At 54.7% G+C, this 57,671-nt stretch carries 55 protein-coding genes, 4 tRNA genes, 1 other RNA gene, 1 pseudogene and 1 riboswitch (2 of these 62 cut by a window edge); of the genes and pseudogenes, 43 read left to right on the top strand and 18 right to left on the bottom strand.

Going from position 1 to position 57,671, the window contains the following annotated elements:
- Both QMF38_RS14885 and QMF38_RS12955 read right to left on the bottom strand, forming a co-directional pair.
- A protein-coding gene (locus QMF38_RS14885) for a DUF5317 family protein (RefSeq protein WP_390854673.1) crosses the window boundary here: on the bottom strand, positions 1-52 show its 5' portion. The gene continues 434 nt to the left of window position 1, outside the view; only the first 52 of its 486 coding nucleotides appear in the window; its start codon is at positions 50-52; its stop codon lies beyond the left edge, outside the window.
- A gap of 458 nt (positions 53-510) precedes the next feature.
- Positions 511-1,638, bottom strand: a complete 1,128-nt coding sequence (locus tag QMF38_RS12955) for an FUSC family protein (RefSeq protein WP_281759678.1) — start codon at positions 1,636-1,638, stop codon at positions 511-513.
- Positions 1,639-1,790: 152 nt separating this feature from the next.
- On the opposite strand from QMF38_RS12955, the gene QMF38_RS12950 reads away from it, so the two are divergent.
- On the top strand, positions 1,791-2,549 hold the full coding sequence (locus QMF38_RS12950; protein ID WP_281759677.1) for a trigger factor: 759 nt from the start codon (positions 1,791-1,793) through the stop codon (positions 2,547-2,549).
- Here the strand turns inward: QMF38_RS12950 and QMF38_RS12945 are convergent.
- Positions 2,546-3,736 carry a glycosyltransferase gene (locus tag QMF38_RS12945; protein ID WP_281759676.1) on the bottom strand — a complete coding sequence of 397 codons (1,191 nt, stop codon included), beginning with the start codon at positions 3,734-3,736 and terminating at the stop codon, positions 2,546-2,548. The two genes, QMF38_RS12950 and QMF38_RS12945, sit on opposite strands and share 4 nt — an antisense overlap.
- Positions 3,737-3,877: 141 nt before the next feature.
- Complete coding sequence (locus tag QMF38_RS12940) at positions 3,878-5,164, bottom strand: APC family permease (protein WP_281759675.1); 1,287 nt, start codon at positions 5,162-5,164, stop codon at positions 3,878-3,880.
- Between the two features lie 165 nt (positions 5,165-5,329).
- Here QMF38_RS12940 and gmk point away from each other — a divergent pair, with 165 nt between their 5' ends.
- From gmk to QMF38_RS12925, 3 genes are all read left to right on the top strand, one after another.
- Complete coding sequence (gene gmk, locus QMF38_RS12935) at positions 5,330-6,118, top strand: guanylate kinase (RefSeq protein ID WP_040288227.1); 789 nt, start codon at positions 5,330-5,332, stop codon at positions 6,116-6,118.
- Positions 6,119-6,225: 107 nt separating this feature from the next.
- A complete protein-coding gene (locus QMF38_RS12930) occupies positions 6,226-7,971 on the top strand; it encodes a bifunctional diguanylate cyclase/phosphodiesterase (protein WP_281759674.1) in 1,746 nt (581 codons plus the stop codon).
- A 66-nt stretch (positions 7,972-8,037) separates the two neighbouring features.
- On the top strand, positions 8,038-9,987 hold the full coding sequence (locus tag QMF38_RS12925) for a sensor histidine kinase (protein ID WP_281759673.1): 1,950 nt from the start codon (positions 8,038-8,040) through the stop codon (positions 9,985-9,987).
- Here QMF38_RS12925 and QMF38_RS12920 read toward each other — a convergent pair.
- On the bottom strand, positions 9,972-11,099 hold the full coding sequence (locus tag QMF38_RS12920; RefSeq protein WP_281759672.1) for a transglutaminase-like domain-containing protein: 1,128 nt from the start codon (positions 11,097-11,099) through the stop codon (positions 9,972-9,974). The genes QMF38_RS12925 and QMF38_RS12920 overlap by 16 nt on opposite strands.
- 161 nt (positions 11,100-11,260) lie before the next feature.
- On the opposite strand from QMF38_RS12920, the gene QMF38_RS12915 reads away from it, so the two are divergent.
- Positions 11,261-12,199: an oxidoreductase gene (locus tag QMF38_RS12915; RefSeq protein ID WP_281759671.1), complete on the top strand. Its 939-nt coding sequence runs from the start codon at positions 11,261-11,263 to the stop codon at positions 12,197-12,199.
- A gap of 26 nt (positions 12,200-12,225) precedes the next feature.
- Entirely contained in the window at positions 12,226-12,822 is a 597-nt protein-coding gene (locus QMF38_RS12910; RefSeq protein WP_281759670.1) for a thymidine kinase, read from the top strand.
- A gap of 25 nt (positions 12,823-12,847) precedes the next feature.
- Here the strand turns inward: QMF38_RS12910 and QMF38_RS12905 are convergent, their stop codons facing one another.
- A complete protein-coding gene (locus tag QMF38_RS12905; RefSeq protein WP_281759669.1) occupies positions 12,848-13,201 on the bottom strand; it encodes a DUF4406 domain-containing protein in 354 nt (117 codons plus the stop codon).
- Between the two features lie 209 nt (positions 13,202-13,410).
- On the opposite strand from QMF38_RS12905, the gene QMF38_RS12900 reads away from it, so the two are divergent.
- Positions 13,411-14,835 (top strand): NAD(P)/FAD-dependent oxidoreductase, encoded by a 1,425-nt coding sequence (locus tag QMF38_RS12900; protein ID WP_281759668.1) that lies wholly within the window; start codon positions 13,411-13,413, stop codon positions 14,833-14,835.
- Positions 14,836-14,937: 102 nt separating this feature from the next.
- On the opposite strand, the gene QMF38_RS12895 is transcribed toward QMF38_RS12900, so the two are convergent.
- The 4 genes from QMF38_RS12895 to QMF38_RS12880 are packed head-to-tail and all read right to left on the bottom strand — an operon-like array spanning position 14,938 to position 18,898.
- The gene (locus tag QMF38_RS12895; protein ID WP_281759667.1) at positions 14,938-15,690 is read right to left on the bottom strand and encodes a glycerophosphodiester phosphodiesterase; all 753 of its coding nucleotides are present in this window, start codon (positions 15,688-15,690) and stop codon (positions 14,938-14,940) included.
- 31 nt (positions 15,691-15,721) lie between these two features.
- Positions 15,722-17,071 carry an ABC transporter substrate-binding protein gene (locus QMF38_RS12890; protein WP_281759666.1) on the bottom strand — a complete coding sequence of 450 codons (1,350 nt, stop codon included), beginning with the start codon at positions 17,069-17,071 and terminating at the stop codon, positions 15,722-15,724.
- Positions 17,072-17,123: 52 nt separating this feature from the next.
- The gene (locus QMF38_RS12885; RefSeq protein WP_281759724.1) at positions 17,124-17,963 is read right to left on the bottom strand and encodes a carbohydrate ABC transporter permease; all 840 of its coding nucleotides are present in this window, start codon (positions 17,961-17,963) and stop codon (positions 17,124-17,126) included.
- Positions 17,963-18,898 (bottom strand): carbohydrate ABC transporter permease, encoded by a 936-nt coding sequence (locus QMF38_RS12880; protein WP_281759665.1) that lies wholly within the window; start codon positions 18,896-18,898, stop codon positions 17,963-17,965. Before QMF38_RS12880 ends, QMF38_RS12885 begins: the two co-directional genes overlap by 1 nt.
- 188 nt (positions 18,899-19,086) lie before the next feature.
- Between QMF38_RS12880 and QMF38_RS12875 the strand changes: the two genes are divergently transcribed.
- Both QMF38_RS12875 and QMF38_RS12870 read left to right on the top strand, forming a co-directional pair.
- Complete coding sequence (locus QMF38_RS12875; protein WP_281759664.1) at positions 19,087-20,331, top strand: aminopeptidase; 1,245 nt, start codon at positions 19,087-19,089, stop codon at positions 20,329-20,331.
- 26 nt (positions 20,332-20,357) lie between these two features.
- Positions 20,358-21,974, top strand: coding sequence for a gamma-glutamyltransferase family protein (locus QMF38_RS12870; protein WP_281759663.1), 1,617 nt, complete (start codon positions 20,358-20,360; stop codon positions 21,972-21,974).
- Between the two features lie 19 nt (positions 21,975-21,993).
- Here the strand turns inward: QMF38_RS12870 and pcp are convergent, their stop codons facing one another.
- The gene (gene pcp, locus QMF38_RS12865; protein ID WP_390854640.1) at positions 21,994-22,632 is read right to left on the bottom strand and encodes a pyroglutamyl-peptidase I; all 639 of its coding nucleotides are present in this window, start codon (positions 22,630-22,632) and stop codon (positions 21,994-21,996) included.
- A gap of 151 nt (positions 22,633-22,783) precedes the next feature.
- On the opposite strand from pcp, the gene QMF38_RS12860 reads away from it, so the two are divergent.
- The 6 genes from QMF38_RS12860 (at position 22,784) to QMF38_RS12835 (ending at position 30,799) form a co-directional block, all read left to right on the top strand.
- Positions 22,784-23,377, top strand: coding sequence for a TetR/AcrR family transcriptional regulator (locus tag QMF38_RS12860; protein WP_281759661.1), 594 nt, complete (start codon positions 22,784-22,786; stop codon positions 23,375-23,377).
- 23 nt (positions 23,378-23,400) lie between these two features.
- Positions 23,401-25,434, top strand: coding sequence for a YhgE/Pip family protein (locus QMF38_RS12855; RefSeq protein WP_281759660.1), 2,034 nt, complete (start codon positions 23,401-23,403; stop codon positions 25,432-25,434).
- A gap of 77 nt (positions 25,435-25,511) precedes the next feature.
- Complete coding sequence (gene helD / locus QMF38_RS12850; protein WP_281759659.1) at positions 25,512-27,866, top strand: RNA polymerase recycling motor HelD; 2,355 nt, start codon at positions 25,512-25,514, stop codon at positions 27,864-27,866.
- Positions 27,867-27,879: 13 nt separating this feature from the next.
- The gene (locus tag QMF38_RS12845) at positions 27,880-28,494 is read left to right on the top strand and encodes a histidine phosphatase family protein (protein WP_006445733.1); all 615 of its coding nucleotides are present in this window, start codon (positions 27,880-27,882) and stop codon (positions 28,492-28,494) included.
- Positions 28,495-28,556: 62 nt separating this feature from the next.
- Positions 28,557-29,831 carry a glucose-6-phosphate isomerase gene (locus tag QMF38_RS12840; RefSeq protein ID WP_281759658.1) on the top strand — a complete coding sequence of 425 codons (1,275 nt, stop codon included), beginning with the start codon at positions 28,557-28,559 and terminating at the stop codon, positions 29,829-29,831.
- A 26-nt stretch (positions 29,832-29,857) separates the two neighbouring features.
- Positions 29,858-30,799: an ROK family protein gene (locus QMF38_RS12835; protein WP_281759657.1), complete on the top strand. Its 942-nt coding sequence runs from the start codon at positions 29,858-29,860 to the stop codon at positions 30,797-30,799.
- A gap of 37 nt (positions 30,800-30,836) precedes the next feature.
- Here the strand turns inward: QMF38_RS12835 and QMF38_RS12830 are convergent, their stop codons facing one another.
- Positions 30,837-31,079, bottom strand: coding sequence for a YkuS family protein (locus tag QMF38_RS12830; RefSeq protein ID WP_040288470.1), 243 nt, complete (start codon positions 31,077-31,079; stop codon positions 30,837-30,839).
- A 92-nt stretch (positions 31,080-31,171) separates the two neighbouring features.
- Between QMF38_RS12830 and QMF38_RS12825 the strand changes: the two genes are divergently transcribed.
- The 6 genes from QMF38_RS12825 (at position 31,172) to QMF38_RS12800 (ending at position 32,523) form a co-directional block, all read left to right on the top strand.
- Positions 31,172-31,501, top strand: a complete 330-nt coding sequence (locus QMF38_RS12825) for a hypothetical protein (protein WP_281759656.1) — start codon at positions 31,172-31,174, stop codon at positions 31,499-31,501.
- 144 nt (positions 31,502-31,645) lie between these two features.
- Positions 31,646-31,960, top strand: a complete 315-nt coding sequence (locus QMF38_RS12820; protein WP_040288501.1) for a hypothetical protein — start codon at positions 31,646-31,648, stop codon at positions 31,958-31,960.
- A 56-nt stretch (positions 31,961-32,016) separates the two neighbouring features.
- Entirely contained in the window at positions 32,017-32,235 is a 219-nt protein-coding gene (locus tag QMF38_RS12815; RefSeq protein WP_040288468.1) for a hypothetical protein, read from the top strand.
- Between the two features lie 47 nt (positions 32,236-32,282).
- A tRNA-Lys gene (locus QMF38_RS12810) sits at positions 32,283-32,358 on the top strand.
- A gap of 9 nt (positions 32,359-32,367) precedes the next feature.
- A tRNA-Met gene (locus QMF38_RS12805) sits at positions 32,368-32,443 on the top strand.
- Positions 32,444-32,446: 3 nt separating this feature from the next.
- Positions 32,447-32,523 (top strand) — tRNA-Asp (locus QMF38_RS12800).
- A gap of 150 nt (positions 32,524-32,673) precedes the next feature.
- Here QMF38_RS12800 and QMF38_RS12795 read toward each other — a convergent pair.
- Complete coding sequence (locus QMF38_RS12795) at positions 32,674-34,893, bottom strand: MMPL family transporter (protein ID WP_281759655.1); 2,220 nt, start codon at positions 34,891-34,893, stop codon at positions 32,674-32,676.
- A gap of 151 nt (positions 34,894-35,044) precedes the next feature.
- Here QMF38_RS12795 and QMF38_RS12790 point away from each other — a divergent pair, with 151 nt between their 5' ends.
- A complete protein-coding gene (locus tag QMF38_RS12790; protein WP_281759654.1) occupies positions 35,045-35,671 on the top strand; it encodes a TetR/AcrR family transcriptional regulator in 627 nt (208 codons plus the stop codon).
- A 296-nt stretch (positions 35,672-35,967) separates the two neighbouring features.
- Here QMF38_RS12790 and QMF38_RS12785 read toward each other — a convergent pair whose 3' ends face one another.
- Both QMF38_RS12785 and QMF38_RS12780 read right to left on the bottom strand, forming a co-directional pair.
- Entirely contained in the window at positions 35,968-36,507 is a 540-nt protein-coding gene (locus tag QMF38_RS12785) for a 1,2-dihydroxy-3-keto-5-methylthiopentene dioxygenase (protein ID WP_040288465.1), read from the bottom strand.
- Between the two features lie 94 nt (positions 36,508-36,601).
- Positions 36,602-38,008: an MFS transporter gene (locus tag QMF38_RS12780; RefSeq protein ID WP_281759653.1), complete on the bottom strand. Its 1,407-nt coding sequence runs from the start codon at positions 38,006-38,008 to the stop codon at positions 36,602-36,604.
- Between the two features lie 287 nt (positions 38,009-38,295).
- Positions 38,296-38,424, bottom strand: a riboswitch (cyclic di-AMP (ydaO/yuaA leader).
- 223 nt (positions 38,425-38,647) lie between these two features.
- Between QMF38_RS12780 and QMF38_RS12775 the strand changes: the two genes are divergently transcribed.
- The 4 genes from QMF38_RS12775 to QMF38_RS12760 all read left to right on the top strand — a co-directional run bounded on the left by QMF38_RS12775 (position 38,648) and on the right by QMF38_RS12760 (position 41,425).
- Positions 38,648-39,895, top strand: a complete 1,248-nt coding sequence (locus QMF38_RS12775; RefSeq protein ID WP_281759652.1) for a 2,3-diketo-5-methylthiopentyl-1-phosphate enolase — start codon at positions 38,648-38,650, stop codon at positions 39,893-39,895.
- Positions 39,892-40,566, top strand: coding sequence for an MtnX-like HAD-IB family phosphatase (locus QMF38_RS12770; RefSeq protein WP_281759651.1), 675 nt, complete (start codon positions 39,892-39,894; stop codon positions 40,564-40,566). Before QMF38_RS12775 ends, QMF38_RS12770 begins: the two co-directional genes overlap by 4 nt.
- The gene (gene mtnB / locus QMF38_RS12765) at positions 40,550-41,182 is read left to right on the top strand and encodes a methylthioribulose 1-phosphate dehydratase (protein ID WP_281759650.1); all 633 of its coding nucleotides are present in this window, start codon (positions 40,550-40,552) and stop codon (positions 41,180-41,182) included. Before QMF38_RS12770 ends, mtnB begins: the two co-directional genes overlap by 17 nt.
- Before the next feature lie 66 nt (positions 41,183-41,248).
- On the top strand, positions 41,249-41,425 hold the full coding sequence (locus QMF38_RS12760; RefSeq protein WP_157057221.1) for a hypothetical protein: 177 nt from the start codon (positions 41,249-41,251) through the stop codon (positions 41,423-41,425).
- Positions 41,426-41,651: 226 nt separating this feature from the next.
- On the opposite strand, the gene asnB is transcribed toward QMF38_RS12760, so the two are convergent.
- Both asnB and QMF38_RS12750 read right to left on the bottom strand, forming a co-directional pair.
- Complete coding sequence (asnB, locus tag QMF38_RS12755) at positions 41,652-43,499, bottom strand: asparagine synthase (glutamine-hydrolyzing) (RefSeq protein WP_281759649.1); 1,848 nt, start codon at positions 43,497-43,499, stop codon at positions 41,652-41,654.
- A 93-nt stretch (positions 43,500-43,592) separates the two neighbouring features.
- On the bottom strand, positions 43,593-44,417 hold the full coding sequence (locus tag QMF38_RS12750; RefSeq protein ID WP_281759648.1) for a YheC/YheD family protein: 825 nt from the start codon (positions 44,415-44,417) through the stop codon (positions 43,593-43,595).
- 68 nt (positions 44,418-44,485) lie between these two features.
- On the opposite strand from QMF38_RS12750, the gene QMF38_RS12745 reads away from it, so the two are divergent.
- From QMF38_RS12745 to QMF38_RS12700, 10 genes are all read left to right on the top strand, one after another.
- A complete protein-coding gene (locus tag QMF38_RS12745) occupies positions 44,486-44,782 on the top strand; it encodes a late competence development ComFB family protein (protein WP_281759647.1) in 297 nt (98 codons plus the stop codon).
- A gap of 2 nt (positions 44,783-44,784) precedes the next feature.
- A complete protein-coding gene (gene tadA / locus QMF38_RS12740) occupies positions 44,785-45,246 on the top strand; it encodes a tRNA adenosine(34) deaminase TadA (protein WP_281759723.1) in 462 nt (153 codons plus the stop codon).
- Positions 45,247-45,266: 20 nt separating this feature from the next.
- Positions 45,267-45,356: transfer RNA gene (locus tag QMF38_RS12735), tRNA-Ser, on the top strand.
- Positions 45,357-45,362: 6 nt separating this feature from the next.
- Positions 45,363-45,584: signal recognition particle sRNA large type (gene ffs / locus QMF38_RS12730), an RNA gene on the top strand.
- A 146-nt stretch (positions 45,585-45,730) separates the two neighbouring features.
- Entirely contained in the window at positions 45,731-46,834 is a 1,104-nt protein-coding gene (locus tag QMF38_RS12725; protein WP_281759646.1) for a two-component system sensor histidine kinase NtrB, read from the top strand.
- A 57-nt stretch (positions 46,835-46,891) separates the two neighbouring features.
- Positions 46,892-48,622: a DNA polymerase III subunit gamma/tau gene (gene dnaX, locus QMF38_RS12720; RefSeq protein WP_281759645.1), complete on the top strand. Its 1,731-nt coding sequence runs from the start codon at positions 46,892-46,894 to the stop codon at positions 48,620-48,622.
- Positions 48,619-48,930 carry a YbaB/EbfC family nucleoid-associated protein gene (locus tag QMF38_RS12715; RefSeq protein WP_281759644.1) on the top strand — a complete coding sequence of 104 codons (312 nt, stop codon included), beginning with the start codon at positions 48,619-48,621 and terminating at the stop codon, positions 48,928-48,930. The genes dnaX and QMF38_RS12715 overlap by 4 nt, the downstream gene beginning before the upstream one ends.
- Before the next feature lies 1 nt (position 48,931).
- The gene (gene recR, locus QMF38_RS12710) at positions 48,932-49,531 is read left to right on the top strand and encodes a recombination mediator RecR (RefSeq protein ID WP_281759643.1); all 600 of its coding nucleotides are present in this window, start codon (positions 48,932-48,934) and stop codon (positions 49,529-49,531) included.
- Between the two features lie 320 nt (positions 49,532-49,851).
- Positions 49,852-50,220 carry a YaaL family protein gene (locus tag QMF38_RS12705; RefSeq protein WP_281759642.1) on the top strand — a complete coding sequence of 123 codons (369 nt, stop codon included), beginning with the start codon at positions 49,852-49,854 and terminating at the stop codon, positions 50,218-50,220.
- A gap of 53 nt (positions 50,221-50,273) precedes the next feature.
- Positions 50,274-50,543, top strand: a complete 270-nt coding sequence (locus QMF38_RS12700) for a pro-sigmaK processing inhibitor BofA family protein (RefSeq protein WP_040288452.1) — start codon at positions 50,274-50,276, stop codon at positions 50,541-50,543.
- Here the strand turns inward: QMF38_RS12700 and QMF38_RS12695 are convergent.
- On the bottom strand, positions 50,526-52,214 hold the full coding sequence (locus QMF38_RS12695) for a putative polysaccharide biosynthesis protein (RefSeq protein ID WP_281759641.1): 1,689 nt from the start codon (positions 52,212-52,214) through the stop codon (positions 50,526-50,528). The genes QMF38_RS12700 and QMF38_RS12695 overlap by 18 nt on opposite strands.
- Positions 52,215-52,341: 127 nt before the next feature.
- Here QMF38_RS12695 and ytaF point away from each other — a divergent pair, with 127 nt between their 5' ends.
- The 7 genes and pseudogenes from ytaF to QMF38_RS12660 form a co-directional block, all read left to right on the top strand.
- Positions 52,342-52,950 (top strand): sporulation membrane protein YtaF, encoded by a 609-nt coding sequence (gene ytaF, locus QMF38_RS12690; protein WP_006445708.1) that lies wholly within the window; start codon positions 52,342-52,344, stop codon positions 52,948-52,950.
- A gap of 98 nt (positions 52,951-53,048) precedes the next feature.
- The gene (locus QMF38_RS12685; protein WP_058094705.1) at positions 53,049-53,255 is read left to right on the top strand and encodes a sigma factor G inhibitor Gin; all 207 of its coding nucleotides are present in this window, start codon (positions 53,049-53,051) and stop codon (positions 53,253-53,255) included.
- A gap of 541 nt (positions 53,256-53,796) precedes the next feature.
- A complete protein-coding gene (locus QMF38_RS12680) occupies positions 53,797-55,218 on the top strand; it encodes an aminotransferase class I/II-fold pyridoxal phosphate-dependent enzyme (RefSeq protein ID WP_281759640.1) in 1,422 nt (473 codons plus the stop codon).
- Positions 55,211-55,861: a dTMP kinase gene (tmk, locus tag QMF38_RS12675; RefSeq protein WP_281759639.1), complete on the top strand. Its 651-nt coding sequence runs from the start codon at positions 55,211-55,213 to the stop codon at positions 55,859-55,861. Before QMF38_RS12680 ends, tmk begins: the two co-directional genes overlap by 8 nt.
- Before the next feature lie 13 nt (positions 55,862-55,874).
- Positions 55,875-56,204 carry a cyclic-di-AMP receptor gene (locus QMF38_RS12670; RefSeq protein ID WP_006445704.1) on the top strand — a complete coding sequence of 110 codons (330 nt, stop codon included), beginning with the start codon at positions 55,875-55,877 and terminating at the stop codon, positions 56,202-56,204.
- A gap of 36 nt (positions 56,205-56,240) precedes the next feature.
- A complete protein-coding gene (locus tag QMF38_RS12665; protein WP_281759638.1) occupies positions 56,241-57,170 on the top strand; it encodes a DNA polymerase III subunit in 930 nt (309 codons plus the stop codon).
- Positions 57,170-57,671: pseudogene (locus QMF38_RS12660) on the top strand (PSP1 domain-containing protein) (its annotated part continues 137 nt past the right edge of the window); the annotation flags it as partial. The gene QMF38_RS12665 and the pseudogene QMF38_RS12660, both read left to right, overlap by 1 nt.

Raw genomic sequence — 57,671 nt, 5'->3', positions numbered from 1 at the left:
ACCGAAATCGGATTTCAACCAAAGATAAAAGTGAACGGCGGAAAATAAGCATCAGCAAAAGCGGAACTACAAGGCAATATGGCACGAGTATCACTCACCTTAATTAGCAGTTTTATTTTATCATGTGGAGCATAGCGAACCCCATATTAGCAATAAATAAAGAAGAATCGGTAGATACCGATTCTTCTAGTAACAAAATTGCAATTAGCTGGATTATATCCAAGGCCATGGCGCGATGGTTGCCGCGGCAAGCGCGATTATCGCGGCAGCTGTCATATAAGCTTCTTTATTAAGAAACTTTTTCATCGAATTCCACCTCCTATGGATGCAAAATCCGACAACAACAACAATAGAATAGCGAGTCTGTAAATCGAATGCTGTCGATGTGTGTCGATTGAGATGAGTTAACCTACTTTTTTCACTGTTTTTGGAGAACCGTGAACGTTCATCGGGAATTGGGAAATAGCCCGTCGATATTTGCCGGGAAATATTCGAAGAGGTGGTGGCAGCCTATTTCTCAGGCAGCCACCAAAGTAAGCGGATGACTAAGCCGATGCAACATCCGAGCAGTGTATCAATAAACCGTGCATGAATCAGTGTGGGAACGCTGAGGCCGACACGTGCAATCTCTGTAATCGTCAACGCGAGCGGCGTAATAAATATGACAGCTAAGCCGTAGTTGCGCGGAATCAGCAACTCTGTCACTGTTTGTAGCACGAACACAATACACGCCAGGGCGATGTACGATGGACGGAACGATAAAATAGCACCGGCGATCAGAACGCCTAATGCCGTGCCGAAGGCGCGCTGAATTGCGCGGTGGATGGTACCCATAATGGTTGTCCCGATCAAGGTGGCCGCGCAACCCACAGGTACCCAATACGGGCGAGTGTCCCCAAGTGCATACGCCAAGAGTACTGCACAACAGATGCCGAAGGCCATTCGAAGGCCTGCCATCATATAGGGCGAACGGATGAGCAATGCCTGTCGCAACCGCAAGGCTGCCAATTGGAATGGTGCCCGGTTCATCAAACGCTTGGCGGATTCGGTATGATGGTGCGGTTGTCGCCAGGATAAACCCCAGGCTATGCCCATTGAAATCACCCACGCGATCGCGCCACCAATCAGGGCGACAGCCGCACGTGCAGGCGCCGCCACAGGATCCACTGGCATGCCGGTGCCAATGGCACATGCCATGATAAAAAAGAATGGCCCGGGGGGCGCAACTTGCAGCGCACTGCACAGAAATGTGGCGCATCCCCCGACCAAGGCAAAAACGATAGCCATGCTCGCGGGGGATGCGGCGCTCATCGTTCCAAGTCCGAGGGATATCGATAGTCCTAAGGCGACGATGGCAAGCTTGAGTGCCAATCGGCGCAGGGGAATGGCAGCCGTATAAATGCCCGTAAAGCCGCCGATGGTTGCAAGCAACCCCCACAGCGGTCGGTGGGCTAAAGTGGCCGCGAGCAATGGGACAAAGAGACACAGCCCTGCACCAAGGGCCCTGCGCCAAGGCCATGGCGCTTTTCTCAACAAGAATGCATGATGCAATTTAGGCGGGTCATGCGGCGAAGCTCCGGCTAAGGCTGGTTGACGTAAACGTACTTGTGGCTTTGGATATCTCCTGTTTTTGTTCATTTTGTTCTACCTCGCGTCGAAGGGTGTATCTTTGGAGGAGAGAATGCTTTTGATATACGTTACATTATTGTGACCCTTCTCACACGGCAGTGCAAATTTGTAAGCGGTACGATTTGTTACAATATAAACGACTTGTGTTGGAGGGGAATTCGATGAGCCGTATGAGTGACGTGATGCGCCAGGTCCGTGACTTTTACCGTGGGCGCGGGGAAGTTCGTCTCTTCCCGGAACGATGGACTGTGTCCTATTTAAACACATTGTATTTTACGAAGCGGAGTGACGAACTTGACTGGGCCTGGGGCGACTTGGAAGCCCTGATGATGTACTTCGAGCGCTCGGGTATTGAAAATCTGGATGAACTGCCATGGTGGGAATATTCGTTGGCGCTTGAATGGATTGAGGGCCACATCCTTGACGGGGACAGGTTTAATCTCACCCTGGACAATGCACGGCGCATGATGTCTCGTTGGTCGCAGTTCTACGTATATCTTCGCGATATAGATGTCGATATTGACACGGCAGCTTTGGAGGAGGCGTATCGCAAGATTTGCGGAGGCAAGCAACTGAAGCTGGTCGAGCGGATTCCATACACCGGAGACGAACTGTGGATGGAGCTAGCTCCGACGGGAAGCACAGAGTTAACGCCTTTTCAAATCTCTGATTACTGGCTCATGATCATGTACGACAGACTCGGCCGCTCGTGGGACGCCTTGGAGGAGACCCTGCAGTCTGTACCCTCTGTCCGCGAGAAACGCCGGCGTTTGCAGGATTTGCGGGACAAGCTGCGGTTGGCCGGTTGCCTAGACCACCCTGAACGGCTTATTACCGGCCAATTTGGTGATGAGGACGTCGAAGACGCCGAGCGTTGGGTGTACCGCAAGCGTGTAAGGGGACAAGCCAAGCAGGTCTAATGCATTTCATACGGGCGTCCTTTCCAGGCGCCAGCCCGCCGTTGCCAGAAGCGGATCGCAGAGTCAATTGTCATCAGCGTATACAAAAAGCCTGCGGCCGGTAATGTTATGACTCGCCACAGCGCCAGCCTGTACCAGCGAAGAATCGGCACGAAGGTAGCGGACATGATGCACCACGCAACAAGACCAAGCAGGCCTGGCCAGATCCAATCAGCTTGTCCCAGAGAAGTGAGGCAAATGCCTGCAATAGTTGTGGCCACGGGGACAACATACAGTAGTGTCATACCGATGGCGGTGCCGACTAAGAGCCAAAGGGAGTAGTTGAGCTGTACGAACGCTGAGCGAGCGACCATATTCCAAATCTCTGCTAAAGACGTATAGCGGCGCATGCTGGCAAAGTCGCTGCCCAGGCCCAACCACAGCGTGGCACCGCGTGACTGAACGAGTTTTGCCAATGAGCAGTCGTCGATCACGGCGCCAGCGATGGGGGTTAACCCGTCTGCAGTTTGGATCAGTTCTCGCCTGACAAGGATACAGCCACCTGCTGCCGCAGCCGTCTTGCGTCTGTCGTTGGCAACCCAACGAAATGGGTACAGTTTTGCAAAAAAGTAGACGAATGCTGGAATCAAAAAGGCTTCCCACTTTGACTCTACATGCAGTCGTACCATCAGCGAGACGAAATCTCGTCTTTGCCGCTTGGCCTGTTCGACAAGGCGGGACACAGATGATTCAGGATGGCGGATGTCAGCATCGGTCAATAATACATAGTCAGCATCGGGAGGGACTTCGCGCAGTCCATTCTGCATAGCCCAAACCTTCCCGGCCCATCCGTTTGGTAGAGGAGCTGACTTCAAAATCTGCAATCGATCTTCCCGATGCAATGTTTGTGCAATGTTGCGTGCCACTTCGCTGGTTCCGTCATCACTGTGATCATCCACCAAAATGACGTGAAACTCGCCAGCATAATTCTGGTTCAAAAGTGACGGCAGGGTCTCGCCTAAAACATCCGCTTCGTTGCGGGCTGGTACGATTGCACAAACCTTTGGCCAACTAGAGACATCGTCGTGCTCTTCCATGCGCTTGTCTGTTAGCCCGTCACCCATTAGCCAATAGAACCCTCTGCAGCATAACAGGAACAGCCAAGCCAAGCATGTGATGGCCGACACCATGTCTGCAAACCATGGCATGTCGTTCACCTGCCTAGGCAATTCTATGCGTTCTATGGAGTTTAACAAATTGAAATCGAGTTTGTTTTCACTGATCATGCGTGCAGGGTCGCCAAGACGTCGACAATTGGACGGTAAGGGTGGCCCTATCTGCACGTCATCTCAAACTTCAGCCTCGCGCCATGTCCGTATGGCCCAAATGGCCACACCTATGAGCAGCCAAAGGGCGCCAAGTTTGAGCACAAGCGATGGGGACTCTTCGAAGATCAGTGCCACGATCATCACCAGCAAACCTAAGATTGCCACCCATCCGTCGACAATGCGCTTCGGACCTTTCGTTCCCCGTATGTAAAATCGATAAAACAAAGATACGTGAATCATGATGAAAGCCGCAAATGCTCCGAACGAAACGAACGCGTTGAGCGTTTGTAAGGGCACAAAAGTGGCTAAAACGAAAGAGAGAAGCGATATGAGGATCATCGTAACTCTGTCTAAGTGTCGGGACTTTACTGACAACGTGGGTAGGGTTTGTTCGCGGAGTACGGCCAGCACCCGAGAGGCTGACACTTGGCCTGCGCTTGCGTTGGCGATGCCGGAGCCGATGAGAAACACGGTGATCAACAGCCAACCGACGAATGGACCGCCGATGGAACGAGCGAGATCGAAAAAGCCGGTTGCCGGATCCAGTGTGGCATAGTTGGGATGAATGGCGCCTGCAAGCGCACATTGCAGCAGGAATAGAAGACCCATGACTGCTGCGACCCAAATCGTCGCCCGTCCTACAGATTGTGTCGGACGTGCAGCCTCGCCGTCGAGTGTGCTAATACCGTCAAAGCCAAGAAAGCCAATCACGCCTACCGATACGAGTGACAGCATTCGTTCTGGACCAACATGCACAGGCGAGCTGGCAGGCACACCGGCGTGTGGCAAAGCGTGCAGGGCAACGACGATAAAGGCAATTAGGGCGATGAGTTCACTGATGAGCACCAGCGCATACAGCCGGATCTGTCGCCGGATGGGCAACAAGCCAAAGGCCAGATTGATCAGGCTGAGTACCGCGTACCAGCTCCAGTTGGGGATTTGGGGCAAGTACTCGCCAATAAGACTCGAACAATTGGCATACAGCGTGGCGGGTACGAACAAGTAGTCAGCTAATATGATCCAGGCGGCAATCCATCCGGTATCGCTTTGTAGCGCACGACCGACGTAGCTGTATATGGAGCCGCCGGGAAATACCCCTGCGAGGCGTCGATAGGCGTATGCCGTGAGACAAGCACCGAACCAACCTAAGAGCATGACAAGCCAGCTATGTCCGCCGCTTTGTTCCGCGATGTATACGTACATCGACATCGGCGCAATAGGCACCATTAAGACTGCGCCAAAAATCACCAGGTCGGTGGTAGAAAGCGGTTTCGGGTGAGATGGAGGCGAGAATGGCTTTTGTGACATAGCGGGTCGACCTTTCTATGACGAAATGTTCATGCGAATCCTGATATGCGTAGTCTAGCGCGACTTATCCAAAATCACAATGACGATAGAATTCCAATGATGCATGTACTTGTTCGCCGGAAGTGTGTATACTGAATGGAAACTTTAAAACGGGGATGTGTTCGTGTGCACAAAGTGCAATTTCATCTCGATCGGCTCTTGTTTGAACGTAATTGGAAGATTCCCGATCTGATGAAGCGTTCCGGCGTCAACAAAAACACGCTCTACGCCATCAAGAAAAATGAGATTTCCCGGGTCGATCTCAAAGTCTTGCAAAGTATTTGTGACGCTTTGCAATGTGCACTGTCCGACTTGATGAGCTATGAGCCCAAGGGGGAGCACGAGACGAAAGGGCTGTTGTTTATCCTATCAGGGCCGTCTGGGGCCGGTAAAAACACGCTTATCAATTCGCTGCGGGATCGCTACGATCTCGGTCTAACATTCATTCCATCGTTTGCAACGCGGCCGATGCGGCCAGGTGAGCGCAATGGGAATCCGTACTATTTTGTCTCAACGGAAGAGTTTATGGCCATGGCGGAGCGCGGTGAGTTTCTCGAGTACGAATCGATTCACGGCAACTACTATGGTACGCATCTCTTAACTTACGAACAGGCACTCGACGCAGGCCATATCGTCATTAAAGACATTGACGTCAACGGGGCCTTGAATATGAAGAAGGCGTTTGGCGATCGCGTCGTGTTAATTTATGTTCGCCCGACCTCGTTGAACGATCTCGAGGGTCGGCTATACGGGCGTGGCGACGCGGAAGCCGATATTCGAATTCGGATGGAGCGCTTAAAGTACGAGGAATCACTCAGTGACCAATTCGACTATTTGATTTTCAATGATGACATTCCGACAGCCACAGCCGAGCTGGCCCAAATTATTCGCACATGCACGCGCAAGCGCGCATAAACGTTCTTTTTCCCGCGATCGCAGAGTGTCGAGAGAGGAAGTTGCTCGAACTGTGTCGAAAGGGTTGACGAGTGGAACTGATGGCGGATCTCCTTGGGAGGAACGTTATGACGCAACAGCGCACCGGCGATGCGCGAACCATGGATTCGTTTCAGGTTCGGCAAGATGGTACGTTTTATACGCATCAGGGGTTTAGAGATATTTTGAGTGCACACTGCGTAATTCGGTATCTGCCAGAGGCGGTATACGTATGCATTGAAGACGGATCTGGCCGCCTGCTGTCGATTGCCGCCGTGAATGATGTACTGTGCCGGGAATTGGGCTATGAGCCGCTTGAACTTCTTGGGCAAAGTGGATTATGCATCGTACATCCAGATGGACACCACATTGTAAGCGAGATCTGCAAGCAGGGCGAGGTGTCTCTGCCTGTGGAAATGCCGTACGTGCACAGGGATGGAAGTGCGGTGTCGTTTGAAGTTGCAGCGAACCCATTTACTGTCGGCGACAAGCGCTTTTGGATGTTCACCTGTAGGCCGTATGGCGAACGCATGGGTGCATGGCGCAAGTTGATGGATCGCTCATACTTCGACAGTGGGACAGGCTTTCCAAACGAGCATTGGTTGCACGCTAAGCTTATGTCGTTGCAAAGCCAAAAGGGTGCTCAGATTGCAGTGGTGGCGGTTGGGTTGAACAAGTTTATCGGTCTTCGGGATAGTTACGGAGACGAGGTCATGAACGAGGCCTTCACCAATCTTTTAATGCGCGTGCAAAGGGCACTACCTAAGTCGTACGTCGCACGTGTGGCAGCAGACGAATTTGTCGTGGCGCTGCGAACGGGAACGATTGACCCAACGGTCCTTAACTTTCTTACTTTCCTAGTCGAGCAGCCCATACGCGTCAGAGAGTTTAACTTTCGCCTGCAGGCCAGATTTGGCGTCGCTGTTCCTGATGAATCGGAGGATGGGACGAAAGTAGCTTTTGTCGAACTTTTACATCAGTCGTTACTTGCCCTGCATAGCGCGGGAGAAGCGTCGCTGAACAGCACATGGTATACACCGAGCTTGAAGCGCGGCATGGAGGAGAAGCATGCGCTGTATTTTCGACTGATGGAAGCCCTCGATAAAGGGCAAATTGGCGTGGCGTATCAGCCCAAGGTTGACGCTACTGGGCGTATCGTGGGCGCTGAAGCCTTGGCACGCTGGCATGAACCCAGATTTCCGTGCTCGCCGGGGACGTTCATTCCTATTGCAGAAGAACTCGGTCTCATTCACAAACTCGGTTTACGGGTCTTGGGTGTCGTCTGCCGCGATTTGGTACACAACGACGTACTCGCCATGGCGAACATCCCGATTTCTGTGAACTGCTCTGTACGCCAATTGGATCATCCCGACTTTTTACGAAATGTTCAAGCTGTGTTGGGCAACTATGGAATACCGCCGCGGAGGATCGTATTCGAGGTGACAGAAAGCGTTTTCGCCGACTCTGGGCGGCGTCTATCCGTGCTGCAGTCGCTCCAAGATAGTGGACACCGGCTGGCCATCGACGATTTTGGTACAGGCTATTCGTCATTTCGCTATTTTCGCGATCTCGCCCCGGATATCCTAAAAATTGACCAGTCGTTTGTGCGCGGCATCGGGATAGATCCCAAATGCGAAATCATTGTCTCTAGCATCATTGACCTCGCTCATCACCTCGGTGCCATCGTGGTTGCCGAAGGCGTCGAGACGGATTTGCACTATACCTGGCTGCGCGAGCGCGGCTGTGACGTCTTCCAAGGTTACCGATTCAGCCGGCCATTGAGTCTTCATGATATTTTGAAGTGGCTGCCAGTAGGTTCTACACCCAGTAAATAATAGAGTCCACAGATCCCAATCGAGCCTGCTATGCTATGGGCAGGTACGGAGGGAGTTGGGGATCACGTGGAACGTCGGACTCGTGTCCGCTTTTCTTTGCGGTATAAAATCATGGCCATCCTGTTTGGTGCCATGTTGCTCATCGCGCTTCTCAGTGACACGTTATTTTATAGTACGACGCGAGCACAGTTGTTGAACAACGCGGTGAAACAGACGGAATTACTCGCGCAACAAATTGACCTTGAGATTGCTGCCTCGCGGACAGGCGAGGCGTATATCGACAATTTGCTTGGCAATGAATTGCGCATCGCTTCCATCGCCATTGAGGAACAGCTACCGCCACGTGTGGTAGACGTCACCAACAGCCAGCTAAAGCGGCTCGCGGCGCAGTTGGGAGTCAGTGGTATCACCTTGTTTCAGCCGACCGCCGACGACATCGTCGGTGTTCGGTCCACAGATCCCCGCGAAATTGGCCTCTCGACAAAGGGCATGGGCAAATGGTACATCGCCTTTCGCGATCTTTTGGCCGGGCGTCCACAGGCATCCACATATGGCATGGCGGAGCAGAATTACTGGTCAGGACCGTTCTCCAATGCCACATCGGACCCTTCAAAAGTCGATAAGTGGGGGTACTATTACGACGGGCGTACCGACTACATTATCGATCCGTTCTATGTCTCGACGTCGATTCCCGGTTACGAACAGGACGTTGGCGTGAATACGGTAATTCGCCATATTCAGGCTGCCGATTCGGACGTTCTTTGTATCGCCGTGTTGAATCGCACGTTCGGGCAAGCACCAATTCGCTATTCTTACCATGGCACCTCTTGGGTCGATGTTGCCAATGAGCCGGTGATGTACGGCGAGTACAAATATCGCAACCCAGCCGTTGACGTGAAAGCAAAAAACGAAGCCCTCACGTCGAATCGGACGGTGAGCGTGATCGATCATGTATCCGGGCGCAAAGTGCTCAAGACATTTATTCCACAGAGCGTCCGTGGTACGCGCTACGTTGTCGAAGTGGTGACTGATTATCGTACCATCAGCAGCACTTTGACATTTCTTATCCACAATCTGGTCATCGTTTCTGCGATATTGCTTGTCGCGACTGCGCTGCTCAGCTATTTAGGGGCGGATCTGATTGCCAAGCCGCTGCGCCGGATTACAAAGGCTGTGGATGAGATTGCGGATCGCAACTTCGAGGCGCAGCTGCAGGTCCGCCGCTCGGACGAGATTGGCGTATTGGCCGATCACGTCAATGAAATGTCGCGTAAATTGGTTGATTATCTGCGTGAACTTTCGCTGCGCGAGCGCGGCAAGGGCATGGATTATCTCGTGATGGCCACCCATGCGTTGGTGCACGAGTTGGGTACTCCATTGGCGGCGATCCGCCAGATGTCGGAGCTGTTACCGCGTGTGCAACCAGGCTTGAATAGCAAGGCGGTGGAAATCCTCGACCGCATGCATTCGGCTTCTGCATATGCAAACCGCGTTTCCCGTGAGTTTACAAACTTCCTCAAGCATGGTCGGCTGTCTGTCAAAAGTGCGGACGTCTTGGCCATTACGAGGGAGGCAGCGGGGATGTGTCGACCGATGATGGAAAGTAAACACATCCAGTTGGTTCTCGATGATCGCACAGCCATGGCAAAGATCGAGCTGGAGGTTGACGCAGATAAGGTGTTTGCAGCCATTGTCAATTTGCTGAAAAATGCGATGGATGCGATACCGGAATCGGCGCCGGTACGGCAAGTGCGGCTGGAAACGAAGGTCGAAGGGGAACAGTTGCACGTGGATGTTGTCGATACCGGGGTGGGCATTCCGAAGGAGCGTTGGGATACTATTTTCATGCCCTATAGTTCTACGAAGAAAAACGGCCTTGGTCTTGGCTTAACCTTTAGTGGTTTGGTTGCCATCGCGCACGGAGGTACGATAGAAGTGGTTGACAGCGGCCCTGGCGGCACGCGCATGCGGATGTGCCTGCCGCTGATTGATAGGGCCATTCAAGGTGAGGCATAAAAGGTTATAGACGTCTCGGTTTGATGGGTTTGGTCAAACTGTGCAGGAGGTACGTTGAACCAGTCATCTTGCTCTGATCCCCAGGTGGTGTCGATGAGGATCCAGCGATGCTCTGCTGGAAGGTAAACCTCATTCCAGGCATGGCTGCCTTCGTCACCTGCTGTACCACCTAAGCCCTCGTCGATGCGCACGGTGAGTCCACAGGCGTGGGCCATATCCGCATACAACAGGGCAAAATCGGCACAGACACCTTTACCGGTTTTCAGAGTCTGCAACGGCGATTGTGCATCCCATTTACCGTGATACACATAGTCGTCGTATTTGGCCCAGTTGTATGAGATGTGGTGAATTTCCCATTCGTACAATGCCTTGGCCTTTTGTTCCGGCGTCGAATCGCCTTTCGTGATCTGCAAGGCTTTTGCGGCAACTGGCTTTGGCACAATCAGGATGCCAGTCTCCGAGGAGGAGCCTGGAGTCGGGATCGCAAACAGCGAAATGTTTTCCGCGATGGGATGCAGAGCGCCTTGCGCAAGCACGGGCAACTCGCGAGTGGCAAACGGTTGTAACCACGGTTTGTAGACATCGCGTTCAAGCATGGTGTAGGGTGTCGAAGCGTTTGCTGCTCGCGCCAGGGCGGGTAGCGACAAGTATTGGTTTGCAAGAAAAATGCATGCGCCTAGCGCTGCTGCACGAAGCGAACCCGCGATGGCGCCGACGCCGCCGCCACCCATGCGTCCGAAGATGTCCGGTTTGCGTTGGGATATGGAAAAGGTGATGCCCCATAGGGGACGCACCATCGTCATGAGCAAATTAGACAGAATGAGGTAGAGTACGGCAAAACAGATCAGGTTGCCGACGCGCGGTGCCTGTTGCCAAGCTGTGGCGAGGTGTGTGAGCCATTGTGGCAAGTGAACCATGCCCTCCGGATGTGTCATCCACTGTCGGATGTATGCGCTAAGGCGCCAGGCGAGCCAACCCGACAAGCAGGCGACGGCGATGTTCATGACCTGCGCGATGGTCGTTCGCAGTTCGCGAGTAAAACCGCGTGCGAAGCCGAGGAGCGCTGAGATGATGACGCATGCAACGAGAACGATGGTCAACCAATCGTGCACGGCAATTCTTCCTTTCTGGGTCTTGCATAGACAGTCGCCATTGTAGCGCGGATTGTGCTGGTATGCATGGGTGTTCATTTTCCAGTCTATCCGTCAGGAGTGGATTGCAGTAGTATAAGATGGTGATTTGCCAAACTGCCGGTGAGGGTAGGAGGGCCGCCATGGACTGGACGATAGACAACATGCCCAGCTTGCGGGGGATGACCGCGATTGTGACGGGCGCAAACAGCGGCATCGGCTGGGAAGCGGCGAAGGCCTTAGCAGCGCGGCACGCGAGGGTCATTTTGGCCGTGCGCAGTGTAGAGCGTGGAGCAGCAGCCAAGAATCGCATCCTTGCAGAGGTCCCACAGGCGGACGTGGCCGTCATGCGGATCGATCTCGCCGATTTGTCATCGGTGCAGGCATTTGCCGATGAAGTGATGGAGCGGGAACGAAAGGTTAACCTGCTTGTAAATAATGCCGGTGTCATGGCGCCTTCTTATCAAAGGACGCAGCAAGGCTTGGAACTGCAGTTTGGCACGAACCATATCGGACATTTCGCACTCACGTTGCACCTTTTACCGACGCTTTGTAAGGGGCGGGGTGCACGTGTTGTCACGGTGAGTAGCATGGCGCACACAATGGCTAAAGCCTTAGATATTCCGTACCTTCGTGGAGATGGAAGGTATCGTCGGTTTGCCAGTTATGCGCAAAGCAAGTTGGCGAATCTGTTGTTTGCCTACGAGTTGCAACGGCGCGTGCAAAGCCGGGGATTGGCGCTACAAAGCATCGCTGCGCATCCAGGCTTCGCGGCGACATCGTTGCTCGACAATGGCATGTTTGCAAAGTCCACATGGGTTCGGCCGTTTGCGCGGTGGGTGAATCGCTTTGCCCAACCGAGTGAGATGGGAGCCTTGCCGACGCTGTACGCGGCGACGCACCCGGATTTGGTTGGTGGCGAATACATCGGTCCTGTGGGCGGTATGCGTGGTTACCCAGGCATTGTTCGCTCGAGCGATGCGTCATACGATGTCGATGCCGCCAAAAGGCTTTGGGAGTTATCCCTTGAGCTGGCGAATATCCGTCCGGACGATTGGATTGCATTAGCGGATACTGTGTAGTTTGAAATAAAAGGAGATCTTGTAACTTGGCCAAATTGTATTATCGGTTTGGGCAGATGAATGCGAGTAAATCGATTCAATTGTTGACCGTCGCGCACAGTTACGAGGAACAGGGGAAGCGCGTGACATTGTTCACGCCGGCCGTGGACGACCGCTACGGCCGAGGCGTGATTGCGTCGCGCGTCGGCATTGCGAAGCAGGCCATTGTCGTCGATGACGGTACCAACCTGTATGAAATCGTCAAGGGCGATCCTGCCGACTGTGTTCTCGTCGACGAAGTGCAGTTTTTGCGTGCGTACCACGTCCGCCAATTGGCTCGTATCGCGGACGATCTTGATATTCCTGTCATCGCGTACGGCTTGTTGAAAGATTATCGCAATCAGTTGTTTGAAGGCAGTGAAGCGGCCATTTTATGGGCCGACCGCATTGAAGAAATCAAGACCATTTGCGCGAATCCTGGGTGTGACCGCAAAGCGACGATGATTTTAAAAGTCAAAGACGGCAAGCCGGTGTATGCGGGCGAACAAATCGAGGTTGGCGGCAACGATTTGTACAAATCCGTCTGTCGCAAACATTACTTTCATCCCGACGTCGACGGGTTGATGCGTACCCCTAACTTCTAATCCCATCCTGCTCGCAAATCTCCCCTTATAAATCCAGTGCAAGCTGGCGCACGCCAACATCCTCAATGGCGTGTGTACAAAGGCGCAAGAATGTCGACATCGAGTAGACTGGCATCTCGAGTTGGCTCGCCACATACACTTCAAGCCGTGCACCACGCGAATGTTCCCAACCGGGCAACGTAACGATGCAATCGGCATCCATCAGCAGACGGATGTCCTTGCGCATTGCACTCGGCCACGATTCGTCAGAGCCGCACACCTCGGCGGGATTGATGACCTCGTGGCCGTAACTGCGCAGTTTTTTGGCCGCCTCCAGAAATGCTGGACGATTCAAGTTGGGAAAACCTGTCATGGGTCCAGATATGTACACTCTCCGCATCCTACATGACCTCCGCTACAGTGGATGAAAGCCACTATACAGAACGTATGTTCGATTGTCAAACCACATTGGCCCTCTTGACCTTAGCGCTGTAACCGCTATAATGACGAAGGTCATTCATCCGAACAATGTGGTTGTGTTTAACATCAATGTTCGGGGTTTTCATTTGTTCACTGCGGACGATCAGCCGCCGAACAGGAGGAATTTGCGTGGCGGATAACTATGACGTGATTATCGTTGGTGCTGGGCCTGCGGGTATCTACGCGGCGTACGAGTTGGCGGAAAAGGCGCCCCGGGCAAAGGTACTGATGATTGATAAAGGCGTCGAGGCGAAGTACAGGCATTGTCCGATTATGGAAGGCCGTATCGACAAGTGCCCACCTGCCAACAAAATCAAGACTTATGCAAGTTGTTGGCCAGCATGTGGCGTCATCAATGGCGCGGGTGGCGCAGGCAGCTTTAGCGATGGGAAGTTCAACATCACGGCCGAATTTGGCGGATACCTCACAGAATACCTGCCATCATCCGAAGTTTTATCGCTGATCGAGTACGTCGATGCCATCAACTTGAAGCATGGTGCCCCAGATGTCATCACGGATCCCTCAACGCCGGCAGTTGCGGCCATTGAGCGGCGGGCCATGGCTGCAGGGCTGAAGTTGTTACGCGCACGGGTACGCCACATTGGGACAGACATGAATCTCGAATTGATGAACTCGATTTTCGATTACCTCGCAAAACATATCGATCTTCGCTTCCGCACATTTGTGGAAGATTTGCTTGTCGAGGAGGAGCGGATTGCGGGGGTCGTCCTGCGCGGAGGCGAGCAAGTTCGCGCAAAGTTCGTTCTTCTCGCACCAGGACGAGACGGTGCGACCTGGTTGTCCGATTTGTTCCGGCGCCACAAACTGCGGATGACCAACAATCAGGTGGACATCGGCGTTCGTGTGGAGACGAGCAACGTTGTCATGCAAGAGATCAACGACCATCTCTACGAAGGGAAGTTTCTTTATCAATCGCCGGCAACAGGTCTTATGGTGCGCACGTTCTGTAGCAACCCGTCGGGCCACGTCGTCGTTGAAAACCACACGGGTGTCATGGCGGCAAATGGTCACGCATATCACGATCCGGCGCTCGGCTCCCACAATACCAATTTTGCGCTGTTGGTCAGCCATCGCTTCACCGAACCATTCGATCGACCGAACGAATTTGCGAAAAGCATCTGTCGTCAAGCGAACGAACTTTCCAACGGCTCAATAATCGTTCAGAAGTATGGCGATCTTCGCAAAGGGCGCCGCAGCACAGAGCAACGCATTCGGGAGGGCTTCGTCGAACCGACTCTGAAGGAAGCGGTACCGGGTGATCTCGGCCTCGTTCTGCCGTATAAGACCATGTTGGCGCTGCAAGAGATGATTGAGGCGCTCGACAAGGTAACCCCGGGTATTGCGAGCGATCACACCTTGTTCTACGGGGTCGAAGCAAAGTTTTACGCGGCACGCGCGGAAGTTGGAAAGGATCTTCAGACGCACATCGATGGCTTGTATTGTGCGGGGGATGGCCCGGGTATTTCCAGGGGAATTTCACAGGCCGCGAGTAGCGGTGTACACGTGGCGAGGCAATTGTTAGGGCGGTTGTGAAGCAGCCGCCCTTACTTGGTACAAAGTATCGTTAAATAGGAATCCCAATCGTTTGTCTCTGTCAGCGTAATCTAGGGCTCCAGTGGGCCATTACCCACTGTATCAGACGGACGAAGATGCGGTTTGTTTATACGTCAAATCGTCAAGAATGACGCCCGAGACGCCAGCCTGAAGGCACAACGCTAAGGCCTCTTTGCTGCGCACGGTCCAAGCGAACACCGCATAACCCCGTGCTTTGGCTTGCGCCACGAAGTGGGGATCAAGGTGTTCAACGTCTGGGTGCAGGCTGTCAAGGCGCAAGGTCTCAGCGAGATCGAAGGGAGGCCAAAGACGACCAACGAAGAGGGCGCCTAAGGCGATGGTCGGATCCAGTGAGCGCACCGCGGCGAGCGCGGTATGATCAAAAGATGACAAAAGGACGCGTCCGGCTGCGCCATGACGGTAGATACAGCCTAATACGCTGCGGACGAGTGCATGGGTACGCTCGGCAGGTCCGGTTTTTAGCTCGATGTTCAAACATGTGTGCGGCAGTGTGACGAGTACTTCGTCCAGCGTCGGGATGACCGTACCTTGAAATCGTTGGTCGAACCAGGCACCGGCATCGTATTGGCGGATTTGTGCAAGGGTCATGTCACTGACGGCGCCTTGACCGTTGGTCGTCCGTTCCAAAGTTGCGTCGTGGAGAACGATGAGTGAGCCATCGCCGGCCGAGCGCACATCGAGCTCGATCATATCGGCGCCCATCGCTACAGCTCGCGTGAACGCAGGTAGGGTATTTTCGGGGCATTCCGACTTTGCGCCGCGATGGGCGATCCACACCACGTCGTCCGCTTGCAGCCACTCTTGTATGTTCATGATTCATCCTCCACGGGCTGACGAGGTCTTGTCAGCCTAAGTTTTGGTTCACCTGTTCCGCCGTTTGTTCCATCGTCGGTGCCACAGGTTTTCCTTCATCAAAGATGCCTTCCAGGGCTTGTTGCACTTGTTCGAGCACCGCGAGGTATGCCGGCGATGCAGGTGAGGATTGCTCGTACTTCAATTCGTCAATTGCCGTCCTGTATTGTGGGTGTTTGGCAATGAATGACATGTATGTTTTGTTCGCCAAATCGACTTTCTGCACAGGAAGATAACCCGTTTCTATTGACCATTTGACGGATTGTGCAGGAGCAGTCCACCACTGAATAAACGTCCAGGCAGCCTGTTGTTGAGCCGGGGACACGCCTTTGAGAATGGCGAGATCGCCACCGCCAGGAGGCACAGCGAGCGTCTTCCCGCGCGGTAGCAACGCCGTGTTCCAACTAAATTTCAATCCGACGCCCGACGCAACCTTGCTGGCACTTCCAATCGAGTCAATATCCATAGCTACTTCGCCATTGATGAAATCCTGCGTCATGAGATCCCACGCATTTGGGCCGGCCTCGACTTTGGCATTGCCTTCTTTGACCAACTGGGCTTGTGCATTCAGGATGGTCAAGGCATTGGGCTTGGCAAATGTCGCTTCGGTCAGGTTGTGCGAGAGGATGGTTCCACCGCTCGATAAGACTGCATATTCCCACGGCCACCAGTCGACAAGCGGCGCAAAACCATATATTTTGTGGCTGCCTGCGCCCTTCGTCAGGGCTTTGGCGTCTGGCATAAGTTGCGTCCAGTTCGTCGGTGGCCGAGTGATGCCAGCTTGCCGAAAGAGCGTCTCGTTATAATAGAGCACGGGAACGCTGCGATTAAACGGCACGCCATAGTAGCGGCCCTGATACTGTGTTGAGACGAGAATGCCATCCAGGAAGTTGCTTGGTTTGTCAATGGAACTCGTCCTCAGCAGGGAAGTGAGGTCCACCAATTGGCCACTGGCAGCAAACACTGGCATCGCATGAACCTCGATTTGAGCAATGGCCGGCGGGTCGCCTGCTTTGATGGCCGCGAGGAGCTTTTGCTGTTCCTCGCCGCCCCCTGAATAGCTACCTTCGTACGTAGCGACGACTCGAATGTTCGGGTGTGTACGGTTAAATTCGGCAACCATTTGTTGAATGTCGTTACTCAGGTTGTTGCTGACGCCGTACCAGAAGGCAATGGTGATGGGATTCCGGCTCGCCGCCCCCATAACGGATTGGTCAGATATGTGTGATGATGAGACCGTATTCGCTTTTGTCGCAATGTTCGTTGTACCGCAACCAGTGGCGAGTGTCCCCGCTGTGCATAACACTCCGAAATAGACGAGTGGACGCCTGATGTTGTTCATTCGTCAATACACTCCTTATTGTATGTGTTTGGATGCTTGCATGTCGTATTGTTCAGCCTTTCAAAGAAACGCCTGTGACACCTTGTACGAAATAACGTTGGCCAACCAGGAATAGGATCACGACAGGGGCTATCGCAAATACGTCGAACGCCATGGCGAGGTTCCATTGCAGAGATTGACCCGCGTCCTGAGTCAGGAAGTACGACAGTGCGACCGGAACGACGCGCATGTTGTTCGTGTTGGTCGCGATGAGCGGCCAGAACAGGCTGTTGTAGTGGTATACGAAGTTGAGCAACACAAGCGTTGCAACGGTTGGCTTCGCATGCGGTAGGACAATGTTGACGAGAATCTGCCATTCAGTTGCACCGTCGACGCGCGCAGCCTGCACCATTTCCTTCGGGATCGAAAGGAAACCTTGGCGCATCAGGAAAACGCCGAATGCGGACCCGACGAAGGGAAGGATGAGCGCGCCGTAGGTGTTGATGAGATGGAATGTCGAAAGCATGCTGTAGATGGGGACGAAGGTTGCCTGCATCGGCACCATCATGGCGAGCAGAGTGGTGAAGAAAACCAAGCGCTTGCCTTGATAGGGAATAAAGACGAGCGAGTATGCCGCGAGGGCCGATGTTCCGAGTTGACACGCGACAATCGTGGCGTTGGTCAGCAAGCTGTTGCCTAAAAACAAGAGAAACGGCTGGGCGTGCCAAGCAGTGACGAAGTTGCCGAAGGCCAGGTGGTTGGGCCATAAATGCGACGAGAGGATGTCGGCGCTTGGTGCAAGTGCCGTGCGGATCATCCAAAACAGCGGGGTGATGCATACAGCGCATAGGATAATCAGGACGATGTGCACTGTGCTGTGAGCGAGTTGAAGGCGCAGGCGTTTCGCATTCATCACGATTCATCCTCCACCCAGCGATTGCTGAAAGAGACTTGCAGCCAGGTTAAAAGTGCAAGCATTGCAAAGAGGACGACCGAGGCTGCGGACGATGTGCCAATGTCGTACATTTGAAATCCCTTCTCAAAGATGTAATAGGCAAGCGTGGTGGAGGCGCCATCGGGACCACCCCCGGTCATGACATAGACTTGGTCAAATGTCTGAAACGTCTGAATGAGGCAGACGACGATGGCAAAAAACAGGCTTGGGGCCAACGCGGGTAGCGTGACATGGCGTAGCGTTGACCATAGGCCGCCGCCGTCGACCCGGCAGGATTCCTTCAGGTGTTGGGGTACATTCTGAAGGCCCGCCAGAAAGACGAGCATGTAGTAGCCCGTATACTGCCAGATCGAGAGGATGAGAATCGACAGGAGTGCGGATTGGCGACCGCCAAGCCAGTCGATGGGATGGCCCCCAAATATCTCGACGATCCGGTTGACAAGCCCGCCGTCGGTGTTGAACAGCAGGGTGAACATGAGGCCTGATCCGACCAGTGGGACGACATACGGCCCGAAAAGAACGGTACGGTAGACGCTGGTACCCGAAAGCCGCATGTTCACCAATATGGCGAGGGCGAGTGCAAGAGGCAACGATAAGAACACCATGCCTGCGGCGAGCACTGCGGTGTTGGTCAGCGCTTGGCCAAAGTCGGGTGCGGTCAATAGGTGATAGTAATTTTCCCAGCCAACAAACTTCATCTTTGGAGCGAGAAAATTGGATTGAAACATGCTCAGATAGACGACATATGCCATGGGAATGAACACGAAGAGCGTCAAGAACACCAGCGCGGGCAAGATCATGATCCAGCCGTGGATCGAAGACTGGACTTGCCGCGCTGTCTGTCGGCGCACACGAGCTTGGCTTTTGAGGACGCCTGGAAGAGCCCTGCTCAATCGAATGCCCCCCTTTACTCATAACAAAATTCGATCCGGCCTTGAGTGTACGCATGGTTTGTGAAACGCTCATCAATCATCGATTGCTTTTCGGTAAAGGTCTCGTAAAATAGGCAAATTTGTTATAGTGAGTGCAGGGCGTTCGTGAAGCGCAGCAGTTCAGCATCGGTAAAAGGGGCGGACACATCATGACAGATTTACAGCGGAAATACGCCGATCTCATCGTTCGTATCGGCGTCAATTTGCAGCCGGGGCAGCCCTTGGTGATTGGTTTTGGACGCCGACAGGTATACCCGGAACACGTCGAGTTTGCACGTAAACTCGTGGCGGCAGCTTACGATGCTGGCGCGAGTTTCGTCCAGGTCGATTGGGGCGATGAATGGTGGCAGCGCGAAACGGTGGCGCGGGGCGATCTCGACCTCTTGCGCGAGCGCGCGAAGTGGCAGTTGCAATGGGTCGAGAAACTCGCTGGGCTTGGTGCTGCGTATATTGCCATCCCGGCAAGCGACCCGAATCTATACAATGGTGTGCCCGCGGATCGCGTGGAAGTGGCGGAGCGAGCCATTCGTGAGACGTTCCGTGCCTTTGATAATGAGCGCACCAACGACATGCATCGCTGGACGCTGGCCTCGGCACCGACGGCCGCATGGGCGGATGTGGTGCACAAAGAACTGCCGAAGTCTGAAAGGGTCGACGCACTTTGGCAAGACATCTTAAAAGCAGCGAGATCGACCGGCGACGATCCTATTGCCGATTGGGAGCGCCATATTCAAAACCTGCAGCGGCGGGCAAAGTGGCTAAACGACTTGCGCATCAAAACACTGCATTATCGTGCACCTGGCACGGATTTGGCCATTGAGCTTGCGGAGGGTCACTATTTTGCGGCGGCTGGCCATCCAGATCAAAAGGGCGTGCGGTTTGTCGCCAACATCCCGACGGAAGAAGTCTACACGGCGCCGAAGAAGACAGGTGTGCACGGCACGGTCTCCAGCACGATGCCGCTTAATCACAACGGATCGCTGATTGAGGGAATTCGCCTGCGCTTCGAGCATGGACGCATTGTCGAGTATCATGCGGAGAAGGGGCAGGATGCGTTGCGGGGTATCATTGAGGCGGACGAAGGTAGTCATTATCTTGGCGAAGTTGCTCTCGTGCCGGTCGATTCGCCCATCGCGCAAATGAACCAGATTTTCTATAACACGTTGTTCGACGAGAACGCGTCCTGTCATCTCGCTATCGGGCGTGCGTATCCGCTCGTTGAAGGCGGTCATGGTCTCCCGGCGAGCGAATGGGAAGGCCGCGGACTGAACGATAGCCTGATGCACGTCGATTTCATGATTGGCTCGGCCGATCTCGATATCGACGCGGAGTTATTTGACGGTAATACAGTACCGGTATTTCGCAAGGGTCGTTGGGCGAACGGAAACGCCTGAGCGATCACGTGCAGGGAGGCATAGGGATGGGGAGCCTTTCGTTGGATGGAACACATTATCCATATCCGTCTCGGCGCACAGTCGTCTATGCGCGCGGCGGCATGGTTGCGACGTCGCAGCCGCTCGCATCCGCGGCGGGCGTGGAAGTTTTACGCCGTGGGGGCAACGCCGTGGACGCGGCGGTGGCCGCCGCCGCTGCGCTGGCCGTTGTCGAGCCGACGTCAAACGGCATTGGCAGCGACGCGTTTGCAATCGTCTGGCATGACGGGAAGATGTACGGGCTTAATAGCAGCGGCAGATCTCCTGCCTTGCTATCGTTCGATGCGCTTGCGGCGCGGGGGATCGCCGAGATGCCGACGCACGGTTGGCTGCCGGTGACCGTGCCAGGTGCTCCAAGTGCATGGGCGGCACTGTCCGAGCGGTTCGGTCGCGTCCCTTTGCGGGAAGCGCTTGCACCAGCCGTTGCATATGCAGAGGACGGATTTCCGGTGGCCCCTGTCACGTCGGTGAATTGGCGTCGCGCCGTCGAGGCGTACCGGAGCCGCCTGTGCGGAGCTTTACACGAACCGTTTTTCAAGGTTTTTGCTCCCGGCGGCGCCCCCCCACAAGCCGGTGCCTGTTTCCGCAATCCCGACGCGGCGCAAACGCTTAAGGCCATTGCGGAAAGCGGGGCGCGCGCGTTTTATGAGGGTGAGATTGCTGCTCGGATCGACCGCTTTGCACAAGAAACAGGTGGTTTGTTGCGCGCTTCCGATCTCGCTGCGTTCGCACCCGAGTGGGTCGAGCCACTCTCTGTTCGCTATCGAGGTTACGACGTGTGGGAGTTGCCACCCAACGGTCAGGGCATTGTTGCCCTGATGGCCTTCGCGATTCTCGAGGGACTCGACATCTCCGCCATGTCGCCGGAAAAGCGTGCCCACGTGGAAATCGAGGCCATCAAGCTCGCGTTTTCGGTAGGTCTTGCCGAAATTGCGGATCCAGCGGCGATGCGCCGCTCACCAAGTGAGCTTTTGGCGGACGATTTCATCACTGGGTTGCGATCGCGCATCACGAGCGAGGCCCTTATGCTGCCCCCTTCGCGGCCGCAGCCGGGGGGTACTGTGTATTTGTGCACAGCGGACGGCGAGGGTAACATGGTGTCCTTCATTCAAAGCAACTATATGGGCTTTGGCTCTGGCATCGTCGTGCCAGGCACGGGCGTGTCTCTGCAGAATCGTGGGCACAACTTCAGCATGGATCCCAGTCATCCCAACGCGCTCGCTCCTCGCAAGCGTCCATACCATACCATCATTCCTGCCTTTTTGACGAGGGATGGCAAGGCGGTTGGCCCGTTTGGGGTCATGGGCGGTTTTATGCAGCCTCAAGGGCATGTCCAAGTGCTGAGCCAAGCCCTCGATTTAGGCCACAATCCCCAAGCCGCTCTGGATGCGCCGCGTTGGCAATGGATGAGCGGGAAGCACGTCCTGGTCGAGCGGGCGTTGGGTATTGAGACCATTCAAAAGCTTGTGGATAGAGGGCACGATATCGAGGTTACCGATGACCCCACGCCATTTGGGCGTGGACAAATCATCTGGCGCGATGGCCATAGCGTCCTTGCAGGTGGTACAGAGCCACGTGCGGACGGTGCTATCGCCATTTTATAAGCACTCTTTTAACAAACCCTTAGCACATCAAAGGCGGGCGCTCGGGAAAACTTTGCACGACGGCTTCGACGGCGGCACGCACACCTTTCGCCATCAAGTCGAGCGGCAAACCGGGCGCCTTTTTTGCGAGCACCTGTTCCGTCATATAGGGTACGTGCATAAAGCCTCCTACAATTTGCAGGTTATGCGTGTGAATGTGATGCATTAAGGTGTAAAACACATAATTGCAGACGAACGTACCGGCGGTATCGGAAATTGCCGCGGGCACACCGACAGCCCGGATAGCCTCGACCATCGGCCGCAGCGGGAGCAAAGAGAAGTATCCGACAGGCCCGTCCTGCCTAATGAGTTCGTCCTGGGGTTGTGCGCCTTGATTGTCTGGAATGCGGGCATCCATGATGTTTATGGCTACGCGCTCTGGCGTCAGTTGTGTGCGGCCCCCGGCTTCTCCCAGGCAGATCACAGCACGTGGGTGAACACTCTCGATTGCGCTGTACAATTCGTCTGCCGCCGTGGAAAATGCCGTCGGCAGGCGTTTGGCGACAATTCGAAAGCGGTTTGCCAGCGTTTCGCCGCTTAGTGTGCGAGCAATTTCCCACGAGGGATTAAGGACCTCTCCTTGAAACGGCTCAAACCCTGTCAATAAAACGGTTTCCATTCGCATCCCTCCTCTTGATTATATTTTCTTGGCCCAGGGTGCAATCCCTTTTGGACGCCGCGCTTTACCTTATGCATGCCCCGTCGTATACTCATTTTTGACCAAGTGACCAAATTAGGATTTTGGTCAAAACAACTCGAAGGGAGTGAGCATGTTGGATTTGCGCGAGAAGATTGAGGCGGCTGCAAAACAAGCATTTTCCGAGTTTGGCTATAAAGCGACGACGATGGATCAGGTGGCCCGTCTAGCAGGAATCAGCAAGGGTGCGATTTACATCCACTTTCCAAGCAAAGAAGCGCTATTCGGGAATATGTTGCAAGAATTAATTGCCCATCTGCGCGAGGCTGTAGAAGCGGAGTTGCAGCCAAACGCGGACTTCTTCGATAACTTGGAGCGCGGGTTGCGTCGGGTCGTCGCCTTTCGCCAGGAACACGCCGTATTTGCCAAGTTAGCGCAGGAAGTGCGGCAATTTGGAACAGAGCCTGCCCGTGCCGGGTTGCGACACGTTGAGCATTCGATAGTCGACTATTTGAAAGGATATCTGGAACGAGGCATCGCGGAAGGGGATGTGAAGCCCTGTGATCCTGAGATCGTTGCGTTTGTTCTGATGCGCACGTATACGACATTGGTCAACGATTGGGCAGATACGCATGAACCCCTCTCCAACGAAAACCTCATTCTCCTGTTTCATCAACTTTTTGCAGACGGTCTGCGGAATTCATCCAAAGTCGCGAAGACAGAATGAGCAAGGGACGAAGGAGGGAGAGCATGGAGACAGGAGGATTTTGGGCAACCGTTGGTCAGGAATGGTCCTCGAACTTGCGAAGTTGGCGCAACCGAATTCAAGTTTTCGGAATCCTGTTGATTCCTGTATTATATGCGGCTACATTTTTATGGGCGTTTTGGAATCCGTATGGGCACCTTGAACGATTGCCGGTTGCCGTGGTCAATGAAGACCGTGGTGCCACGCTTGATGGCAAGCGTATCGACGCCGGTGCGCAAATGGTCCACCGCTTGAAAACGGATCATAACTTAGGTTGGCGGATTGTCAATGCCAAAGAGGCAGAACAAGGCATGGTGAATGGAACGTATATCATGACGATCACGATTCCACCCAACTTCTCGCAAGAGGCGGCAAACGCGGCGACGCAGCCAGGTGCGCCACAGCCAACCATCCAAAGTGTAACGAACGATCGACATAACTACATTGCGGGCATTGTTGGACGTAATGCGATGGTCAAGTTGGAAGAGCAGACGGCGAGCCAGTTGGCGAGATCGTACGCGGAGAACGTGGTCAGCGGTCTGGTTTCGGCGCAAGCCGGGATTCGCGCCGCGGGCAAAGGTGCATCGCAAGTGGCCGCAGGGGCTGGCAAACTAGAGGCGGCGAGCGGATCTTTGATGAGTGGCGCACAACAGGTGGAAAGTGGATCCACACTGCTTGCCAACAAGCTGCAAACCGCGTCGACAGGCGCAGGCCAGGTTGCGTCTGGTGCGGCAAGAGCACAGCAAGCAGCGGCGCAGCTCGCCGCCGGCATGGCGCAGTTGACACAAGGTGCGGCGCAGGTGCAGACCGGAGCAAAGCAATTGCAGTCAGGGTCGGCGGCGTTGGCAACTGGGGCCGGTCGCGCTGCAACGGGCGCGAGCCAGGTGGCTGGCGGCGCACAACAGGTTGCCGACGGGCTCGCGGCACTTGCGAAGGCGAATCCTGCGTTGGCCGGTTCCGCGCAGTTTCAGTCGTTGTTGACAGCCAGCCAACAAGTCGCGGCCGGATCGGCCCAGGTGGCATCGGCAAACCAGTCGCTTGCGGCAAATGCGCAAAAATTGGCTAGTGGTGCGGGAGCCGTGGCACAGGGGAGTCAGGCTCTGACCACCGGAATCGACAAGGCGTCCTCCGGTGCTCAGCAACTTGCTATAGGTGAAGAGAAGGTCGCGCGTGGAGCAAGTCAACTGGCTGCTGGCATGGGCGGTTTAGAGGGGGGAGCGGCACGCCTCGCCTCCGGTGCACAGGGCTTGCGCCAGGGCATTGAACGCTATACGAACGGCGTCGCGTCGGTCACCTCGGGTGCCCAAACGCTGGCGTCACACTTGCAGTCGGCTGCGCGATCGATGCCGACCGTGCACCACACTCAGATCGTCAACGCCATTGCGGATCCGGTAGGGGTACACCAGCTCGAAGCAGGCAACATCAACACCTATGGCAACGGGTTTGCACCATACTTTTTGTCATTAGGGCTGTACGTCGGCGTTCTGCTCATGAGCGTCATCATATCGTTTCGCGACCCACCGTCGATCCCGTCGTCCGGCTTCGCTTGGTTTGCTTCCAAATGGCTCATGATTGGTGCAATGGCAGTCGTGCAAGCTTTGCTTGCAGACCTCGTACTACTTGCAGGATTAGGTGTGCACACGACGCATCCTGTTTGGTTTGTGTTGTTCTCTGTCTTAACGAGTTTGGTGTTTGCCGCCATCCTATTGTTCTTTGTCGCTGCCATGCAAAACCCCGGACGTTTTATCGGTGTGATTCTGTTGATTTTGCAGTTGACCAGCAGTTCCGGGACCTATCCGGTCGTGCTGTCGCCAAAGTTCTTTCAGAAGTTGGGACCCTGGCTACCGATGCACTATACCGTAGATGGCTTTCGGTATATCATCGGCGGAGGCAATTCGACTGCCATGACGACGGACATCTGGCGCTTGGTGGCTTATGGGATTGTCTTTTTAGCCTTGTCCTGTGTGTTCTTTGCTGCCATGTACCGCAGGCGTTATAAAGGCGCCATGGCAGGCAAGCCGGCCACTTTACAAGCGTGATCGGAGAACTGTTGTCAACCGTCTCTCGCCGTCGCCGCGGAGACGGTTGATGTTCATTGCAGAAGGAGGCAGACCCGATGCAAGAAAACCAGGAGAGCCGTCATCCGGATTGGGCTAGCGAACAGGCGTATGTCAACCAGGTTGTCCAGAGGATTGAAGCGAAGCTGGTGCAAATGCAGGCTGATGTGTCGCAGGTTCGTGGTGAAGTGGTCGACATTCGTCGGCATTTCTGGGACGATGTGACGATCAACGTCAGTAACCCAGACGATCTCGTTGAAACGCACTTTGCGATCCGCCAGCAAGCGGAGCTCTTAGCCGAGCGCGAACGACGGTGGCACCGCGCGGCGGAGGCAGCAGAGGTTCTGGAAAAGCAGAAATCGTCGCCGTTTTTTGCCCGGATCGACTTTCGGGAGCAAGGTGAGGCGGAGACAGAGCGCGTGTATATTGGTATTGCTTCGTTTCGCGACGAGGAGACGGACGAATTTTTGGTCTACGACTGGCGCGCCCCGATTGCCAGCTTGTACTACGACCATACGCCTGGTCCCGTCGCTTTCGCAGCTCCACGCGGAGAGATTCGCGGCGAGATGACCTTGAAACGCCAATTTGTCATTCGCGGGGGCACCATTTTTGCGATGTTTGACGCAGGCATTACGATTGGCGACGAGCTGTTGATGTATGCCCTGTCCGGCCGTGCGGATGCGAAGATGAAAAACATTGTCGCCACTATTCAACGCGAGCAGAATCGCGTCATTCGCGATGATACGAGTCCAGTCCTGATTGTGCGCGGTGCCGCCGGTAGCGGCAAGACGTCGGCTGCGTTGCAACGGGCGGCCTACCTGCTTTATAAGCATCGAGGGCGCTTAGAAGCCAGTCAAATGCTCCTATTCTCACCCAATCCCCTGTTCAGTTCGTATGTGGCCAATGTGTTGCCTGAACTTGGCGAGCAAAACATCGAACAGACGACGTTTTACGATTACCTGAAACGGCGGCTAGATGGTGAATTTGTCGTCGAGGACGGTTTTGACCAGCTTGAGCGGCTTTTGAACCTCGAGGATGGACCAGAAGCCGAAATGCAGATGCTCTCCGCTTCGTGGAAGGCGTCGCCAGCCTTTGCTGATGCCATTCATCAATATGTGTCACAACTCGCTCTTTCTGGTATGCGATTCTTGCCGATCCGGTTCATGGACCGAACGGTTGTTACTGCGGATGAAGTGGCAGCCATTTTCGCACAGACAGAGGCGCACTGGCGGATGCCCCAGCGGATAGAGACGGTGCAAAAAGAGTTGCTGGCACGTCTCGATGCATTTGCCGAGGAGGAAGCGACTGCCGATTGGGTCGAAGATGAGCTGGAGTTGATGTCCGATGAGGATTATCAACGAGCTCATAAACAAGTGGAAAAAAGGCGTCGGCACGCTAAGCATTCGTTTGACGATTACCAAGCAGAGCGCGATGAACTCGCAAAGATGTTGCTTAATCGCCGGTTAAAACCCGTTCGCCGGTTCATTCAACGCCTCGCCTTTGTCGATGTACCAGCCATTTATCAACAATGGTTTGAGCGAGCCTTGGCAGGCCAGGTTTCGGTTCCTTCTGAGGTAGCTCCAGATCTTTGGCGATCCGTGTGCATGTATACCACGCAAGCGATTGCGAACCGTCGACTGCCGTATGAAGATGGTACGCCTTATTTGTATTTAAAGGAGTTGTTACTCGGCCAAGCCGTCAACACGTCGATTCGCCATGTCTTCATCGACGAGGCACAGGATTATTCCTCTCTACAGTTGTACGTTATCCGGCGCCTGTTTCCCCGCAGCCGCCTGACATTGCTTGGCGATCCGAACCAAGCTATCTACGCCCACGTCCCGGGGATGGCGATGGCCGACGAATTGCGGCAAAGCTTTCCGGATTTGACGACTATCGAGCTGACGCGGAGCTACCGTTCGACGGCGCCCATTGTTCGCTTTACACGCGGCATGGCAAGGGACGGGGAAGCCATTGTGCCGTTTGATCGCGAAGGGCCGTTGCCTGTGGTGCAACAGGTCGCGCCTGATGATCAGGTACAACTCATTCGCACCTGGATTGAGGAGTACCTGTGTAAAGGATATCAGTCCATCGCGGTGATATGCCGGACGCAACGAGAAGCGAGCCAGATGGCGGAGCAATTGAAGCTCGTCGGTTGCGATGTGCGCCATATTGACAAAACGACGAGTACATTTTCTGCAGGAGTTGCCATCGTTCCGGCGTATCTAGCTAAGGGTGTGGAATTCGACGGCGTGATCGTCGCGGATGGATCAGCGTCGGCGTATCGGCGCGCGTTTGAGCAAGAGTTGTTTTACACGGCGTGTACGCGCGCGATGCACGAACTGCGGATTGCCTGTGTAGGCAAGCCGAACCGGTGGATTGTCGAACAACCGGCAGACACTTATACACAGGCGTAAGGAGGATGCGGGCATGATGGTTTACCTGTTTCGCCACGGTCAGACGGTCTACAACGCCGATGGCGAACGGTTTTGCGGCACGTCGGACGTGGGCCTGACTGCACTTGGCTGGCAGCAGGCTCGCTGTGCCGCACAAATGCTTGCGGGCGTTCGCGTACATGCATTTGTGCACTCTGGTTTGCGCCGTGCGGCAGAAACGGCGAAGGCCATTCAGGAGTCACATCCGCACTTGGCGAGTGCGGCGTTTTATGTCGAGCCGGCTTTTCGCGAGGTGGGTTTTGGCTCTTGGGAAGGGTTGACACGCGCCGAGGTCAACAAACGTTATCCGGATATGTACGCGCAATGGCTCGCAGATCCCGCGGATGTCAACATTCCGGGCGGCGAGGACATCGGGCAGCGCCAGCAAGAAGTACTGACTGCCTTTTCTCGGCTTATTGAGCGGTTCGCGGATTGTGATATTGCCGTGGTCGCCCACAACACCATTAATCGCCTGTTGTTGGTTGGCTTACTTGGCAGTGACGCCCGCAATTATCGGCGGATCGTACAAGAGAACGCGTGCATGAACATCATTGAATATTCGGAAGCATCAGGTGTTCGCATCCATGCGGTGAATCGTCTTGCAATCTAATGGATAACTGTCGACTGTGGTAAGATACTGAGGGAGATTCGTTAGGTCTAGGAGGGACAGATATGATTCAACTGCATCTGGAAAAAGCGAGAAAATGGTTCACCGAAGAACATGAGAAACGTTTGGCACCGCTTGCTGAGTTTGCTTACGGAGAATTGCAGAATCGCGATCGCGATGCATTCGGTAAGGGCTGGATGTCATGGCCTGTCGATAATCACGAGTCGTTGTATGCGGACATCGACAAAATCGCCTCTGATTTCCGTGCGAAGTCGAACGTGACGGTCGTCATCGGCATCGGTGGCTCCTATCTGGGTGCTCGTTCGGTCCTGTCGATGGTGCAGCCAGAGTTTACGAAAGAAGGCAAACACGAAGTTATCTTCGCTGGTCAACAGCTCAGCCCTACATACCATGCTCATCTCTTGAAGTACCTGGACAGCCGCGAAGTCACTTTGGTGGTTGTTTCGAAATCTGGGACGACCTTGGAGCCGTCGGCGGTGTTCCATACGTTCCGCGACTACTTAGAGAAGCGTTACGGTGAGGCGGAGGCGTCCGCTCGCATCTGTGCCATCACGGATGCGCAAAAGGGCAGCCTGCGCGCGTACGCGGACGAGAAGAAGTACGTGACACTGCCGATTCCAGACGATATTGGCGGTCGCTATTCGGTCTTGTCGGCGGTTGGGTTGTTGCCGATGGCACTCGCTGGCGTCGACTACCGGAAGGTGATGCAGGGAGCTGCCAATATGCGGGATCAGCTTGCGAAAGTAGCGATCACGGCCAATCCAGCGGTACAATACGCCTTGGCGCGCCACGTGTTGTATCAACAAGGATTTGTCGCCGAAGCACTTGTGACCTATGAGCCGCGCGTGGCTGATTTTGCCGGCTGGTGGCAACAGTTGTTCGGCGAAAGCCAAGGCAAAGACGGTATCGGCCTTTATCCGACCATGTTGCAATATACGACCGATTTACATTCGATGGGTCAGTACGTTCAAGATTCGCGCAAGGTGCTCGTCGAAACGGTGCTCGACGCGTTTATCGATGATGCGCCAGAATTGAAAGTGCCAGTGGGATTGGACGAAAAGAACCGCTATTTGGAGAACGTTTCGTTCCACAAGCTGCAGGAAGTTGCCGTCGAGTCGGTCATGATTGCCCACAGCGAAGCCGGCGTTCCGAATATCCGGATTGAGGCCCGCGGCGATGCCGAATCGCTCTACGGAGAATTGGTATACTTCTTTGAAGTCGCTTGTGCATTTGGTGGTTACCTACTTGGTATCAACGCATTCGATCAGCCCGGCGTTGAAGCATACAAGAGCGAAATGAGGGCTCGCTTGCAGAAGTGATGAACTAAGGGAGAAGGGGCAACGGGATGAGTGGAAAGTTGGCTTTAGGCATCGACATCGGCGGTACGAACGTCAAGTTGGCGCTCGTCAACGAAGCTGGTGAGGTCATCGCCAGCGAGTCCGTACCGACGGAGCCAGAGCGGGGAGCGGAGGCATTCTGCCGCGAAGTTGCCGCAACAGCCAAGAAGATGACTGCCCAGGCGGGAATTGCCTGGGCGGAAGTCATCGGGGTAGGCGTCGGCATGGCGGCCTTTCTTGATGTCGAACGAGGATGGATTGAGGAGTCTGTCAATCTCCATTGGCGGGATGTACCTTTGGGAGAGATGCTCACCAGGGAGCTGGGCAAGCCGGTTCGCGTTGACAACGACGCCAACGTCGCTGCGCTCGGTGAGGTTTGGCTGGGTGCGGGGCGCAATGCCAACACCGCCTTGTGCGTGACGCTGGGTACCGGTGTTGGTGGCGGGATCGTCATCAATGGCCGCATACACCGCGGTGTGACCAATATGGCGGGGGAAATTGGCCATATTATGGTCAAAAATGACGGGGAGTTGTGCAATTGTGGCCACCATGGCTGCCTGGAAACCCTGGCGTCAGCGACAGCTCTGTCTCGCCATGCGGAACAAGCTGGTCTCGTCGGCAAAGAAGGGCGTGAATTGACCTCGAAGGAAATCTTCGAGATGGCAGAGGCGGGCAACGCGAAGGCGAAAGCGGTTGTGGACGACATGATTCACTGGCTTGCCGTCGGCTTGTCGATCGGAGCCAACATTCTGAATCCGGACGTCATTGTGATCGCAGGTGGGGTTGTCAACGCCGGCGACGCATTGATTGAGCCATTGCGCAAGGCGTTTCATCGAGAGGCCTTGGCTCGCGTGGCGCGCGCCTGCACGATTGTTCCGGCGAAGCTGGGTTCCCAGGCGGGCGTACTCGGGGCGGCGCGGCTCGTTCTTCAGGAAATCGAAACGGTGTAAGGTGAGCGACAGGCGACTTTGCCTGTCGCCCGCCACATCAATGAATGTACTCTTTGACGCGTTGGTATACGTCTTCTGGGGACAAGCCATCGGCTGAGATGACCGGGACATTGTTGACTACGGTTTGGATGCCCATGATGTTTTTGTCCGATCCGGTGATGACGACCGCACATACGCCGGGCTGTTGGCGCTCGCCCGTCATATCGACCACTTGACACCCTTGTTGTTGTAGGTACTCTTTTACAGGTGTCAAACCTTGTTCTACCGCCACAGACTTCATCGTCATCCCTCCAAGGGTTATGGTCATGCATCCGGTAGTGTTTGAGTGCTGCGCGAAAATATGCAGTTGATGTGCAGAAGGGAGGGGAAGATATGGGCCATGTACACATGATTTACGGGGTGATTTTGATCCTGCTCGCGATTGTCGCGACAGCCTGGGAAATTGCAAGCAAAGCTGGGTTGCCGAAGGCGTTTCGTGGAATCGTCATCGGTTTATTTGACTTGCAGGTGGTTTTGGGTATTATTACATGGATTGTTCGACGGCCGCATTGGCAGTTCATCGGTCATCCAATTCTGATGGTTGCCGCGGTGGTCATCTTACACGTGATGACGTCGCTTCAACATGCGCGATCGCGCCGAATTGCGGGATGGATCATCGCGCTTGTGTTGCTGATCATTGGCGCCGGGGCATATCACGCGTGAGCTTGGCTTCGCAGTCTGATCGGCCTATGGCAACCAAACAGCGCTTGCCCTAGCAACACTCTCCAACGACAATCGAACTTTTCACATGTACAATAGGAACGAATGAAGAGTCGATTGCCGGCTGCTTGAGGGGCATAGTTGCGTATGGCCGATCTATTGCAAATTCAAGTTAAGCATCCTGGAATCGCTTTAACGGAAAAAGAGCAAAAACTGATCGCGTGTCTGGTACAGCGAATCTGTGTGCACCATTTGCATCGTCGGCTTGGCCGGCGGTTTCGGATTCGACCAGCCAATGTCGATTCCATCCACCTTGTGGTGCATCAGACCGTGGCGATTGAACAGGGCATTTCAAACGAAGAACTGAACGACATCGTGCCTGATCTCGTCCGTGATATTCGAGAAACCTTGGCGTGGTGCGACGTTGTGGCAGAGGACATCGTGCTTGTCGCAAAAGCGTGATGACCATTTTGTGTGGGACGTTTGGCGTATTACAATGGGATTGGGGAGGAATACTGATGAAGCTACACATTTCCTTGTTCCAGTTGCCAGACGGTATGTATGTCGCAACCTGTGCAGAAATTCCTATGTGTCAGGTGTTACGAAAGAACAAAGGGCATGCAATGCAAGACGTCAAAAAGCTCGTTCGCCGATTTTTGGAGGAGCGTACAGCAGAAAATCGGCCATTTGTCCCGGAGCTACATGAATTTGAAGTCGAAGATGTAAGTTCTGTTTGACAAGGGCAAATTCCTGTGTTATATTTATAAGCGTTCGCCGGACACCCGGGTCATTAGCTCAATTGGTAGAGCATCCGACTCTTAATCGGCAGGTTGAAGGTTCGAGTCCTTCATGACCCACCAGTTTTATATCGCGGGGTGGAGCAGTTGGCAGCTCGTCGGGCTCATAACCCGAAGGTCGCAGGTTCAAGTCCTGCCCCCGCAACCACTTGGAGCCGTGGTGTAGAGGCCTAACATGCCTGCCTGTCACGCAGGAGATCGCGGGTTCGAATCCCGTCGGCTCCGCCAACATGATAAACCGCCGTTTCGGAGTATCCGAAGCGGCGGTTTTTTTGTGGAATGCGGTACACGATCACTTGTATTGTGTCTATGTTGAAGCTGCTTGTGCAAAACCCAAACGGCGAGGAGGCGCTGGTCGCCATGCCTCGCCACGTTCATTTATTGATTGGTTTTCGCAGACGGATAGGATGGCCAATATGCAAAACGCCCACAGAGTGACGTGATGGCAGGAACGATGAATGGACGGACGACAAACGTATCCAAAAGCACGCCTATGGCAGATACGATACCAAATTGAACGAGCACTTGAATGGGGAGACTGGCCAAAACTGCGAAGGTGCCAGCCAGGATGAGTCCGGCCGAAGTTATGACGCCACTCGTCGCACTTACGGCCTGTTCAATGGCTTCCTGATGGGGTACGCGACCCTTTGCTTGCCATATACGCGACAACACAAAAATGTTGTAGTCTTCCCCGAGTGCGACCAGAAACACAAATGCGTACAACGGTATCGCACCTTGGATGGCTGGCGAGCCAAGCGCGTAGTGTATGACCAGCCAACCTGCTCCCAGTGCGCCGAGGTACGACAAGACGACGGTGACGATGAGATAGACCACTGCAACAATCGAACGCAAGTACATGCACAGGAGTAAGGCAATCATGCCAATAACAATCGGCACTACGACGCCTGTATCGCGATTTGTCAAAGCCTTCGTATCGGCCTGTGTGGCCGTGGGCCCACTGATCCAAACCTGGTGCTTTGCGCTATCGGTTGATTGCGCGTCCAATGCCTTCTCTGCGACACTGCGAATTCGGGCGAGATCGGCCATTGCTGTATTGCTGTACGGGTCCGTTGCCAACGTGATGTCGACAAGCGCGACGCGATTGTGTGTATTGGTTGCGGCAACGTAGGCCGTGTCGATGTACGGTTCGTCTTTGAGTGCCTTGGTTACCGCCTGTGCAGAATCGCTCGGTACGAGCAATTCGACGGGTGCGAGTGCGCCTTTGGCAAAGTGCTCCGACAAAATGGCATAGCCTTCGCGAGAAGGCATTGATGGTGGAAACGACGAGATGAGACTGTACGTCGTTCGGATCTGAAACGTGAATAATCCGAGCCCGATTAAAATCAGCATGCCCAAGGTCGTGACGATGCCTGATCGCGATGTGACCGTGTGCCCAACCCACCGACTGAGTGCGCCCGGCTCACCGCGCCGAACGCGCGATGGCCGAGGGGACGTGGCCTTGGTACCCGCGTCTGGGCGCGGTATGAAAGGAAAGAACGCGACACGCCCCAGGATGGCAAGGAGGGCGGGCAACAGTGTCACGCCGGCGAGAGCTATGATGGCAATGGCCAAGCAAAACGGAACGGCAAATTCATGGTACGACTGGTAACGTGCGAAAAGCAGTGACAAGAGGGCGAGGGCGACGGTGAGTCCACTCATGGCAATGGCCCCGGCTGATCCGCCGACAGCTTTGCGAATGGCACTGTACTTGTCTTCGGATTGATACAATTGTTCTCGGTACCGGGCGACCATCAACAGGCAATAGTCTGTGCCAGCTCCGAACAGTAGGACTGTCATGATGGACGTTGTTTGCGCGTCAAAGGTAATCCAGTGGTGAGCGGCTAACTCCCCGAGGATTGGGCTGATGAGCCCATATGCGATCCCGACGGTCACCAGCGGTACAAACGCGAGAATGGGTGAACGGTACATGACGATAAGCAGTGCCAGAACGAGCAATGTCGTTGCCATAAGCAAAGCGAAATCCGCGTGCTGAAATAAACTGACCGCATCGACCGCGATGCCAGCCGGACCGGTAATTCGCACGTGAAGTCCATCGCCGCTCAGTGGGCCCTGGATAGCGCGACTGCCTGCCGCGGCATCCACAACGTGTTGAATCTGTACCACAGCTTGATGCAATTGCGCTTGTGTAGCGCTGCTTTTGAGCGTGATCGGTAATACGAGAGTCGTTTTGTCCTTAGACATCCATGGCGCGAGGGCAGCTGCTGGCATGGAGGCAAGAGGCGGTACTGCGATCTGCGAAGCAACCGGATGACTCTCGAGCCTCTCGGAAACGCTTTTGATGATTTCGATATCTTTGTTTGTGAGCCCTTGGCTGTCATACCACACCACCAGTGCCGGTGTCCCGGTTGATGCAGGGAAATTCTTCTCTATCCGTTGTTCTGCTTGCACACTGGGCGCGGAATTTGGCAAATAGGAAGCATTGTTGCTTTCTACTCGGTTTGCCGCTGGGAATGCCAACGACGCCACCACTGTGCAGAAAATCCATATGAAAAGCGTAAGCCACTTGCTTCTTCGTCCAGTGGTCCATTTAGCAAGTACACCTAGGTAACTTGCGTGCTCCATTCCTTCCACACACATCCTCTCCTTGCAACTAGGATATCGATCCGAAATTAAATATACCGGAAGGTTAATTTGTCTGTCTATATGGCGCTAACCACAGAGTGTGCTTTGGGCATGCTATACTGATGTGTATGCGAATCGGACGGCTGTTGGATAGGAGGGCTGTGGCGTGCGAAAAGAGGAATCACGGTCACGGCGTCCTGGGCGACCACCGGCAGATTCGGTGGATGTGCCTACTGCCGACCGGATACTGCAGGTTGCCGCGAAATGCTTTATGAAATCTGGCTTTGACAGTGTCAGCATGAGTGAGGTTGCGCGGCAGGCTGAAGTGACGAAGGCCGTATTGTACTATTACTATGCATCCAAAGCGGAACTGTTTCTGCGCTCGTTGCTATATGTTATGGAGATTTCGCGGCAGCGGACCGTTGCCATTCTTGAGAGTTCAGAGCCGCTGTATGCTCGTCTCGAAAGGCTTACCCGTATTCGCCTAAGCATCGACGTCACCTTGGACATGAATTTTATTATGCGCGGCAGTGAAGACGTATTGTCGACGGAACAGTTGGCGGAATTGCGCTTGGCAGAGGAGCGTTTGCTGGAGGCCTTGGCCAGTGCATTTGAAGAAGAGATGCACGCAGGTGGCATTCGCCAAGCATCCCCGGAGTTCATCGCCCGCACATATTTGTCGCTGTTGGTCATTGGCAAGGGGCACATGCAAAGGCTAGGTGCTGCTGCCGATGTGAACACCATCGCGGAGGAGATCGTTTCGTTATTATGGTATGGCATTGGTGTGAACTGAGGTAAGTTACTCCGATGGCGATCCGCCCAAAATACGGGCTACCGGGCGAATGCCCTTGGCGCCGCCCAGCGGCTTACATATCGTATATCGAATCCACCATGACAAAGGAGGATGACGATATATGTACGGTGTTTTCGGTGGGTATACGCGTTGGGCGGTTGTGTTCCTCATCATCTTTGTGCTCTTCTTCCTGTTCGTTCCGGCAGCTCCGGTTGCAACGGCAACCTGCTGACGTCTGAAAAACAAAAAGCGGCGGCCCATCTCGGCCGTCGCTTTTTGCTTCTTATAAAGGATACTCACGCTTGCTGAAAAGCGGGATCGGCATAAGGGTGTGCAACCCAGCCGGCGGGATCGATAAACAGTCGTACAGCGACCACTTTTCGTTCGTCTGTCAATGTGAAAAAGTGCGGATTGCCTTCCGGCACCGAGATCACATCGCCTGCTTGCAGGACGACGTCAAAGTATCCATCCTTGCCTTTGATCACGAAAATGCCGCTGCCAGCCGCGATGGCACGCACTTCATCCTCCGTGTGCGTGTGCACCTGCTCAAACTTCTTTAACATGTCTTCAATATTCGGCGTGCTGTCTGACAGGGCAATTACGTCCCATTTGACGTACCCTCGTTTCTGACTAAGCGCCTGGATGTCTTCGTTGAGGGCCGCGAGAATTTCGTCCTTTTCTGCATCGGTCAAGACAAACTTGTTTTGCAGGTGGGCAGGCATTTTTGCCTCGACATCCCAGTGATCGTAGTACACGTCGTTCGCGGTGAGAAACGTACGCACTTCATCTTCGCCGCGGATCTCTGTGCCAGTGTCACGAATGCGGATGACCGCCATCGACCATTCCTCCTTCAAGTACCAAGGGTGGCCGATGGGCCACCCATACCTAACGCTATCTTAAATTTGGTGTAGACGTTTGTCTATCTGCAGATTATCGCGAGATGTGACGAACCGATTGCGATTGTCTGGCCCCTGCTGTGCTGTGTCGATGCGATCTCGCCACCTCGGCAACGCTGGCTTCGTTGAGCGTTTGTTGTGTGGTTTCCGGTGCAAGCAGGATACAGACGACGAGACCGCCCAGGGTCACGAGCGCTCCAACGAGCATCGTGGGTCCGATGCCAAAGCGCGACAGACCCCAGGGGAACAAGTAGGTTCCGAATACTGCGCCAAACCGGCTGATACACGTTGTAATACCGACCGCGGTGCCGCGTACCTCTGTTGGAAACAGTTCGTTAGGCGCAAGCCATTCCATCACGTTCGGGCCACCTGAGAATAGCGCGTACAAGATAAAGCCCAATAGAATGATGGCCAGTGGCCCGCTTGGGAAGAAGCCCAAAAGGGCAATGCCGACAGTCATCCCGGCGAAAGCGATGATGATAAGGCGTCGCCGCCCCCAACGGTTGACCAGAAAGAGAGCCGGAATACAGCCAATGAGAAACAATGCGCTGATGATGGCAGCGCCGTAGCCTGATGCACCCGTGAACAGGTGGTAGGACGTAAGCATTTCGGGGCCGAACGTCAGCATCGCGAACAGCGGTGCTACGGCCGCCATGTAGAACAGGCCGACGTATAGAGTTCGTTTGACGTATGCACGCGAGAACAGCTTCAGGTAACTGGTGCGGCCTTTGCTTTCTGCGGGTACCTCGATATCCGCCAAGGAGGCTTCCGGTCCATATACCGACCGTAAGACCTGCAGGGCCTCATCCTTACGCCCCTGTTGCAGCAACCAGCGCGGCGATTCAGGTGTACCCATGCGTAAGAGAACCAAGATGACGGCAGGAACCGCACTGCTAGCCAAGATCCAGCGCCAAGCCTCCGGGCCGATGGCGAGCATCCACTGGCCCACCAGATAGGCGACCGTCGAACCCACGTAATATGCCACCAACGTCACGCCGAGCATCATACCGCGATGGCGGCGCGGGGCAAATTCAGTCAACAGGGATGTCGCAATCGGGTAATCAGCACCGACGGAAATGCCAAGGACGATGCGCAAGGCAAATAACTCCCAGGCGTTATGAACGAAAAACTGCAGTACGGAAGCGACGATGAGCAAGATGAAGTCGATGGTATACATCAATTGGCGGCCAAATTTGTCGGTCACATAGCCGAGAAATCCGCCAATAAAGATGCCTATCAACGCAGATGCGCCAATCAAACCGCTCCACATTGCATTCAAATGCAATTGGGGCGTGATTTGGGTCAGGGCGATCGCGATGATGCTGAGAATGTATCCGTCGAGAAATGGGCCGCCGGAAGAGTAAATCGTCAGTTTTAGGTGAAACGGACTAAACTTCGCGTCTTCTACCACGTTGGTGGTTTTTGCAGACAAACCATCCATCCCCTTTCTTCTTTTGGCAACAGAGATGTCAACGGGAAGCCCAAGCGCGTGCAAATGAACAGCTTCGCTTGGTGTTCAGATTTTTGGGCGTGAAATTTTCTGGGCACGAAATATAAAGGTATGCATCTTCCCGTGGCGATGGGGCGCCCAAAAGCGAACCCTTGCGTTGGCGTACAGTGCTTGGCTTTAAGATCAGGGATTGGATGGTGGATCTGCAGCTGAAGATTCGTGGAAAGGTTTGAGCAGGACAACACAGAAGGGACTTGCAGTATACAACATGGGCACAGCACTCCTTTCATGACGCTTGCGAGGTTAGCTGACGGGTTAGGGCTGAAAGGCGCCCCACGCGACAAATGCGTTTCACCCCAGGTATGGGTCCCCCGCTTCCCCATTCGGGAATTCAGCGTGGCAACAAACGTTGCTCTTATTACGTTAACGCAAATATTGCATGGTTGCAAATGAACTTGTCCACAATACTCACAGGTTTTATCCACAATTCATCCCCAGTTATCCACAGTGTGCTGTGGAGAAGTGCTGTGCTATGAACATAACGCTTGTGTATAATGACGAATGGGCCATCAACAGCCTTGTGGATAATTTGGTTGACACGAGTGGATTGGATGAACGGGGTGTACATAGATGAACGATGTTACCAGTACAGATATGCATCGCGATTCGCGCTATATCGTGGCCACATATCGGTTGCGCGATCGCGAAAATCGGCTTGCAGCCCGTGCGGAGGGTATCGCCATTGGGCTGACAATTGGCACGTGGACAGATCTGCCGTCGTTGCGTAAGGAGCAGGTGGCAGCTCATTGTGGACAGGTACAAGGCATTCGCGTTGTCGATGCGGCAGAAGCAGGCGATGTGATTGCTGAAATCGATATTGCTTACCCTGTTGCGAATCTTGACACGACCTTCGCGTCTCTGCTGACAACTGTGTTTGGCAAGCTTTCGATGGACGGCGAAATTCGCTTAGAGAGGTTGTCCTTGCCCGAAGCGTGGGAGCGTGTCTATCCAGGGCCGAAATTCGGCGTCAACGGCGTTCGCGAACGCTATGGCGTATTCGGGCGGCCGTTCGTGATGAGTATTTTCAAAGCTTGTGCGGGCCTTACGCTGGAAGAACTGGTCGCCCAGTTTGGCGAGCAAGCATCGGGTGGCGTCGACCTCGTCAAGGACGACGAGATTTTCTTCAGTGAGGCACATGCGACGGCGGCCGAGCGCGTTGTGGCGTATCGCGAGAAGGCGCGTCAAATTGCAGTACAGACCGGGCGGGAAACGGCGTATGCGGTCAACCTGACGGGACCTGTGCACCAGCTGCGCGAGAAGGCAAAACGCCTGGCCGACCTTGGCGCCGGTGCCATCCTGTTTAACGTCGTTGCCTACGGATTTGACGTCCTCGCCGATCTCGCTCGCGATCCCGACGTTTCTGTACCAATTCTTGCACATCCGGCGGTATCCGGCGCCCTCTACGGGTCGCCGAATTACGGTATCGCCGCAGATATCGTGCTGGGTCAACTCATGCGATTGGCGGGGGCTGACATGGGCATTTTCCCGTCCATGTATGGCAGCGTGACATTGGGTGGCGAGGCCACGGATCGGTTACTTGGGCACCTGCGTAAGGACGGCGTCCATCGCAAGGTTCTACCAGCACCATCTGCAGGGATTTACCCGGGACTCGTTCCGCAGTTGTACCGGGACTTTGGCATTGACCTCATTCTCAATGCAGGCGGTGGCATTCATGGCCATCCAGGTGGCGCCAGCATGGGTGGACAGGCGTTCTTTGACGCGATCGCGGCTGTACAAGAGGGCGTACCACTCCAAGATGCCGCTGAGGATAAGCCGGCTTTAGCCGCTGCCATTGCAAAGTGGGGGGTGCGGGCGTGACGGTTCGCGTAATTTGCGATTTTGACGGAACGATTTCAGAACGCGACATGATTACTACGATTATGGAAAGATTTGTGCCTGAGGAAAGCCAGCCCATCATCGAGGCAGTCAAGCAAGGTCGACGAACCGTGAAGGATGGCGTCGAAGCGATGTTCCAGCTGATTCCTTCGGATCAGTATGACGAGGTTACCCGGTTTGCACAGGATCACACACGAGTTCGGCACGGTTTTCCACAATTCATCCACACCTGTGCACAACTTGGGTGGAAGCTGTCCGTAGTTAGCGGCGGATTCGACTTTTTCGTGTTGCCGGTTATCCACAAATTCTCCACAGGGACTGTGGATATCTATTGTAACCACCTCGATACAAGTGGCCGACGGCTACATGTGCAGTGGTCGCACCCTTGTGATCCAGCTTGCGAGGGTGGTTGCGGACTGTGTAAGCCGAGCGTAATTCGGCAACTTGTCCAGCCAGGGGACAGCGTGATCGTCATCGGGGATGGCGTGACAGACTTTAAAGCGGCACAAATGGCAGACTTCGTGTTTGCGCGGGCGCAACTTTTGGCATTGGTAGAGGAGCGGGGCATTCCACATCTGCCTTTTACAACGTTCGACGATATCGTAGCAGCTATCGACGACAAGGAGGCTTCACTTCATGCATACATTCAGTGAACAGGCACAGGGCGTGATCGAACTTGCGCGCTTCGCCTCTGACAAGGGTTGGTTGCCTGCCACCAGCGGGAATCTCTCAATTCTGGTCGAACGCGATCCGCTCCTGTTTGCGATTACGCGCAGCGGTGCGGACAAGCAACGCCTGACCGAACGGGATGTGTTACTAGTCGACGCCGACATGCGGGTGCAAGGCGAGACCTCATACAGGCCATCTGCCGAGACGACCGTCCATGTTGCTTTGTATGACAAACTGTCATGTGGCAGCATCCTGCACGTACATACGGTGTATAACAATCTGATTAGCGAACTGTTCGCCCGGCAAGGATATGTCGAAATTGCGCATCACGAATTGCTCAAGGCGCTCGGGCACTGGGAGGAAGATGCTTCTGTGCGGATACCGATTGTCCCGAACTGGGCGGATCTGCACCAACTCGGCCAAGCTGTCGCGGATGCGGCAAAGCCCGACGTGCCTGCCGTACTCGTTCGTGCGCATGGCGTGTATGCATTCGGCGATACCCCAGACGCGGCGCGCCGGCACTTGGAAGCGGTGGAGTTTCTCTGCGAGTATGTGTACCGGTTGGAGCTCATACGCAACGCAGGCTTCGTAAGCCCATAAAAAGCCGTATTCGATCCGCCCGACTCGGCAGATACTAACGCCAAAATGCCGAAGGGCGGTGTGTAGATGGGTGCGGAGATGGCCACTTGGTTTCAGGATGTCGACACTGATACGGTCATGTGGATGATCATCTCGTTTTGCATCGTGGTGGCGACTGGGGCTGCCATGATTTATTGGGATCATTTCATGCGGGCACGGGAAAAAGTGCTTCAGGAGGCCCGTATCGACGATCCGCGCTTATAAATGCAAAAGGCTGCCCAGATCAACGATTCCGTTGATTTTCGGGCAGCTTTTTGCCGCTATGCGGACGGTGACGGTTTAGTCCTGACGGCGGAAGCGAAGGTCGACATACGCCCACACGGCGCCAAGCCCAACAAGAAATGCAACACCCCAAATCCAGTCGTGGATCACGGCGGTCAACCCCCTTCAGGGCATAGCATCTGCCGAATCGAAGGAGGTATGCAATCCGTCATTTGACACGCACGTTGTAACGTTGAAGCCACTCGTTAACCTCATACAGATAGTGGAACATCTGAGCCGTACCCATAATTTGACCGAACCATGGACGATGCTCGGACGGCTGCTTGCTGATCTGCGCAAGTGCACGCACTGCATTTGCATCAATGAAGGGCAGGATGGGAGATGACGAATCATCCAACATCGCGAGTGCTTTGTTGCGCACCAGCGCCAGATAAGCAGGATTTGGCGTCGACGGATACGGGCTCTTTTTGCGATAAAGCGCTTCATGCGGCAGAAAATCCGACATGGCTTGGCGCAGTACACCTTTGACTTCGTTGCCCGCCGTTTTAAAGGCCCACGGTATGTTAAACACGTACTCGACCAACCGGTGATCGCAAAACGGCACGCGGACCTCGAGGCCGGAACCCATGCTCATGCGATCTTTGCGATCCAAGAGCGTCGGCATAAAGCGCGTGATCGACAGATAGCCAATCTCGCGTACGCGCGCATCACGGCCTGTTTCTCCGGGTAGTCTGGGTACTTCCGACAAGGCTTCGAGGTACCTCTCCTGCACGTATGCCTGTGGGCGGATGGCCTGTTTTAAGGCATCCGACATCACGCCCATGCGCTCGTGTAAGCGTAATGACCAGGGGAAGGTGTCCGCTGCGAGCGCGTCTTCCCGATGGAACCATGGGTACCCGCCAAAAACTTCGTCCGCGGCTTCACCGGACAGGGCAACGGTGACATCCTCTTTAATCCGTCTGCAAAATAGGAAGAGCGATGTGTCGATGTCAGCCATACCAGGCAAATCCCTAGCCAACAGCGGATCGAGCAAGTGCCGCTCGAGATCTGGGGTATCAAAGATGACACGATGATGGACGCTGCCGATATGCTCGGAGATCATTTGTGCCCACGGTCCATCCAGACTCTTCTGGAAGGCGTTAGCCGTAAAGTGCTTCTCCATGTCTTGAAATTCGATGGCGTACGTGTGCAGCGCATCGCGTCCTTGACGCTGGAAGTAGCGTGCGGCAATTGCCGATACGACGCTGGAGTCAAGGCCGCCGGACAGAAAGGTCGCCAAGGGTACATCGGATACGAGCTGGCGCTCCACCGTGTCGATCATCAGATCCCGTACCGTTTCGACGGTCTTTTCGAGCGAATCCTCGTGCTCGACACTCTTCAACTGCCAGTACCGCTTCGTGCGGATGCCGTCCGGCGTGCCGATGAGAATGTGGCCAGGGCGGAGCTCATCGATGCCGACAAATACACCTACCCCAGGCGTGCGCGCTGGCCCAATCGCAAATATCTCAGCCAGGCCTTGTTCGTCAATCACGGGTTCGATGGCTGGGTGTTTAAGCAGCGCTTTGAGTTCCGATCCAAAGACAATGCCTTGGCCGACTCGACTGATGAAGAGCGGTTTGACGCCCAGGCGATCACGCCCCATAAACAACCGCTGATTCGCGGCATCCCAGATGGCGAACGCGAAGATGCCATTGAACTTGGATACACATTCTTCGCCCCATGCGACATAAGACACGAGAAGTACTTCGGTATCCGAGTAGCCGTAAAATGAAAAACCCTCTGCCTGCAGTTGCTGTCTGAGTTCGTCCGTATTGTACAGCTCGCCGTTATATACAATCGTATACGCGCGATCGCCAAAATGCCTTGTCATTGGTTGTTTGCCACCGTCGGGATCGACGACGACGAGCCTTCTGTGCGCAAAGAGCGCGTGTGGATCCGTGAACAGCCCGTCGGCATCCGGTCCGCGCGCAACAAGCGTGTCACCCATGGCTTTTACTGTTTGTGTTTTCGATGTGAGGTCGCGGGACCAGTCGACCCAACCTGTGATACCGCACATGCGCTCATCCTCCTTATGGAAACTGCCCGCCTATGGCGAAGCAAGGCAAAATCCCCATACCTTATGCGTGAACTGGGCGAATGGTGCCCAGTGTTAACGATGATGTCGCTCCACGTCGCGTAAGAGCTGACGGAACCAGCGCTCCTCGCGGCGCTTTGCGCGATGTTCGATCTCGTCGTAGATTCGTCGATTTGGCAGGTGCAGAAACAGCTCATGGCTCGGCTTGCCAAGGCGGTCGTTTGTGTTAACCTCGAACAGCCAGATCCGTCCATGGCTATCGAGCCCAAAATCAATGCCCACTTCGTCGAACTCGGCATACGTGTCAAGGATGTGGCAGATAGCGAGGCTGATGCGCCGTAAGCGGCGCAACACACGTCCGGATAACTCGCGTTTTTGGTATACTTGTTGAAGCAGACGCTGTGTGGGCATCACTTCGCCGTGGCCCGTACCAATGTTTGAGACGATGCTGTTTTCGGCGCCAACCCGCGCCAAGTGGCCGGCTACCAGCCAAGCGTCGTCATCGTCCCGTTGACACAGGACGCGCACGTCAAATGGCCGACCAGACAGCGTCAGAACGGGCGCGGCTTGCTGGGCGATGGTTTGCTCTGGCAGGTACATGGTGAGCAGTGTTGATAGCACGTCGGCAGCGCGAGGGAATGTCAGTGCTGTACCGACGATAGGTTGTAACGTCCATGTGTCTGATGCAACCTTGGTGACACGCGAAATCAGATTTCCGCCCCATGTTTCGACCGGCTTGATGTACCAAGATGGGGCCTGTTCAAAATGGTGCGGCGTTGCTTGCGACAAAAGGCAGGTGGCTGGCAAGTACAGGCCTTTTGGCTGAGCATCTTGCATGGCAAGGTACATCTGCCATTTGTTTAAAAAATGCCGTTCTTCGTCTAACGTTGCCCGTGGCACGGGGTTCTCACCTCTCATTGGCCAGCGTATGCTGCCGTGCCGAACGATGACCTTGTGGGGGACTGTTCATGCCGATTGTCAATGTCACTGAGCAACTGGCGACGCAACTACTGCAGGATTCGGAAATCTATGACCTTCTCAAGTGCAAATGTGAACAGTGCATTAGCGATGTGCTTGCCATGGCGCTCAACCGATTGCCTGCAAGGTACGTGACAACAGATACTGGACGGGTGTTTGTCAACGCCAGTTACTATTTACATCCGCAATTGCAATCGGACATTGTGACAGAGTTGACGCGCTCCGCACTACAAGTGTCAAGCCACCCACATCACGCGCAACAGCCCAAGGTGGCTGATACCCCGTGACGATGAATGATCCGTTGCGCCATCAACATTGGATGCAAGAGGCCCTAGGGATGGCGAAAGTGGCGGCAGAACTCGGTGAGGTTCCAATTGGCGCCGTCGTCGTCTGTGACAATGTGGTTGTGGGCCGCGGTTTTAATCGCCGGGAAAGCTGGCGGGATGGTACGGCGCATGCAGAGGTGATTGCACTGCGCGAGGCAAGTCGGCGGCTAGGTGGTTGGCGCTTGACAGAATGTGATTTGTATGTGACACTAGAGCCCTGTCCCATGTGCGCGGGGGCTATTGTGCTGTCGCGCATTCGCCATGTGATTTATGGTGCAACGGACGCCAAAGGCGGCGCAATTGAGTCGAGGATTCGACTGTGTGAACCTGGGTTGTGGAATCACACACCAGAAATTACCTCTGGCGTTTTGCGGGACGAGTGTGCTAATATATTAAGGGATTTCTTCCGAGCCCTTCGCTCGTAGTATCCTACAATATCGACCGCGGAGAGATGTCTGAGTGGTCGAAAGAGCTCGCCTCGAAAGCGAGTAGCTCCGCAAGGGGCTCGTGGGTTCGAATCCCACTCTCTCCGCCATGTTTTTCGATGTCCGATGGGGCGAAGGTCTTATCGGACATTGCTATTTCACTGCAAAGACACTTGCTTAGGGCGCGGTTTTTGACCAAGCCCTGACCGGGTCCCATGCGGCGAAAACTCCTGAACCGTGTCAGGTCCTGACGGAAGCAGCACTAAGGGAGACCTTTCGGGCGACGTGGGAGTGCCTGGTCGGGGCTTGGTCAAAGGCCGCGCTTCGTGCGTCTTCGGTGTGTTTGAATTGCCAGCAAGCTTGCGTAAAGGTGGAAAGTGTCGGCTCGTGTCGAGCCAATGGAAGTTTTGTCGGGCGTGCAGGATTCTCGCTTTCGCGTGCGAATAATCCCAGGACAACACTGCACATAGGACAGGTGATTCTGGTGAAAACCCTGCGGAAGCCACACAACGTCCGTCGCCATTCAAAGCATGCGTTTGACGCCCAATTGCTCAATGCGGGGATCTTCTACCTCTCCAAAGAGCAGGAGCTGTCCGTCAAGAATGATATGGCGAGCGATCTTCTTGGTGTTCCTCGCGGTACCAACCAGGCATTTCTGCTGTCTGAAGCGTTTGACGTCAATTCGGAAGAGTATCAGTTCATGGTCCATGTCGTCGAAAGTGAATCCGAGTATCGAGACGCCATTGTCAAGTGGGAAGTCGGCGGTTTGGTGCGCCACGTTCTTGTCGATACGTTTCTCGACGAGGACGAAGACGGTGCAAGTGGCATGTACATTGTGATGAAGGACATGGGGAACTTTGCACTGCTGAATCAAAACACACAGCGGGCGGAGCGAATTGCGACCGTAGGGCGGCTTGCAGCCGGCATTGCACATGAAATTCGCAACCCGCTAACGACGGTCAAAGGTTTTCTGCAACTGCTTGAACAGCGCTTAAACAGCGGAATGATGGATGAAGAAATCCGCTATGTGCAGGTGATGATGGGGGAAATCGAGCGCGTCAATGCGCTTGTCACAGAGTTATTGTTATTGTCGAAGCCACACGATATGGAATGGTCGACCTTTGATCTCCATGATGTGTTGAGAGAAATCTTGCCGTGGGCCGAAGCCGCTGCCGACGGCGCAGGAATTCAAGCGGAGTGTCATATTGCGGACGGTGTCCTGTTGCAGGCGGATCGCAATATGATTCGGCAGTTGCTTTTGCATTTGGTGAAGAATGCAATTGAGGCGATGGATAAAGGCGGGAAATTACGCATCGAAGCCCGGGAGCTGGATGGCAGAGTCGAGATCGAAATAGCCGATACAGGACCCGGAATTCCCTATTATTTATTTGACCGCATATTTGATGTATTCTATACGACCAAGGAAAAAGGGACAGGGCTGGGGTTGGCCATTTGTCAGCGGATTGTTGCCGATCACGGTGGCCAAATCCGGGTATCATCGAAGGGGTTTGGCACTACATTCACGGTGTCGTTGCCACTTAAGCGCACGTCTTCGGTTCATCCTCTGGTTGCACGGCGCAGCTGCTGACGGATCGTGAAAATGGGCCCCCTTCTGTGATAGTGTAAAACCGAGAGGGGGCCTCGCATGTCGTACCAGGCTTTGTATCGCACCTGGAGGCCGCAATCGTTTGCGGATTTCATCGGCCAGCCGCACGTGCGGCAAACGTTGATGAATGCCTTGCAAAGTGGGAAAATTGCGCACGCGTATCTGTTCTGTGGACCGCGTGGAACAGGTAAGACGAGTGCGGCAAAACTGTTTGCCAAGGCCGTCAACTGCCTCGCGCCGCACGGGGTTGAGCCGTGCAATGAGTGTGCGGCTTGTGTCTCCATTACCCGTGGCAATAATGTCGACGTCGAAGAAATCGATGCGGCATCGAACCGCGGCGTGGATGAAATCCGCGAATTGCGTGACAAGGTTCACTACCTGCCCACAAGTGTTCGGAAAAAAGTGTACATTGTCGACGAAGTGCACATGTTGACGACCGAGGCATTCAATGCGTTACTCAAGACGCTGGAAGAGCCACCGGCACATGTGTTGTTTTTGCTGGCCACGACGGAGCCGCACAAGCTTCCCAATACGATTGTATCCCGTTGTCAGCGGTTCGACTTCCACCGCATCGCCACGGAGACCATCGTCGAGCGGTTACAGGAGGTTGTACGTCATCAAGGGTGGAGTGCACAGGAGAGTGCACTTTGGAAGCTAGCCGAAGCCGCGGATGGCGGTTTGCGTGATGCGCTCGGCCTCTTGGAACAGGCAGCGGCGTTTGGCCAAGGCGAGATCGGCGACGAGGTCGTGGCAAGCGTCGTCGGTGGTGTCGATACGGCAGCGCTCCTCGCACTGGTTTCCGATCTCGCCGCTACTCAACATCTCGATGCTCTGCGTCGCTTGGCCGCCTGGTATGCGGCAGGTAAGGATGCAACCCGCATTGTTCACGACTTGTTGCAAGTCCTGCGCGATTTGTTTATCGTCAAACTGTCGCCGACGGACGATGCACTTGGTGGGAAACCGATAGCGCCGTATCGAGCTGTGGCCGAAAGCAAGCGTGTGACGAGTGAATGGTTGCTTACAGCTGTGCACAAGCTGGGGGAACTGTACACTCAGTTGCGCTATCTCGACCAACCGAGACTTGCGCTGGAAGCGGCACTCCTTGGCATGGTCTTGCCAAGCGCGCCTACATTGGCTCAGCAACCGGCCGTGCAAATGGCGCCGCAAGTCGCATCGCAAGCGCCAGCAACACCACCTGTAGTGGAGACTTCCGCCTCTGGAAGTGCCGTGCCGACAGCTTCCGCACATGAGGCTGTCGCCTCGCCTGGGGGGCGGGGGCAGGCTCAGCGACCGCAGGCGGCTCGAGCGACACGGCGTGCAGCGGGGCCGGATCGGAAGCGGGAGACGTTGGCGCGTTTATACGCTGAACGCAGCGCCGACGTCGAGGCGATGGTTCGCGAGCGTTGGCCGGACGTGTTGCATAAAGTCAAGGCGGATCGCATACAGACACATGCTTGGCTGACGCATGGCGAAATTGCATTTGCGACAGAGCACGCCGTTGTCATGTCATTTGTGAGTCGGATCCACCGTGAAGCCGTCATGAAACCTGCCGACAGGCAGACGATTGAGGCAGCCTTTCAAGTGATTTTAGAGCGGGACATGCAGTTGTTTGCGTTGTTGAAGGCGGATTGGGACGAGTATTTGGCGTCATTGACGCAAGCGCCTGAGCCCCAATCAGAGACGGCCACGGAGCCGGATTTGGTTGGACTTGCCGTACAGCTGTTTGGGCCTGATAAAGTGATTGCGGAAGATGAGGGATCGACAGAATGAAAAATATGAACCAATTGATGCGGCAAGCGAAGAAGATGCAAGAGGAGCTTCTCAAAGCACAGGAGGCTTTGGGCGAGCAGATTGTCGAAGGTACGGCTGGTGGTGGCGCCGTGAAAATCTCCATGAACGGTCATAAGGAAGTTACTGGCGTTTCCATCCGTCCTGACGTGGTTTCGCCGGAGGATGTCGACATGCTGCAGGATCTTATTTTGGCGGCGTTCCAGGATGCATCCACGAAGGTGAATGAACTCACGGAACAAACGATGGGCAAGTACACAAAGGGAATGAATATCCCGGGGTTGTTCTAAGATGTGGGGATATCCGGAACCGCTGGCGCGGGTCATTGAGCAGTTTATGAAGCTTCCTGGCATCGGTCCGAAGACCGCAGCCAGACTGGCATTTCACGTGATGGCTATGGAGGAGACGGACGTGCTTGCGTTTGCCAAGGCGTTGCAAGACGTAAAAACGCAGCTCACGGAGTGCTCCATATGCTGCAACGTCACAGAGGCCTCTCCGTGTGCCATTTGCCAAGATCCGCGCCGCGACAAGCTTGTCATTTGCGTCGTCCAAGAGCCAAAGGATGTCATGGCCATGGAGAGAACGCACGAATATCATGGCACCTACCACGTATTGCATGGTGCCATCTCGCCAATGGAGGGCATCGGTCCGCAGGATATCCGCATCAAAGAGCTGGTTGTACGGGTCGGCGAAGGCGACATTGATGAAGTCATTTTGGCGACAAACCCGAATGTCGAGGGAGAGGCCACTGCGATGTACATCTCCCGCCTGCTGAAGCCGTTTCACGTCAAGATCACGCGTATCGCGCACGGCCTGCCAGTTGGCGGCGATTTGGAGTATGCGGACGAGGTTACGCTTGCCAAGGCGCTTGAGGGACGTCGAGCATTGTAAAGTAAGCGTGGGTCCATTTCACTAACCGCACGGGATTGTGCCGGGCTTGGCCTTCCTTTGCGGGCATGTAAATTCATGTGATCCTCAGCGAAGGCCCTGCGCCTGTGCCAAGGTGCGGGGCTCCCTTTGGCGGGGCTCCCGTTATGTTGGATTTGTCCGCCATGGCTGCATCCTGCTTTCTTCTCCTGAAAACAACGAGCCTTATGTCACATCCCATAGCCCCATTCTGATTCCTTCTCCAGATGACTGTCATCATTGAGTCATATTCGCCGTTTCTCCCGCCTATGATGTACTAACTTGGACAAGGGAGGGACTGGACCGTGACGCACTCGGAAACCAGACCAGTCGCTGCGGATGATGCCACGAGGCCATCCACGTTGCCCGTGGCAGCCAAAACACATCAAGCCCTGCACGCCGATCACGACGCCGTCCTCAGACACGACCTCGATATCGATCCTATCAACCCTGAGAAATTTCTGCGTGAAATTCTTAAGAGTCACCGTGAACTGGAAATTGCCCGCAGGCAGTTTGAATACGTCTCCGACCCGCTACTCATCGATCACATTGTATTCCGCATCGGCGCCGCCGAGCGCCAGTTAAACTACTTGTTTCGACTTGCGCGGGAACATGGGATTTCGTTTGATGGCCAGCAATGGGACTGGACGTCAGATGAATGGCGAATCGATTAGTGCATGAACATTTGGGTTGAGAAATCTGGCGTTGGCCTTTGGAGGTGTTAAGCGTGCATATTTCATCGGTATGGCTGTGGTGCGGGGCTGTTGTGCTTGGGATACTCATCGTCAGTCAGTTCTTTCAGCAACCGGGCAGGGCGGCGTGGCGTATTGTGCGCAACGTCGCCCTTGGCTGTTTGTTTGTCTTCGCTGTCGACTGGGTTGGCAGCTATCTTCACTTCCACGTGCCATTTAACCCAGTTACCGCATTGACAGCGGGAATACTCGGCGTACCTGGTGTTGCTGCGTTGGTTGCGATGAAGTTATGGATATTTGCGTGAGCGAATGGTGCCGCTGCGGCGCGGCTTGCGAAAGCGCCGTCCAAACCGCGCCAGGTACCGCCCTACGCCAGGCACGCTTCGCAACTCATCGTCGCCGAGCGCACCGGATCGGACAATGAGTATAAGATAGACGAGCACACCGGTTCCACCCGCTACCAGAAGTTGCACGATGGCGCCGATCCGCCAAGGTGCTACCGCCAACACTGTGGTATATGCCCAGTGTATCAACCAGTTGACCACAAACATAACGGCCGCCACGACGAGCGATGCCCGGAAAAAAGGCCGCATCAATCGCGTCACCGAAAAATACACCTGACTGTACTTTCGTACCGCGGCGATGTTCAGCAACGATGAGAAAAGATAGCCGATTGTGGTGGCAAGTGCAGCGCCAATCACCGAATGCGTGGTCAAGATGAGTACAAAATTGAGTGCTGTCTTGATGCCCACGCCGATGAACATATTGCGTACCGGCCGATACATTTTACCCAAGCCCTGCAAAATATACGTCGAGATGAGTTCCATACTGGCGAAGATGCTCATAAACGAAACCGTCGAAATAATGGCCGATCCGGCCGTTGTCCCAAACAGCGCTTCGTTAATCGGTCGGCTTAACACGAGCAATGCCGCAGACGTAGGGAAGCTCATGAGAAACATGCTACGTAACGTGAACACGATGCTGCTCTGTAGTTCCTGATGGCTGCGTCTTGCTCGGGCAGCCGATACAGCTGGCAACACAGAGACGCCGATGGCGTAGGCGAACGCCATCGGCAACATGACGAGATACATAGCTTGCCGCGTCAGAATGCCGTAATTCGCCACTGCTTGCAAATAACCTTGCCCAGTTGCCTGAAGCAAATTGGTAACCGTCCAAGAGTCTACGAGATTTGCAATGGGTACGACGAGGCCGCCAAGGCTGACGGGTAGCGCCAGTCGATACACCATCCGGAGAATTTGCCTATCGCGAAACGGGCTGTCCTCATAGCCAAAAGCGCGTTCCTTGCAACGCAGCTTCCAAGCAAAGCCGATCAGCAACAAAAGCCCGGCGACGCCCCCCACAAATCCGCCAAACGTGGCAGCCGCAGCGCCATCAACAGCGCGATCGCGGTGCCAGACGTCGACAACGAGATATGCCCCGACCACCATCGCGATGACGCGAAAAAGTTGTTCGAATGTCTGCGAGTACGCGGGTCCTTCTAACTTTTGAAATCCCTGCAGGTAGCCTCGTAGACCGCTCATCGCGGGAACGACGAGTAGCATCAACGATACCGCTCGAATCGATGGCACATTTTGCACGATGGACGCCTGTCCGCTTTTTAGCGAAATGACATGAGCGAACAAGGGTGCGCCAAACCACATGATGAGGAACGCGCAGACGCTAAAGACCAATAGTGATCTCATCGTCACGCGATAGATATGTTCCACAACCGGCCTTTCCCCGTTGGCGCGCCGTTCGCTGATCAGCTTCCCCATGGCCAGTGGGAAGCCAGCTGTCGCCAACTGCTGAAGAATATTGTAAATGGCGTACGCATTGCCGTAGATGCCGTTCCCAGTCTGACCAATGATGGCCGTTACCGGAATGATCCAGACAAGCCCTAACACTTTGGCCAGGGCTACACAAATCACATAGAGAGAGGCTCCGCGGGCGAGGCTGGACGTTCCCGGTCGACTCACCTCTCCACCTCCATTTCGATGAGATTATAGCACAGCCCGAAAATCGCCGTGGAAAGCCATCCTTCCGCGCAGAAACAAGGACTGGCCATACACATAAGGTGTCTGAGAAGACCGGGGGTGGCGACGTGTGACGACAGCAACCATATTGACCCTAGTAGGGCTTGGTATTGCGGCAAACTTGGATAATGCAGGCGTTGGTATTGCATATGGCGTACGGCGAATTCAGATTTCGACGATTGCAAACTTGCTTATTGCGGCCATAAGCGGCGTCGCGACACTTTTATCTGGTTGGGTGGGCAATACCGTGAGCCACTATATTCACCCACAGATTTCAAACTGGTTAGGTGCCATTGTCATTATGGCGGTAGGCCTTTGGGTTATCACAGAGCCCATCCGCAGTCGACGGAAACGGCGTCGCCGAAATGGCAGCGTGATCGGACGGATTCTCGACGATCCCGCGGCGGCCGACTTTGACAATTCGCAATCGATCAGCTTGACGGAGGCTTCTATTCTCGGCATTGCCCTTGCGTTAAACGCGTTTGCCGGTGGTTTTGACGCTGGTGTTACACATTTGAGTATCTGGGCGACGACAGCCTCCGTGACGGCGTTTTCCTTTATCCTGTTGGGCCTTGCCGCGTATCTGGGTCGCCGTTATGCAGCGCAGGCTCTGGGTGATAAGGCAACTTACATCGCGGGAGCCCTGCTGATTCTCATCGGCATTCACCAGGTGTGGTAGGTATGGGCAAGAGCAAAGTGAGACAAACTAGAACGAGGGACGCCAACAACGGTATGCAACAGTGGCATGTTGGTATAAGTTGAAGAAGGTGATGTGTGATGATGGATCCAGTGGAAAGTATGCAGCCGCCGCTGGCGGAATGCATCATCTGTCACAAGCCGAAGTTGTACGGCATACACATTTGCGGCCAAATGATTTGCTTGGATTGTGAGCGCGCGATTGTCCATGCTGATGTCGAGGACGAGACGTATGCGTACTACGTCGAGGAAATGAAGCGCATTTGGCTATCTGCGTTGTCACTTTAACATGTGGGGACGCAAAACGAAGTCGTTGAAAGCGCACGTCGGACGCGGTGGAGAAAGCTGACCTCCTCGTTTCGAGGTGCGTTTTTGTTTCAATATGTGCAGATATGTAGCCGATCATACGAGGCGATGGCCCTTTCGAGTTCGTTCCGCTGAGTCCAAGATCGCGGCTTCTTCATATGCTACTATATGGGCAGGAGCTTTACGTTAAGAGGGGAGAGATTCGGCGTGACGAAAATCATTTGGCCGCTGTGGGGCGTCATCTATGCCCTGGCGAGTGTTGTCGCGCTCGTCTCATTGGTTCGCAATGAGTGGAAGCGAAGAAAGAATTGATTGTACATAAGGGTCAGGGAGAACGGTGGTCCCCTGATTTTTCATTGGATAGCTTTCCTCGTTCGCTGTAAATCACCGTTCGTTATATTCAATTCTTGCAAAAACGTCTTCCTTACGTATATTCCGGTTTGCGTTTCACTTTGGCGCACGATGGTCCTTGCATGGCTATGCTATACCGTCGTGCGTTTACCTTGGAGAGGAGAACGAGTGTGTGCTGGATCACATTCGGGTGTCCGGCGATGGGTCGGGTCTAACGCCAATTCTCGATGCACTAGAGAAGCATGCGAAAGACGAACGAACGTCGCTTCATGTTCCCGGTCATCACAGTGGGCGCCTGTTTTACGAAGGTTTGTCCCCTTGGCTCGGCCAAGCGTTGCGCATCGATGTAACGGAACTGCCTGGATTGGACAACTTACACGCCACAGAGGGTTGCATTCTCGAATCCCAGCGGTTGACTGCCTCTTATTATGGCGCCGATGCCACGTACTATAGTGTCAACGGTGCGACGGCTTGTATCATGGCTGCGATTCGCGCGTGTGTGACGCCGAGCCGGAGACAGGTCATTCTGCTAGGCCCTTGTCATGTCAGTGTCTGGCGCGGTCTTGTGCATGCTGACGCCGAACCTATATGGGTGCCATCTCCATGGCGGCCGGACTTACAGGCTTTCGAGTGTCCACAGTCAAGTACGCTGCGGGCTGTCCTAAAGAAACATGCGCACGTTGCTTGTGTCGTGGTCACATCCCCGACGTATCAAGGTTTTGTGGCAGACGTCGCAGGCCTTGCCGCTGTTTGTCACGATGCCGATGTGCCACTCATTGTCGATGAAGCACACGGGGCGCATTTTGGGCTTCATCCACTGCTGCCACCGCACAGCGTCGTGCAAGGCGCGGACATTGTCATTCAGAGTCCGCACAAGACGCTGCCCTGTTTGACCCAAGCGGCGTGGGTGCATGTAGTAGGCGACGCGGCACGGCAACGTGCAGTTCGCGAAGCACTCAGTTTTTTACAAACGACAAGCCCTTCCTACTTGTTACTCGCTTCACTCGACGCAGCGCAAGCCTGGTTGCATATCGGTCGCGATATCGCGGAAGTAACGTTAACGACGCTAGCGAAGTTTCGAGAACAAGAGCCGGGCAGGGATCCCATGCGCTTTTGGATCCCCACGGGTCATCACGCCGCCAGCAGGCGACTGGCCGATGAACTGCATAGGCATGGGATGTTTCTTGAATTTGCCGATGCGACAGGGGCGCTTGCCATCTTCGGATTTGGCCAACACGAGCGCGAATTGGCACGTTTTTTTTCGGTCTATCGCGCATGGCAAGAATCTGAGGCATCGCCGCTCCGACGTTCACATACGGATAGTCTCGAGGCCTTGTACCAGCTTGGTAGTAGCGAGCATGTGCTTCGCCCGCGCCAAGTCGAAGAGGCGACAGGGCGGCTCGTGCCACTCGCAAAGGCGGCAGGGTGCGTCTGTAAGCGCGCGATCGCGCCCTATCCACCGGGCGTTCCGGCGATTTGGCCTGGGCAGTTGGTGAGCACAGAGGCCGTTAGAGTCCTGATGCGCCTTCGGGCCACAGGACAGACGCTTATAGGCATCGAACTTGGCGATCAGATTGAGGTGTGCGATGACTGACAGACGAGGAACATTCATCACGTTCGAAGGCATCGACGGGGCTGGGAAGACGACGCAAATCCAGCGACTGGCCACCTGGCTTCAAGAACAAGGGCTTCGCGTCGTCTGCACGCGGGAACCGGGCGGAACGCGCATTGGCGATGCAGTTCGGTCTGTGTTACTCAACCCCCGACACACGGAGATGGCGGCGCGGACTGAGGTGTTGCTCTATGCAGCTTCGCGCGCTCAGCTGGTTGACCAGATCATACGGCCGGCGCTTGAAGAAGGAGCCGTGGTGCTCTGTGATCGGTTTGTCGACGCTTCGATTGCTTACCAAGGGGCAGGGCTTGGTATCGGAGAAGAAGCAGTGCGTGCCGTGAATGCATTTGCATTGGGCAATCTGATGCCAGATTTAACCCTGTGGTTTGACATCGACTGGGCGCAAGCAAGGGAACGCCTTTTGGCTGCGCGTGGCCTTGGTAGTTTGGATCGAATCGAACAGAGGGGTGCGGACTTTTTTGATCGCGTAGCAAGCGCTTTTCGTGCGCTACAGATTGCGGAACCTGGGCGTATCCGACGGATTGACGCGCGTTTGGATGTAGAAGCGATTCAGCAGGAAATCAAGCGGGTTGTATGGAATCACATCAACAACGACTTGGAATAGGCGGGTGACCCCCATGAAGTTGATTATCGCAGTCGTACAGGACAAGGATAGTGCAAAACTGGCACAAAACTTGGTTAAGGAAAATATCAGGGCAACCAAACTGGCTTCGACAGGCGGATTTCTTCACGCGGGCAACACCACGTTCTTGATTGGTACCGAGGATCACATGGTGGATCGCGTCAAAAGCATTATTCAGCAATCGTGCAAGGCGCGGGAACAAGTCGTGGCTCCAATGTCGCCGATGGGCGCCAGCATGGAGTCGTATATTCCCTACCCGGTCAACGTTCAGGTTGGTGGCGCGACGGTCTTTGTCCTTGACATTGAACAATTTGATCAGTTTTGAACACGGCGCTAGCGGATGTAGGACGGAGGAATGCGTGTGGCTGCAGCGGGGGACGCAACAAATGGGTCACTCGTAGGTTTACCCGAGCCGCTGATGGCCTCGTTGGCGGCCAGGAGCCTGTTGCATGCGGTACTACTGGTCGGTACACCGACGGATACGGCGCGGGCGGCCGGGTTTGTTGCGCGCCATTTGCTCTGTGAAAGGCCTGCGGACGCCCCTTGCGGGACCTGCCGTGCTTGCGTGCAAATGGCCGCGAGCGCGCATCCGGACTTTCTCGAAGTTGGTGCCCAAGGGCTCAAGACGGCGGATGTCGAGGCCGTACAGGACTGGCTGGCGACAAAGGCCCACGGCGGGCGCAAGGTTTACGTACTTCACGGCGTGGATCATATGACTGGCGTGGCGGCAAACCGCATGTTGAAGACGCTTGAAGAGCCTGAACCGCATGTGTATGCCATCATGACGGCCAAGAGTCGCCAGAACGTGTTGTCGACCATTCGTTCGCGGGCATTTGCGTACGATCTCGCGCCGGCAGGTCCATACACTGCCACGGATCCGGCGGCGGCTGAACAGCTTCACCGCTTGCTACATGCGACGGAAGATCCTTCGTTTGATGGCTTCGTCGATCAAATGATAAAATGGACGAAGATGTGGCTCGTCGAACGCGCGCCGGCGTGGACGCTGGCGGCAGCGTGGCAGTCGTTATCTGAACAATTACCCGCAGAGGACAGCCTGTTACTGCTCGCAGAGTGGTTGCGCGAAGTCCTGAATGTCCGTGCCAGCATGCCGTGCGGTCGGTTTCAGGATTGGGAACAGGCCATTTTGCGCATCGCTCCCATCCTCGAGATTCACCAGTGGGCCGAAGCGATTGAAATTGTGCTGGAGTGCCGTCTACGGCTACAATCGCATGTTGCGGCCTTGCTGAATTTCGAGCAGATGTGCATCCGTTTGCGGGAGGTTTCATCCTAATGTACGACATTGTCGGCGTTCGCTTTAAGCCAGCCGGGAAAATCTATTATTTCGATCCCGGTGATCTCCCGATACACAAGGATTCACACGTCATCGTCGAAACGGCTCGCGGAGTTGAATATGGTCGCGTGGTTGTCGGTCGTCGCCAAGTGACGGAGGACTCGGTCGTGCTGCCTTTGAAACAGGTGATGCGTGTGGCGACGCCAGAAGACGAGATGACCGTAGAGGAAAACCGTGTGCGCGCACGGCAAGCCATGGTGACATTTCGCGAAAAGGTCGCGAAACACCGACTACAGATGAAGTTGGTCGACGCTGAATATACATTTGACAGAAATAAGTTGATTTTCTACTTTACAGCGGACGGCAGGGTCGATTTTCGCGAACTCGTAAAGGACTTGGCGAGCGTCTTCCGCGTTCGCATCGAGTTGCGGCAAATCGGTGTCCGCGACGAGGCAAAAATCCTTGGTGGCATTGGTCCGTGTGGCCGCCTGCTGTGTTGTT

The sequence above is a fragment of the Alicyclobacillus hesperidum subsp. aegles genome (assembly GCF_027923525.1).
Taxonomy (GTDB): Bacteria; Bacillota; Bacilli; order Alicyclobacillales; family Alicyclobacillaceae; genus Alicyclobacillus; species Alicyclobacillus aegles.
The sequence above is the reverse complement of the archived record's forward strand: the minus strand, read 5'-3'. Positions and strand labels throughout refer to the sequence as shown.

Bases quoted from the DNA above. Each gene is read 5' to 3' on its own strand.
- QMF38_RS12860 (WP_281759661.1), top strand. From the start codon at position 22,784: ATGTTGGATTTGCGCGAGAAGATTGAGGCGGCTGCAAAACAAGCATTT.
- QMF38_RS12885 (WP_281759724.1), bottom strand. From the start codon at position 17,963: ATGAATGCGAAACGCCTGCGCCTTCAACTCGCTCACAGCACAGTGCAC.
- QMF38_RS12930 (WP_281759674.1), top strand. From the start codon at position 6,226: ATGACGCAACAGCGCACCGGCGATGCGCGAACCATGGATTCGTTTCAG.
- QMF38_RS12745 (WP_281759647.1), top strand. From the start codon at position 44,486: ATGCCGATTGTCAATGTCACTGAGCAACTGGCGACGCAACTACTGCAG.
- QMF38_RS12915 (WP_281759671.1), top strand. From the start codon at position 11,261: ATGGACTGGACGATAGACAACATGCCCAGCTTGCGGGGGATGACCGCG.
- QMF38_RS12945 (WP_281759676.1), bottom strand. From the start codon at position 3,736: ATGCCATGGTTTGCAGACATGGTGTCGGCCATCACATGCTTGGCTTGG.
- QMF38_RS12940 (WP_281759675.1), bottom strand. From the start codon at position 5,164: ATGTCACAAAAGCCATTCTCGCCTCCATCTCACCCGAAACCGCTTTCT.
- QMF38_RS12955 (WP_281759678.1), bottom strand. From the start codon at position 1,638: ATGAACAAAAACAGGAGATATCCAAAGCCACAAGTACGTTTACGTCAA.
- QMF38_RS12825 (WP_281759656.1), top strand. From the start codon at position 31,172: ATGGGCCATGTACACATGATTTACGGGGTGATTTTGATCCTGCTCGCG.
- QMF38_RS12830 (WP_040288470.1), bottom strand. From the start codon at position 31,079: ATGAAGTCTGTGGCGGTAGAACAAGGTTTGACACCTGTAAAAGAGTAC.
- QMF38_RS12785 (WP_040288465.1), bottom strand. From the start codon at position 36,507: ATGGCGGTCATCCGCATTCGTGACACTGGCACAGAGATCCGCGGCGAA.
- QMF38_RS12840 (WP_281759658.1), top strand. From the start codon at position 28,557: ATGATTCAACTGCATCTGGAAAAAGCGAGAAAATGGTTCACCGAAGAA.
- QMF38_RS12820 (WP_040288501.1), top strand. From the start codon at position 31,646: ATGGCCGATCTATTGCAAATTCAAGTTAAGCATCCTGGAATCGCTTTA.
- tmk (WP_281759639.1), top strand. From the start codon at position 55,211: ATGACTGACAGACGAGGAACATTCATCACGTTCGAAGGCATCGACGGG.
- asnB (WP_281759649.1), bottom strand. From the start codon at position 43,499: ATGTGCGGTATCACAGGTTGGGTCGACTGGTCCCGCGACCTCACATCG.
- QMF38_RS12845 (WP_006445733.1), top strand. From the start codon at position 27,880: ATGATGGTTTACCTGTTTCGCCACGGTCAGACGGTCTACAACGCCGAT.
- QMF38_RS12905 (WP_281759669.1), bottom strand. From the start codon at position 13,201: ATGCGGAGAGTGTACATATCTGGACCCATGACAGGTTTTCCCAACTTG.
- recR (WP_281759643.1), top strand. From the start codon at position 48,932: ATGTGGGGATATCCGGAACCGCTGGCGCGGGTCATTGAGCAGTTTATG.
- QMF38_RS12895 (WP_281759667.1), bottom strand. From the start codon at position 15,690: ATGAACATACAAGAGTGGCTGCAAGCGGACGACGTGGTGTGGATCGCC.
- QMF38_RS12670 (WP_006445704.1), top strand. From the start codon at position 55,875: ATGAAGTTGATTATCGCAGTCGTACAGGACAAGGATAGTGCAAAACTG.
- QMF38_RS12685 (WP_058094705.1), top strand. From the start codon at position 53,049: ATGATGGATCCAGTGGAAAGTATGCAGCCGCCGCTGGCGGAATGCATC.
- QMF38_RS12780 (WP_281759653.1), bottom strand. From the start codon at position 38,008: ATGGATGGTTTGTCTGCAAAAACCACCAACGTGGTAGAAGACGCGAAG.
- QMF38_RS12715 (WP_281759644.1), top strand. From the start codon at position 48,619: ATGAAAAATATGAACCAATTGATGCGGCAAGCGAAGAAGATGCAAGAG.
- pcp (WP_390854640.1), bottom strand. From the start codon at position 22,632: ATGGAAACCGTTTTATTGACAGGGTTTGAGCCGTTTCAAGGAGAGGTC.
- dnaX (WP_281759645.1), top strand. From the start codon at position 46,892: ATGTCGTACCAGGCTTTGTATCGCACCTGGAGGCCGCAATCGTTTGCG.
- QMF38_RS12815 (WP_040288468.1), top strand. From the start codon at position 32,017: ATGAAGCTACACATTTCCTTGTTCCAGTTGCCAGACGGTATGTATGTC.
- QMF38_RS12950 (WP_281759677.1), top strand. From the start codon at position 1,791: ATGAGCCGTATGAGTGACGTGATGCGCCAGGTCCGTGACTTTTACCGT.
- mtnB (WP_281759650.1), top strand. From the start codon at position 40,550: ATGCATACATTCAGTGAACAGGCACAGGGCGTGATCGAACTTGCGCGC.
- QMF38_RS12875 (WP_281759664.1), top strand. From the start codon at position 19,087: ATGACAGATTTACAGCGGAAATACGCCGATCTCATCGTTCGTATCGGC.
- QMF38_RS12890 (WP_281759666.1), bottom strand. From the start codon at position 17,071: ATGAACAACATCAGGCGTCCACTCGTCTATTTCGGAGTGTTATGCACA.
- QMF38_RS12870 (WP_281759663.1), top strand. From the start codon at position 20,358: ATGGGGAGCCTTTCGTTGGATGGAACACATTATCCATATCCGTCTCGG.
- QMF38_RS12760 (WP_157057221.1), top strand. From the start codon at position 41,249: ATGGGTGCGGAGATGGCCACTTGGTTTCAGGATGTCGACACTGATACG.
- QMF38_RS12855 (WP_281759660.1), top strand. From the start codon at position 23,401: ATGGAGACAGGAGGATTTTGGGCAACCGTTGGTCAGGAATGGTCCTCG.
- tadA (WP_281759723.1), top strand. From the start codon at position 44,785: ATGAATGATCCGTTGCGCCATCAACATTGGATGCAAGAGGCCCTAGGG.
- helD (WP_281759659.1), top strand. From the start codon at position 25,512: ATGCAAGAAAACCAGGAGAGCCGTCATCCGGATTGGGCTAGCGAACAG.
- QMF38_RS12795 (WP_281759655.1), bottom strand. From the start codon at position 34,893: ATGTGTGTGGAAGGAATGGAGCACGCAAGTTACCTAGGTGTACTTGCT.
- QMF38_RS12835 (WP_281759657.1), top strand. From the start codon at position 29,858: ATGAGTGGAAAGTTGGCTTTAGGCATCGACATCGGCGGTACGAACGTC.
- QMF38_RS12775 (WP_281759652.1), top strand. From the start codon at position 38,648: ATGAACGATGTTACCAGTACAGATATGCATCGCGATTCGCGCTATATC.